The sequence below is a fragment of the Pseudomonas sp. MF6396 genome, from assembly GCF_002018915.1.
In the GTDB taxonomy this organism is placed as follows: domain Bacteria; phylum Pseudomonadota; class Gammaproteobacteria; order Pseudomonadales; family Pseudomonadaceae; genus Aquipseudomonas; species Aquipseudomonas palmensis.
Window position 1 is genome coordinate 57,672 of sequence record NZ_MVOK01000014.1, and the last position, 56,387, is coordinate 114,058.

The 56,387-nt window shown below is 64.1% G+C and carries 51 protein-coding genes and 1 tRNA gene (2 of these 52 cut by a window edge); 28 read left to right on the forward strand and 24 right to left on the reverse strand.

Annotated features, from left to right (window positions below; translation table 11 throughout):
* Positions 1 to 816, reverse strand: the start of a protein-coding gene (locus MF6396_RS15790) for a DUF294 nucleotidyltransferase-like domain-containing protein (protein WP_043863670.1). Its footprint begins 1,119 nt before the window's first position; the window shows 816 of its 1,935 coding nt (coding positions 1–816); it begins with the start codon at positions 814 to 816; the stop codon falls past the left edge of the window.
* A 202-nt stretch (positions 817 to 1,018) separates the two neighbouring features.
* Between MF6396_RS15790 and MF6396_RS15795 the strand changes: the two genes are divergently transcribed.
* Positions 1,019 to 1,471 carry a response regulator gene (locus MF6396_RS15795; RefSeq protein ID WP_054915983.1) on the forward strand — a complete coding sequence of 151 codons (453 nt, stop codon included), beginning with the start codon at positions 1,019 to 1,021 and terminating at the stop codon, positions 1,469 to 1,471.
* Positions 1,472 to 1,525: 54 nt separating this feature from the next.
* Here MF6396_RS15795 and MF6396_RS15800 read toward each other — a convergent pair whose 3' ends face one another.
* Positions 1,526 to 3,703 (reverse strand): malate synthase G, encoded by a 2,178-nt coding sequence (locus tag MF6396_RS15800; protein WP_043863672.1) that lies wholly within the window; start codon positions 3,701 to 3,703, stop codon positions 1,526 to 1,528.
* Between the two features lie 302 nt (positions 3,704 to 4,005).
* On the opposite strand from MF6396_RS15800, the gene MF6396_RS15805 reads away from it, so the two are divergent.
* Complete coding sequence (locus tag MF6396_RS15805; RefSeq protein ID WP_058541817.1) at positions 4,006 to 4,530, forward strand: glycine cleavage system protein R; 525 nt, start codon at positions 4,006 to 4,008, stop codon at positions 4,528 to 4,530.
* Between the two features lie 15 nt (positions 4,531 to 4,545).
* On the opposite strand, the gene rarD is transcribed toward MF6396_RS15805, so the two are convergent.
* From rarD to MF6396_RS15825, 4 genes are all read right to left on the reverse strand, one after another.
* Positions 4,546 to 5,433 carry an EamA family transporter RarD gene (rarD, locus tag MF6396_RS15810; RefSeq protein WP_054915981.1) on the reverse strand — a complete coding sequence of 296 codons (888 nt, stop codon included), beginning with the start codon at positions 5,431 to 5,433 and terminating at the stop codon, positions 4,546 to 4,548.
* 63 nt (positions 5,434 to 5,496) lie between these two features.
* Positions 5,497 to 6,471, reverse strand: a complete 975-nt coding sequence (locus MF6396_RS15815) for a serine/threonine protein kinase (RefSeq protein WP_078480856.1) — start codon at positions 6,469 to 6,471, stop codon at positions 5,497 to 5,499.
* 166 nt (positions 6,472 to 6,637) lie between these two features.
* A complete protein-coding gene (locus tag MF6396_RS15820; RefSeq protein ID WP_043863676.1) occupies positions 6,638 to 7,393 on the reverse strand; it encodes a TOBE domain-containing protein in 756 nt (251 codons plus the stop codon).
* A 59-nt stretch (positions 7,394 to 7,452) separates the two neighbouring features.
* Complete coding sequence (locus MF6396_RS15825) at positions 7,453 to 8,190, reverse strand: ComF family protein (RefSeq protein WP_078480857.1); 738 nt, start codon at positions 8,188 to 8,190, stop codon at positions 7,453 to 7,455.
* Between the two features lie 89 nt (positions 8,191 to 8,279).
* Here MF6396_RS15825 and bioB point away from each other — a divergent pair, with 89 nt between their 5' ends.
* The 9 genes from bioB (at position 8,280) to MF6396_RS15870 (ending at position 18,614) form a co-directional block, all read left to right on the forward strand.
* Complete coding sequence (gene bioB / locus MF6396_RS15830) at positions 8,280 to 9,338, forward strand: biotin synthase BioB (RefSeq protein WP_043863678.1); 1,059 nt, start codon at positions 8,280 to 8,282, stop codon at positions 9,336 to 9,338.
* A 7-nt stretch (positions 9,339 to 9,345) separates the two neighbouring features.
* The gene (gene bioF / locus MF6396_RS15835) at positions 9,346 to 10,518 is read left to right on the forward strand and encodes an 8-amino-7-oxononanoate synthase (protein ID WP_078480859.1); all 1,173 of its coding nucleotides are present in this window, start codon (positions 9,346 to 9,348) and stop codon (positions 10,516 to 10,518) included.
* A complete protein-coding gene (locus MF6396_RS15840; protein WP_078480860.1) occupies positions 10,511 to 11,242 on the forward strand; it encodes an alpha/beta fold hydrolase in 732 nt (243 codons plus the stop codon). Before bioF ends, MF6396_RS15840 begins: the two co-directional genes overlap by 8 nt.
* The gene (bioC, locus tag MF6396_RS15845) at positions 11,235 to 12,059 is read left to right on the forward strand and encodes a malonyl-ACP O-methyltransferase BioC (protein WP_078480862.1); all 825 of its coding nucleotides are present in this window, start codon (positions 11,235 to 11,237) and stop codon (positions 12,057 to 12,059) included. The genes MF6396_RS15840 and bioC overlap by 8 nt, the downstream gene beginning before the upstream one ends.
* Position 12,060: 1 nt before the next feature.
* Positions 12,061 to 12,741, forward strand: coding sequence for a dethiobiotin synthase (gene bioD, locus MF6396_RS15850; RefSeq protein ID WP_078480863.1), 681 nt, complete (start codon positions 12,061 to 12,063; stop codon positions 12,739 to 12,741).
* Positions 12,742 to 12,860: 119 nt separating this feature from the next.
* Positions 12,861 to 13,157, forward strand: coding sequence for a hypothetical protein (locus MF6396_RS15855; protein ID WP_043863683.1), 297 nt, complete (start codon positions 12,861 to 12,863; stop codon positions 13,155 to 13,157).
* 268 nt (positions 13,158 to 13,425) lie between these two features.
* Positions 13,426 to 15,231 (forward strand): phenylacyl-CoA dehydrogenase, encoded by a 1,806-nt coding sequence (locus MF6396_RS15860; RefSeq protein ID WP_043863684.1) that lies wholly within the window; start codon positions 13,426 to 13,428, stop codon positions 15,229 to 15,231.
* A 198-nt stretch (positions 15,232 to 15,429) separates the two neighbouring features.
* On the forward strand, positions 15,430 to 16,713 hold the full coding sequence (locus MF6396_RS15865; protein ID WP_043863685.1) for a GGDEF domain-containing protein: 1,284 nt from the start codon (positions 15,430 to 15,432) through the stop codon (positions 16,711 to 16,713).
* 122 nt (positions 16,714 to 16,835) lie between these two features.
* A complete protein-coding gene (locus tag MF6396_RS15870; protein ID WP_054915975.1) occupies positions 16,836 to 18,614 on the forward strand; it encodes an acyl-CoA dehydrogenase C-terminal domain-containing protein in 1,779 nt (592 codons plus the stop codon).
* A gap of 229 nt (positions 18,615 to 18,843) precedes the next feature.
* Here MF6396_RS15870 and MF6396_RS15875 read toward each other — a convergent pair whose 3' ends face one another.
* Positions 18,844 to 19,764: a LysR family transcriptional regulator gene (locus MF6396_RS15875; protein WP_043863687.1), complete on the reverse strand. Its 921-nt coding sequence runs from the start codon at positions 19,762 to 19,764 to the stop codon at positions 18,844 to 18,846.
* A 102-nt stretch (positions 19,765 to 19,866) separates the two neighbouring features.
* On the opposite strand from MF6396_RS15875, the gene MF6396_RS15880 reads away from it, so the two are divergent.
* The 3 genes from MF6396_RS15880 (at position 19,867) to MF6396_RS15890 (ending at position 22,155) form a co-directional block, all read left to right on the forward strand.
* Entirely contained in the window at positions 19,867 to 20,565 is a 699-nt protein-coding gene (locus MF6396_RS15880) for an MOSC domain-containing protein (RefSeq protein ID WP_043863688.1), read from the forward strand.
* Positions 20,562 to 21,833: an aspartate aminotransferase family protein gene (locus MF6396_RS15885; RefSeq protein ID WP_078480864.1), complete on the forward strand. Its 1,272-nt coding sequence runs from the start codon at positions 20,562 to 20,564 to the stop codon at positions 21,831 to 21,833. The genes MF6396_RS15880 and MF6396_RS15885 overlap by 4 nt, the downstream gene beginning before the upstream one ends.
* Before the next feature lie 163 nt (positions 21,834 to 21,996).
* The gene (locus MF6396_RS15890; RefSeq protein WP_011063854.1) at positions 21,997 to 22,155 is read left to right on the forward strand and encodes a YqaE/Pmp3 family membrane protein; all 159 of its coding nucleotides are present in this window, start codon (positions 21,997 to 21,999) and stop codon (positions 22,153 to 22,155) included.
* A gap of 97 nt (positions 22,156 to 22,252) precedes the next feature.
* Here MF6396_RS15890 and MF6396_RS15895 read toward each other — a convergent pair whose 3' ends face one another.
* From MF6396_RS15895 to panB, 11 genes are all read right to left on the reverse strand, one after another.
* Positions 22,253 to 24,088 carry a S9 family peptidase gene (locus MF6396_RS15895; RefSeq protein WP_078480865.1) on the reverse strand — a complete coding sequence of 612 codons (1,836 nt, stop codon included), beginning with the start codon at positions 24,086 to 24,088 and terminating at the stop codon, positions 22,253 to 22,255.
* Positions 24,054 to 25,214 carry a pyrroloquinoline quinone biosynthesis protein PqqE gene (pqqE, locus tag MF6396_RS15900; RefSeq protein ID WP_043863691.1) on the reverse strand — a complete coding sequence of 387 codons (1,161 nt, stop codon included), beginning with the start codon at positions 25,212 to 25,214 and terminating at the stop codon, positions 24,054 to 24,056. The genes MF6396_RS15895 and pqqE overlap by 35 nt, the downstream gene beginning before the upstream one ends.
* On the reverse strand, positions 25,186 to 25,461 hold the full coding sequence (gene pqqD, locus MF6396_RS15905) for a pyrroloquinoline quinone biosynthesis peptide chaperone PqqD (protein ID WP_043863692.1): 276 nt from the start codon (positions 25,459 to 25,461) through the stop codon (positions 25,186 to 25,188). The genes pqqE and pqqD overlap by 29 nt, the downstream gene beginning before the upstream one ends.
* On the reverse strand, positions 25,458 to 26,213 hold the full coding sequence (gene pqqC, locus MF6396_RS15910; protein WP_054915971.1) for a pyrroloquinoline-quinone synthase PqqC: 756 nt from the start codon (positions 26,211 to 26,213) through the stop codon (positions 25,458 to 25,460). Before pqqC ends, pqqD begins: the two co-directional genes overlap by 4 nt.
* Positions 26,214 to 26,221: 8 nt before the next feature.
* Positions 26,222 to 27,133 (reverse strand): pyrroloquinoline quinone biosynthesis protein PqqB, encoded by a 912-nt coding sequence (pqqB, locus tag MF6396_RS15915; protein WP_078480867.1) that lies wholly within the window; start codon positions 27,131 to 27,133, stop codon positions 26,222 to 26,224.
* A gap of 67 nt (positions 27,134 to 27,200) precedes the next feature.
* A complete protein-coding gene (gene pqqA, locus MF6396_RS15920) occupies positions 27,201 to 27,272 on the reverse strand; it encodes a pyrroloquinoline quinone precursor peptide PqqA (protein ID WP_008365141.1) in 72 nt (23 codons plus the stop codon).
* A 120-nt stretch (positions 27,273 to 27,392) separates the two neighbouring features.
* Positions 27,393 to 29,729 carry a pyrroloquinoline quinone biosynthesis protein PqqF gene (pqqF, locus tag MF6396_RS15925; protein WP_078480868.1) on the reverse strand — a complete coding sequence of 779 codons (2,337 nt, stop codon included), beginning with the start codon at positions 29,727 to 29,729 and terminating at the stop codon, positions 27,393 to 27,395.
* 42 nt (positions 29,730 to 29,771) lie between these two features.
* Positions 29,772 to 30,572: a carbon-nitrogen hydrolase family protein gene (locus MF6396_RS15930; protein WP_078480869.1), complete on the reverse strand. Its 801-nt coding sequence runs from the start codon at positions 30,570 to 30,572 to the stop codon at positions 29,772 to 29,774.
* Between the two features lie 12 nt (positions 30,573 to 30,584).
* A complete protein-coding gene (locus MF6396_RS15935; RefSeq protein ID WP_043863697.1) occupies positions 30,585 to 32,267 on the reverse strand; it encodes a flavin monoamine oxidase family protein in 1,683 nt (560 codons plus the stop codon).
* Between the two features lie 247 nt (positions 32,268 to 32,514).
* Complete coding sequence (locus MF6396_RS15940) at positions 32,515 to 32,973, reverse strand: Lrp/AsnC family transcriptional regulator (protein WP_054915967.1); 459 nt, start codon at positions 32,971 to 32,973, stop codon at positions 32,515 to 32,517.
* 77 nt (positions 32,974 to 33,050) lie between these two features.
* Entirely contained in the window at positions 33,051 to 33,872 is an 822-nt protein-coding gene (panB, locus tag MF6396_RS15945) for a 3-methyl-2-oxobutanoate hydroxymethyltransferase (RefSeq protein ID WP_078480870.1), read from the reverse strand.
* A gap of 87 nt (positions 33,873 to 33,959) precedes the next feature.
* Here panB and MF6396_RS15950 point away from each other — a divergent pair, with 87 nt between their 5' ends.
* The 4 genes from MF6396_RS15950 to MF6396_RS15965 all read left to right on the forward strand — a co-directional run bounded on the left by MF6396_RS15950 (position 33,960) and on the right by MF6396_RS15965 (position 38,720).
* The gene (locus MF6396_RS15950; RefSeq protein ID WP_078480872.1) at positions 33,960 to 34,751 is read left to right on the forward strand and encodes an AraC family transcriptional regulator; all 792 of its coding nucleotides are present in this window, start codon (positions 33,960 to 33,962) and stop codon (positions 34,749 to 34,751) included.
* 410 nt (positions 34,752 to 35,161) lie between these two features.
* Positions 35,162 to 36,298, forward strand: coding sequence for an RNA ligase RtcB family protein (locus tag MF6396_RS15955; RefSeq protein ID WP_078480873.1), 1,137 nt, complete (start codon positions 35,162 to 35,164; stop codon positions 36,296 to 36,298).
* On the forward strand, positions 36,298 to 36,918 hold the full coding sequence (gene prfH / locus MF6396_RS15960) for a peptide chain release factor H (RefSeq protein ID WP_043863775.1): 621 nt from the start codon (positions 36,298 to 36,300) through the stop codon (positions 36,916 to 36,918). Before MF6396_RS15955 ends, prfH begins: the two co-directional genes overlap by 1 nt.
* Before the next feature lie 380 nt (positions 36,919 to 37,298).
* Positions 37,299 to 38,720: a site-specific integrase gene (locus MF6396_RS15965; RefSeq protein ID WP_078480875.1), complete on the forward strand. Its 1,422-nt coding sequence runs from the start codon at positions 37,299 to 37,301 to the stop codon at positions 38,718 to 38,720.
* Between the two features lie 749 nt (positions 38,721 to 39,469).
* Here MF6396_RS15965 and MF6396_RS28465 read toward each other — a convergent pair.
* Positions 39,470 to 39,829, reverse strand: a complete 360-nt coding sequence (locus tag MF6396_RS28465) for a hypothetical protein (protein WP_153046093.1) — start codon at positions 39,827 to 39,829, stop codon at positions 39,470 to 39,472.
* On the opposite strand from MF6396_RS28465, the gene MF6396_RS15970 reads away from it, so the two are divergent.
* From MF6396_RS15970 to MF6396_RS16010, 9 genes are all read left to right on the forward strand, one after another.
* On the forward strand, positions 39,828 to 40,046 hold the full coding sequence (locus MF6396_RS15970) for a helix-turn-helix transcriptional regulator (RefSeq protein WP_078480876.1): 219 nt from the start codon (positions 39,828 to 39,830) through the stop codon (positions 40,044 to 40,046). The genes MF6396_RS28465 and MF6396_RS15970 overlap by 2 nt on opposite strands.
* Before the next feature lie 4 nt (positions 40,047 to 40,050).
* Positions 40,051 to 40,569 (forward strand): ash family protein, encoded by a 519-nt coding sequence (locus MF6396_RS28695; protein WP_161493039.1) that lies wholly within the window; start codon positions 40,051 to 40,053, stop codon positions 40,567 to 40,569.
* Positions 40,566 to 40,790 (forward strand): hypothetical protein, encoded by a 225-nt coding sequence (locus tag MF6396_RS15980; protein ID WP_153046094.1) that lies wholly within the window; start codon positions 40,566 to 40,568, stop codon positions 40,788 to 40,790. The genes MF6396_RS28695 and MF6396_RS15980 overlap by 4 nt, the downstream gene beginning before the upstream one ends.
* On the forward strand, positions 40,787 to 41,035 hold the full coding sequence (locus MF6396_RS15985) for a hypothetical protein (RefSeq protein WP_023629284.1): 249 nt from the start codon (positions 40,787 to 40,789) through the stop codon (positions 41,033 to 41,035). The genes MF6396_RS15980 and MF6396_RS15985 overlap by 4 nt, the downstream gene beginning before the upstream one ends.
* Positions 41,036 to 41,037: 2 nt before the next feature.
* On the forward strand, positions 41,038 to 42,072 hold the full coding sequence (locus tag MF6396_RS15990) for a toprim domain-containing protein (RefSeq protein WP_078480880.1): 1,035 nt from the start codon (positions 41,038 to 41,040) through the stop codon (positions 42,070 to 42,072).
* A complete protein-coding gene (locus MF6396_RS15995) occupies positions 42,065 to 43,600 on the forward strand; it encodes a DUF3631 domain-containing protein (protein WP_078480881.1) in 1,536 nt (511 codons plus the stop codon). Before MF6396_RS15990 ends, MF6396_RS15995 begins: the two co-directional genes overlap by 8 nt.
* Entirely contained in the window at positions 43,600 to 43,890 is a 291-nt protein-coding gene (locus tag MF6396_RS16000; protein ID WP_078480883.1) for a hypothetical protein, read from the forward strand. The genes MF6396_RS15995 and MF6396_RS16000 overlap by 1 nt, the downstream gene beginning before the upstream one ends.
* A 136-nt stretch (positions 43,891 to 44,026) precedes the next feature.
* Complete coding sequence (locus MF6396_RS16005; protein WP_019750494.1) at positions 44,027 to 44,380, forward strand: hypothetical protein; 354 nt, start codon at positions 44,027 to 44,029, stop codon at positions 44,378 to 44,380.
* Positions 44,381 to 44,402: 22 nt separating this feature from the next.
* Positions 44,403 to 45,584: a phage major capsid protein gene (locus MF6396_RS16010; RefSeq protein ID WP_238596443.1), complete on the forward strand. Its 1,182-nt coding sequence runs from the start codon at positions 44,403 to 44,405 to the stop codon at positions 45,582 to 45,584.
* Between the two features lie 1,286 nt (positions 45,585 to 46,870).
* On the opposite strand, the gene MF6396_RS16020 is transcribed toward MF6396_RS16010, so the two are convergent.
* The 5 genes from MF6396_RS16020 to rpsU all read right to left on the reverse strand — a co-directional run bounded on the left by MF6396_RS16020 (position 46,871) and on the right by rpsU (position 55,265).
* Positions 46,871 to 46,947, reverse strand: a tRNA-Ile gene (locus MF6396_RS16020).
* Between the two features lie 13 nt (positions 46,948 to 46,960).
* Positions 46,961 to 50,701 (reverse strand): bifunctional diguanylate cyclase/phosphodiesterase, encoded by a 3,741-nt coding sequence (locus MF6396_RS16025; RefSeq protein ID WP_078480887.1) that lies wholly within the window; start codon positions 50,699 to 50,701, stop codon positions 46,961 to 46,963.
* A gap of 127 nt (positions 50,702 to 50,828) precedes the next feature.
* Entirely contained in the window at positions 50,829 to 52,682 is a 1,854-nt protein-coding gene (gene rpoD / locus MF6396_RS16030) for an RNA polymerase sigma factor RpoD (protein WP_043863742.1), read from the reverse strand.
* Positions 52,683 to 52,749: 67 nt separating this feature from the next.
* Positions 52,750 to 54,729, reverse strand: a complete 1,980-nt coding sequence (gene dnaG, locus MF6396_RS16035; protein WP_043863743.1) for a DNA primase — start codon at positions 54,727 to 54,729, stop codon at positions 52,750 to 52,752.
* Positions 54,730 to 55,049: 320 nt separating this feature from the next.
* Positions 55,050 to 55,265 carry a 30S ribosomal protein S21 gene (gene rpsU, locus MF6396_RS16040; protein ID WP_002551877.1) on the reverse strand — a complete coding sequence of 72 codons (216 nt, stop codon included), beginning with the start codon at positions 55,263 to 55,265 and terminating at the stop codon, positions 55,050 to 55,052.
* Between the two features lie 202 nt (positions 55,266 to 55,467).
* On the opposite strand from rpsU, the gene tsaD reads away from it, so the two are divergent.
* On the forward strand, positions 55,468 to 56,387 hold the 5' portion of the coding sequence (tsaD, locus tag MF6396_RS16045; protein ID WP_054915962.1) for a tRNA (adenosine(37)-N6)-threonylcarbamoyltransferase complex transferase subunit TsaD. The gene runs 106 nt beyond the window's last position; only the first 920 of its 1,026 coding nucleotides appear in the window; the start codon lies at positions 55,468 to 55,470; its stop codon lies beyond the right edge, outside the window.

Consider the following 56,387-nt stretch of genomic DNA (forward strand, 5'->3'; position numbering starts at 1 on the left):
GATATGGCGCTCGGTCATCGCGATGGCGGCGTCGAAGGCGCTGGCCTGGGGGCTGAGGTAGAAAGGCGCGGCGGTCATGTGCGCGGCGATCGGCGCGGCGAAGTCGGCACTGGCATCGGCCACCACCTGGCGCAGGTCGCGCAGGGTGAAGATGCCGACCGGTGCGCGCTGCTCGTCGACGATCACGATGCTGCCCACCTGCTGCTCGTGCATCAGGCGTACGGCCTCGCGTACGGGCGTATCTGGGGCGCAGGTGACCGGATGACGCATGGCCAGCTCACCCAGGCGGGTATTGAGCGAATACTGGTTGCCGAGGGTTTCAACTGCGCGGCGCTGGACCTGCTGGTTGACCTGGTCGAGCAGGCTGCTGACACCCCGCAGGGCAAAATCCCGAAACACTTCTGAGAGTGCGAACAGGCGGATGAACGCCGCCTTGTTCAGTTGCAGGCAGAAGGTGTCTTCGGCGGCCAGGTGTTCGGTACGGGTGGCGCGCTCGCCCAGCAGGGCGGCCAGCGGGAAGCACTCGCCTCCGGTGATCTCGAAGGTGGTCTCGGTGCCGGTGGCGGCATGGTTGCGCTCGCCCACCACGCGTCCCTGCTTGACGATGTAGAAGTGCTCGACGGGTCCGTCGGCAGGCTTGATGATGCTCTCACCGCTGGCGTAGAAGCGCAGCTGGCATTGTTCCACCAGGTACGCCAGGTGGGCGTTTTCCATCTGGTTGAAGGGAGGAAAGCGTTGCAGGAACTGCATGGTGCCGTGAATATTCTGCAGTACTGCGGTTTTGCCGGCCTGGTCGAAGGCGTCCATCTTGCTCATGAGCTTTACCGCATCTGTGCGTCGGCGCCGAGGGCCGAGCATTTGTTTTTATCGTGCTGCATGGTCGGCCGCGGGGTGCGCAGTGCCCATTGGACGTTTGTCTAAAGTGGGTAAGCGTCAATTATCCGACGAAAGGCGGGTTGCGGCACATGCGTTTGCGGTCTGAACTTGATTCAACGGATATTTTTACGATGGAACAGCCATGCCCGAAGCCGACGACATACTGAGCGAAGCCGAGCGCAAGGCGCTGGCGAGCGTGACTGCGCGCGGGACCGCGCTGCCCAAGGTGCTGATCGTCGAAGACGACAAAGGGTCGCGCGAAGCGCTGGCGAGTTACTTGAAGGCCCATGGCATTCGTTGCCTTGCCGCAGAAAACACCACGGTGGCGTTCGACTACCTCAAGCGCGAACCCAGAATCGGGCTGCTGATTACCGACCTGCGCATGCAGCCGGTGGGGGGCATCGAGTTCATCGAGCAGATTCGTGAGTCGGACCAGGCCGCGTTGCCGATCATCATCGTGTCGGGCGATGCCAAGGTGCAGGACGCGATTGCGGCAATGCACCTGAGCGTGGTCGACTTTCTGCTCAAGCCGCTCGACCAGGAGAAGCTGGAAAAGCTGGTGAAGCTGGTGAGGCATGAGCTGGGCATCGGCTGAACCCCTTCGCTGGCTTGCCAGCGAAGGGGTGCGTAAGGCAGCGCTGTAACGAGCTTACAGCCCGTTGCGCGCCTTGAACTCGCGACGACGGCGATGCAGTACCGGCTCGGTATAACCGTTCGGCTGCTTCGCACCCTCGATCACCAGCTCGACCGCCGCCTGGAAGGCGATGTTGCTGTCGAAGTCCGGTGCCATCGGGCGGTACAGCGGGTCGTTGGCGTTCTGCTTGTCGACCACCGGCGCCATGCGCTTGAGGCCTTCGATCACCTGCGCCTCGCTGATGATGCCGTGACGCAGCCAGTTGGCCAGCAACTGCGCGGAAATCCGCAGGGTGGCGCGGTCTTCCATCAGGCCCACATCGTTGATGTCCGGCACTTTCGAGCAACCCACGCCCTGGTCGATCCAGCGCACTACATAGCCCAGAATGCCCTGGGCATTGTTGTCCAGTTCGTTGCGGATCTCTTCGTCCGACCAGTTGGTGTCGGTGGCCAGCGGAATGGTCAGGATATCGTCGACCGAGGCCGGCGCACGCTTGGCAAGTTCCGCCTGGCGGGCGAACACGTCGACCTTGTGGTAGTGCAGCGCGTGCAGCGCGGCGGCGGTCGGCGACGGCACCCAGGCGGTGTTGGCACCGGCCAGTGGGTGGGCGATCTTCTGCTCGAGCATGTCGGCCATCAGATCAGGCATGGCCCACATGCCCTTGCCGATCTGCGCGCGGCCCTGCAGGCCGGTGGCAAGGCCCACGTCGACGTTGTTGTTCTCGTAGGCACCGATCCACTTCTGGGTTTTCATGGCGCCCTTGCGCACCACGGCGCCCGCTTCCATGGAGGTGTGGATCTCGTCGCCGGTACGGTCGAGGAAGCCGGTGTTGATGAACACCACGCGCTCGCTGGCGGCCTGGATGCAAGCCTTGAGGTTGACCGTGGTACGGCGCTCCTCGTCCATGATGCCGACCTTCAGGGTGTTGCGCTTGAGGCCCAGCACGTCTTCGACGCGACCGAACAGCTCGTTGGTGAAGGCGGCTTCTTCAGGGCCGTGCATCTTCGGCTTGACGATGTACACCGAGCCGGTACGGCTGTTCTTGCGGGTGGTGTTGCCGTTGAGGTTGTGCACCGCAGCCAGGTTGGTGACCAGCGCATCGAGGATGCCTTCGGGCACTTCGTTGCCATCCTTGTCGAGGATCGCGTCGATGGTCATCAGGTGACCGACGTTGCGCACGAACAGCAGCGAACGGCCATGCAGGCTCAGCGAGCCGCCATTGGGCGCGGTGTACTCGCGGTCCGGGTTCATGGTGCGGGTGAAGGTCTGGCCGGCCTTGCTCACGCTTTCGGCCAGGTCGCCCTTCATCAGGCCCAGCCAGTTGCGGTAGATCACCACCTTGTCGTCGGCATCCACCGCGGCCACGGAGTCTTCGCAGTCCATGATGGTGGTCAGGGCGGCTTCCATCAGCACGTCCTTGACTCCGGCGGCGTCGGTCTGGCCGACCGGGGTGCTGGCATCGATCTGGATCTCGAAGTGCAGGCCGTTGTTTTTCAGCAGCACGGCGACAGGGGCCGTGGCATCGCCCTGGTAGCCGACCAGTTGCGCGTCGTCGCGCAGGCCGCTGTTGCTGCCACCCTTGAGGGTGACCACCAGCTTGCCATCGGCAATGCTGTAGCGGGTGGCATCGACGTGGGAGCCGGCCGCCAGTGGCGCAGACTCGTCGAGGAAGGCGCGGGCGAAGGCGATGACCTTGTCGCCGCGTACCTTGTTGTAGCCCTTGCCCTTCTCGGCGCCACCGGCTTCGCTGATGGCGTCGGTGCCGTACAGCGCGTCGTACAGCGAGCCCCAGCGGGCGTTGGAGGCGTTGAGGGCGAAGCGTGCGTTCATCACCGGCACTACCAGCTGCGGGCCGGCCATGCGAGCGATCTCGTCATCGACATTCTGGGTGGAGGCCTGGAAGTCCGCCGCTTCTGGCAGCAGGTAGCCGATCTCCTGGAGGAAGGCCTTGTAAGCCGGAGCATCGTGGGCCTGGCCCTTGCGCGCCTGGTGCCAGGCGTCGATCTGCGCCTGCAGGGTGTCACGCTTGGCCAGCAGGGCTTTGTTCTTTGGAGCGAGGTCGTTGATGATCTTCTCTGCCCCGATCCAGAACTGCTCGGCGTTGACGCCGGTTCCGGGAATGGCTTCGTTGTTCACGAAGTCGAACAGGACTTTGGCGACCTGAAGGCCACCGACTTGAACGTGTTCAGTCATTGCTTGCCTCACTCTGCTCAGCTATTCAGCTCTTGTTTCAACATTTTTGTAGTGCGCGTCGCGGCATACTACATGAAGCGCTGCGCTTGGGAAAATCAGACTAAATACGCCGTTTTGCGACCATTTGGTCGCAAAACGTCGTTCTGGGAGCGGGCATGTTCTCAAAAATCGAGTGAATTGTTCCAGATAAATCTAAAAACAGTACACGATTTGTTGTTCGAGCCCGCTGCGGCAGGTTGCCGCGCCTTGCCTATACTTGATCGGCGCCCCCGGTATTCGTGGGCTGGAGAGAGGACTGGCGCGTGGATCATCTTGTCTTGACCGTGATTGCCCCTGACCGCGCCGGCCAGGTGGAGCGGGTGGCCGAATGCATCGCCGAGCATAACGGCAACTGGCTGGAGAGTCGCATGTCGCGCATGGCAGGGCAATTCGCCGGCATCCTGCGCGTCGCGGTACCGGCCGAATCCTATGACGAACTGGTGGAGGCGTTGCAGGCGCTGGGCAAGCACGGGATTCGCGTGCTGATCGCCGAAAGCGGCATCGAGCCGTCGTGCACCTGGAAGCCGATCGCGATGGAGCTGGTGGGCAACGATCGCCCCGGCATCGTGCGCGACATCACCCGGCTGCTGGCCGAACAGGGGGTGAACCTGGAGCGCTTCAGTACCGACGTGCGGCCCGCGCCGATGAGCAGCGAGCCGCTGTTTCACGCCGATGCGCTGCTGGCCCTGCCGCTGACGCTGTCGCTGGATGACCTGCAAAAGCGCCTGGAGGCCCTGGCCGACGACCTGATGGTGGAGCTCAAGCTGCGCCCCGAAGAGTCGGCGTAGGGGGTGGCGTAGCGCTCAGGTGCGCCGGCGAATGCTCAGCCAGGCATCCACGCTGTACAGTGCCAGGCCGGCCCAGATGAACATGAACGCCACCAGGGTGCTGCTCGACAGATGTTCGTCGAACAGCAGCACCGCCTGCAGCAGCACCAGGGTCGGCGCCAGGTACTGCAGAAAGCCCAGGGTGGTGTAGGGCAGATGCCGCGCGGCGGCGTTGAAGCACACCAGCGGTATCAGCGTGACGGGCCCGGCGGCGGCCAGCCACAGCGCGTCGCTGGTGCTGTAGAAGCTGGCCTGGGCGCTGTGGGCCATGGGGTTGAGCAGCAGCCAGCCGATCGCCAGCGGTACCAGCATCCAGGTTTCCACCACCAGCCCCGGCAACGCCGCCACCGGCGCCTGCTTGCGGATCAGCCCGTAGAAGCCGAAGCTCAGCGCCAGTACCAGCGACACCCATGGCAGGCTGCCCACCTGCCACACCTGCTGCGCCACCCCCACTGCCGCCAGGCCTACCGCCACCCACTGCAGGCGGCGCAGACGCTCGCCCAGCAGCAACATGCCCAGCAGCACGTTGACCAGCGGGTTGATGTAGTAACCCAGGCTCGCCTCGAGCATGCGCCCGTTGTTCACCGACCACACATAGGTCAGCCAGTTGCCCGCGATCAGCGATCCGCTCAGGGCCAGGATTGCCAGGCGTCGCGGGTTGTCGCGCAGTTCGCGCCACCAGCCCGGGTGCTTCCAGAACAGCAGCAGGATCGAGCCGAACAGGGCCGACCACAGCACCCGATGCACGATGATTTCCACGGCGGGCACGTTCTGCAGGGCTTTGAAATAGATGGGGAACAAGCCCCAGATGATGTAGGCGGTCAGGCCCAGTATGTACCCGCGGCGCGGGTTGGCGGCTTGCATGCTGATTCCTTGCTTAGGCAGCTATCTAAAACCCGGCTATTGTAGACAGACTGGCAGCAGGTTCTAGAACAATTTCAGCGGCTCTTCGGCCAGTGCGGCGGTCTGCTCACGCAGGGCCAGGACCTGGTCGCCCCAGTAGCGTTCGCTGCCAAACCACGGGAAGCTGCGCGGGAACGCCGGGTCGTCCCAGCGGCGCGCCAGCCAGGCGCTGTAGTGCAACTGGCGCAGGGCGCGCAGCGGTTCGATCAGGGCCAGTTCGCGGGGGTCGAAATCATGGAACTCGTTGTAGCCATCCATCAGTTCGGCCAGCTGGCCCAGGCGCTCGTGACGATCGCCGGCGAGCATCATCCACAGGTCCTGCACGGCGGGGCCCATGCGGCAGTCGTCCAGGTCGACGATGTGGAACACCTCGTCGCGGCACATCATGTTGCCGGGGTGGCAGTCGCCGTGCAGGCGGATGCTCTTGTACGGGGTGCGGGCGTAGGCGTCCTCCACGCGCCTGAGCAGGTCGCGGGCCACCGACTCGTAGGCCGGCAGCAGGCTGCGCGGCACGAAGTTGCCTTCGAGCAGGGTGGCGAGGGAGGCGTGACCGAAGTTGGTCACGCCCAGCGCTTCACGGTGTTCGAACGGGCGCGTGGCGCCGACCGCGTGCAGGCGACCGAGCAACTGGCCGAGGCGGTACAGCTGGTCGAGGTTGCCCGGCTCCGGTGCGCGGCCGCCACGGCGCGGGAACAGTGTGAAGCGAAAGCCTGCATGCTCGAACAGGCTCTGGCCGTTGTGCACCAGCGGGGCGACCACGGGGACTTCGCAGTCGGCCAGTTCGGCGGTGAAGGCGTGCTCCTCGAGAATCGCCGCGTTGTTCCAGCGGCCGGGGCGATAGAATTTGGCGATCAGCGGTTCGGCGTCTTCGATGCCCACCTGGTAGACACGGTTCTCGTAGCTGTTGAGTGCCAGAACACGAGCGTCGCTGAGAAAGCCGATGCTTTCGACAGCGTCCAGGACCAGGTCGGGGGTAAGGGTATCGAAGGGGTGTGACATGGGAACTCCTGCAGCGCGACGGGTGGCCGGGCGTATGAGAGCCATGGTACAGCACCCCGGGGACGCTGCATGCCCCATCGCGGGTCAAGCCCGCTCCCACAAGGAAATCGCTGAACCTGTGGGAGCGGGCTTGACCCGCGATGGGCTGTGCTGCAGCCCCAATAATCTAGAGCGGCGTACCCAGCAGCACATACGCCGGCGAGAACCGCACTGCCACTTCACTGCCTACCGCCACCCGGTTGTCCAGCAGCCACTGCGGCTCGGCAAATGCGCACAGCGTCTGGCCGTTGCTCAGGCTCAGGCGCACCTCGGTAGTCCCTTGCGGGTCATCGATCAGTTCCTGTACCACGGCGCTCAACTGGTTGACCTGCGCCGGCCCGGGCATCGCCACCTCCAGCCAGCCGGCCTTGATCAGCGCCACCACCGGCGTGCCCGGTTCCAGCTCCAGACGCAAGGTGCTGTCATGGGTGATCTGTGCCTCGATGCGCAGCCCCCCGGCCAGGGTCAGCTCCACGGTGTCGATGCGGCCCTGCGCGCGAATGGCGCTGACCCGCCCATGCAACTGATTGCGCGCACTGGTGCGCAGCATCAGGCGCCCGAGCAGGTCGAGATCGTCGGAGTCTTCGGCCGCTTCCAGCACCTGCGCCTGCAACAGTTGCAGCTTCTGGTACAGGCGCAACACCCGCTGCCCCTCCAGCGACAGTTTCGCCCCACCGCCGCCGCGCCCGCCCACGCTGCGTTCCACCAGCGGGCTGGCGGCCAGGTTGTTGAGCTCGTCGATGGCATCCCACGCGGCCTTGTAGCTGATGCCGGCGCTCTTGGCCGCCCGGGTGATCGACCCCTGCTCGGCGATGTGGGCAAGCAGGGCGATGCGTTGCGGGCGACGGACGATATGTTGGGTCAACAGGGCAGGCAGGGACATGGGTGGGCACGCAGTCGGGGCAGGGATGGCCCAGAAAGTGCCCGCCGCCCCGGCGCAAGTCAAGCGCCGCCGGGCTTGGGCGTGCGTGCCAGGCAGTATACGTCCACCCGCGTGGCACCCGCCGCCCGCAACAGGCTGGCCAATGCCTGCGCAGTGGCGCCGGTGGTGAGCACATCGTCGACGATCGCCACATGCTGCCCCCTGATCGCCGCCGAATCGGCCAGGGCAAAGGCGTGGCGCAGGTTGCGCTTGCGCGCCTTGGCCGTCAGCCCCTGCTGGGCCGCCGTTTCTTGCGGGCGTTGGAGCAGACGTGGCTCGCAGGCGATCTCCAACTGCCCGGCCAACCACTGGGCAAGCATCGCAGCCTGGTTGAAGCCGCGTTCGCGCAGGCGCCGGCGCGCCAGCGGTACCGGCAACAGCAGGCCGGGCCGCGGCAGGTCTTCGGCAAAGCGGTAGGCAAGCCAGTTGCCCAGCAGTTGCGCCAGCAATCGGCCCAGCGGCCACTGGCGCTGGTGCTTGAAGCGGGTTATCAGTGCATCCACGGGGAAGCCGTAGTGCCAGGGCGCCTCGACCCGGGTGAAGGCGGGTGGGCGGCGGCTGCACTGGCCGCAGGTCAGGCCCCGCATCGGCAAGGGCAGCGCGCAGGTTCGACAGCATTCTTCCAGCCAGGGCAGTTCGGCCTCGCAGGCCACGCAAATGGGGTGTGACTGCTGGGCAGGTTCATCGCACAGCAAACACGTTTGGTTGATATTTAGCCAGTTGTAAACCAGTTGTTTAAGGCGTGGTTGACAGTGCATGGCGCTTCCTTAACTATGCGAGCTATCCGTGATGCGCTGGCGGGCTTTCCTGTCCCGGCGCCAGTACAAGCCTAAACAAGGAAACACCCATGAGCGCCAGCACAACTGCAACGCTTCGTCACGACTGGTCCCTGGCCGAAGTCAAAGCACTGTTCCAGCTACCGTTCAACGACCTGCTGTTTCAGGCGCAGACCGTTCACCGCGCGCATTTCGACGCCAACCGCGTTCAGGTCTCGACCCTGCTGTCGATCAAGACCGGCGCCTGCCCGGAAGATTGCAAATATTGTCCGCAGTCCGGTCACTACAACACCGGCCTGGAAAAACAGAAGCTGATGGAGGTGCAGAAGGTGCTGGAGGAGGCCGCCCGGGCCAAGGCCATCGGCTCCACGCGCTTCTGCATGGGCGCGGCGTGGAAGCACCCGTCGGCCAAGGACATGCCCTACGTGCTGCAGATGGTCAAAGGGGTCAAGGCCCTGGGCCTGGAAACCTGCATGACCCTGGGCAAGCTCGACCAGGAGCAGACCGTGGCCCTGGCCCAGGCCGGCCTGGACTACTACAACCACAACCTGGACACCTCGCCGGAGTTCTACGGCAGCATCATCACCACCCGCACCTACGGCGAGCGCCTGCAGACCCTGGCTTATGTGCGCGATGCCGGGATGAAGATCTGTTCGGGGGGGATCCTGGGCATGGGCGAATCGCTGGACGACCGCGCCGGGCTGCTGATCCAGCTGGCCAACCTCCCGGAGCACCCCGAATCGGTACCGATCAACATGCTGGTGAAGGTGGCGGGCACGCCGCTCGAGAATGCCGAAGACGTCGACCCGTTCGACTTCATCCGCATGCTGGCAGTGGCGCGTATCCTCATGCCGCAGTCCCATGTGCGCCTGTCGGCCGGGCGCGAGGCGATGAACGAACAGATGCAGGCACTGGCCTTCTTCGCCGGGGCCAACTCGATCTTCTACGGCGAGAAGCTGCTGACCACCGCCAACCCGCAGGCCGACAAGGACATGCAACTGTTCGCGCGCCTGGGCATCCAGCCCGAAGCGCGCGAAGAGCACGCCGACGAGGTGCATCAGGCGGCCATCGAGCAGGCGCTGATCGAGCAGAAGAGCAGCGAGCTGTTCTACGACGCCGCCTCCGCCTGAGGTCGCCATGAGCTTTGATCTGAGTGCGCGCCTGGGACAACGGCGCGCTGCGGCGCTGTATCGCCAGCGCCCCCTGCTGCAGAGCCCGCAGGGGCCGCAGGTGATGGTGGACGGCACGCCGTTGCTGGCGTTTTGCAGCAACGACTACCTGGGCCTGGCCAACCACCCCGAGGTGATCGACGCCTGGCGTGCCGGCGCTGAGCGCTGGGGCGTGGGCGGCGGGGCGTCGCACCTGGTGATCGGCCACAGCTCGCCGCACCATGAACTGGAACTGGCCCTGGCCGAGTTTACCGGTCGCCCGCGCGCGCTGCTGTTCACCACCGGCTACCTGGCCAACCTGGGTGCGTTGACCGCGCTGGTGGGGCAGGGCGACAGCGTGCTGCAGGATCGCCTCAACCATGCTTCGCTGCTGGATGGCGGGTTGCTCAGTGGTGCGCGCTTCAGCCGCTACCTGCACAACGATGCCGACAGCCTCGGCAAGCGCCTGGACAAGGCCACCGGCAATGCGCTGGTGGTCACCGATGGCGTGTTCAGCATGGACGGCGACATCGCCGACCTGCCGGCACTGGCTGCCCAGGCGCAGGCCAGGGGCGCCTGGCTGATGGTCGACGATGCCCATGGCTTCGGCACCCTGGGCCGCCACGGCGGTGGCGTGGTGGAGCATTTCGGCCTGGACATGGGGCAGGTACCGGTGCTGGTCGGCACCCTGGGCAAGGCCTTCGGTACCGCCGGTGCGTTCGTCGCCGGCAGTGAGGAACTGATCGAGTGCCTGATCCAGTTCGCCCGCCCGTACATCTATACCACCAGCCAGCCACCGGCCCTGGCCTGCGCCACGCTCAGGAGCCTGCAACTGCTGCGTGACGAGCACTGGCGCCGCGAGCACCTGGCGGCGCTGATCCGCCAGTTCCGTCAGGGCGCCGAGCAGATCGGCCTGCACCTGATGGACAGTTTCACGCCGATCCAGCCGATTCTGATCGGCGATGCCGCAAGGGCCATGCGGCTGTCGGCGATGTTGCGCGAACGCGGGCTGATGGTCGCGGCGATCCGTCCACCGACGGTGCCGGCCGGCAGTGCCCGGCTGCGCGTGACCCTGACCGCCGCCCACAGCGCCGCGCAGGTACAGCTATTGTTGAATGCATTGGCCGAGTGTCATTCGCTGCTGGAGCCTGCTGATGCGTGATCGACTGATTCTGTTGCCGGGCTGGGGCCTGGGTACCGCTGCACTGGAGCCGCTGGCCGCGAGCTTGCGCGCCCTGGATGCCAAGCTGCACGTGGAGCTGATGCCTCTGCCGGAGCTGGATGGCAGTGACGTGCCTGTATGGCTGGATCACCTGGACCGCACGTTGCCTACCGACACCTGGCTGGGAGGCTGGTCGCTGGGCGGCATGCTCGCCGCCGCGCTGGCGGCGCGACGCGGCGATCACTGCTGCGGGCTGGTGACGCTGGGCAGCAACGCCAGCTTCGTGGCCCGTGCGGACTGGCCCCATGGCATGCCGACCGACACCTTCAATACCTTTCTCGACGGTTGCCGTAGCCATACGCAAGTGACGCTCAAGCGCTTCAAGTCGCTGTGCAGCCAGGGCGCCCAGGCGCCGCGCAGCCTGGCGCGGTTGCTGGAGGTGGGGGTGCCGGCAACCGACCCGCTGTACCTGGCCACGGGCCTGGAGGTATTGCGGCAACTCGATACCCGGGCTGCGCTGAGCAACTTCGGCGGCCCGCAGTTGCACCTGTTCGCAGGCAGCGACGCGCTGGTGCCGGTCGAGGCGGCCAAGGCGCTGTTCGAGTTGCTGCAGGACGTCGAGGTGGGCATTGTCGAGGACAGCGCCCACGCCTTCCTGCTGGAGCACGCCCAGGCGTTGGCGACCTTTATCAAGACCTTCCTGCACGAGAGTGGCGATGACTGATCTTTCCCTGCCCAGGCTGCCCGGCGCCTTGCCCGACAAGCGCCAGGTGGCGGCCTCGTTTTCCCGTGCTGCGGCCAGCTACGACAGTGTCGCCGCGTTGCAGCGGGCGGTGGGCGCTCATCTGCTGGCGCAGCTGCCCGCCGATTTGCAACCGCGTTGCTGGATCGATCTGGGCAGTGGCACCGGGCATTTCAGCCGGCACTTGCAGCAACGTTATCCACAAGGGCTGGGTGTGGCGGTGGATATCGCCGAAGGCATGCTGCTGCATGCCCGTGAGCTGGGGGGCGCGCATTACCATGTGGCGGGCGATGCCGAGCGTCTGCCGTTGCGTGATGGCAGCGCCGGGCTGATCTTCTCCAGCCTGGCGGTGCAGTGGTGCGCCGACTTGGCTGCGGTACTGCGTGAAGCGCAGCGGGTTCTGCAGCCTGGGGGCGTGCTGGCGTTCGCCAGCCTGTGCGTGGGCACGCTGTTCGAGCTGCGTGAAAGCTGGCAGGCGGTGGACGGGCTGGTGCACGTCAATCGCTTCCGCCCTCTGGCGGACTACCAGCGTCTGTGTGCCGACAGCGGGCTGCAGGTGCTCGGGCTGGAGGCCCGGCCCCATGTACTGCATTACCCCGATGTGCGCAGCCTGACCCACGAGCTCAAGGCGCTGGGCGCACACAACCTCAACCCCGGTCGCCCCGCCGGCCTGACCGGCAGGGCACGCATGCAGGGCCTGCTGCAGGCCTACGAGCGCTTTCGCCAGCCGCAGGGACTGCCCGCCACCTATCAGGTAGTCTATGCGGTACTGCACAAGCCGCAGCACCAGGGGGATTGAGATGCATGCTGCCTATTTCATCGCCGGCACCGATACCGATGTGGGCAAGACCACCATTGCCGCCGGCCTGCTGCATGCGGCACGTCTGGCCGGCCTGAGTACCCTTGGGGCCAAGCCGGTAGCGTCGGGCTGCGAGGTGACCCCCAAGGGCCTGCGCAACGCCGATGCACTGGCCCTGATCGCGCAAAGCAGCCTCACGCTGCCCTATGCGCAGCTCAACCCTTTTGCCTTCGAGCCCGCCATCGCCCCGCACCTGGCGGCCCGCGAGGCGGGTGTTGCGCTGAGCGTGCAGGCGTTGCTGGCGCCGATGCGCACGTTGCTGGCGCACAACGCCGATTTCACCCTGATCGAAGGGGCGGGTGGCTGGCGGGTGCCGTTGTCCGATCAGGCCAATCTGTCGGACCTGGCGATTGCGCTCAAGCTGCCGGTGATCCTGGTGGTAGGCGTGCGCCTGGGTTGCATCAACCATGCGCTGCTCAGTGCCGAGGCGATTGCCCGCGATGGCCTGCAACTGGCCGGCTGGGTGGCGAACATCATCGAGCCGCGCACCTCGCGCCTGGAGGAGAACCTGGCTTCGCTTGCCGAACGCCTGCCAGCCCCCTGCCTGGGCCGGGTGCCAAAACTCAAGGTGGCCAGCGCCGAGGCGGTGGCCGCATACCTGCAGCTGGATTTGCTCGACTAGGCTGAGTCTATTGAAGGGCACTGTGCCATTAGTGTTTTTGACGGGCCTTTTGCCGGGTTGTCTGCTTCAATAGGGGCCATTGATGTCATCTGTGCCTTCCGTCACCTGGGGAGTTTGAAATGGAAATCTCGGGCAGTTCCGCATTCTATGCCGGCCTGGGCGCCATTCAGAGCGGCCAGAACCGCGTCGATCAGGCCGCCAGCCAGATCGCCAACACCACTGTCGAACGTGCTGCCACCAGCCAGTCCAGCGACTACCAGGCCGAACGCCTGCGCTCGGTCGACCGCAGCCAGCAGATGGACCTGGCCACCAGCACCGTCGAACTTGCCCTGGGCAAGCATCAGGTCGAGCTGGGTGTCAAAGTGGCCAAGGCCTCCGACGAAATGCTCGGCACGCTGATCGATACCTACGCCTGAGCCAGCCGGCGCTCGCATCTTCCCGGTTTTACCCCTACATCCTGACTCGACGCCCTGGCCCAAGGCCGGGCGCCTTGTCGTGCCTGCGTTCTGTCGAGCAGGGCCGGAGCGTAGCCTGCCATGGCAGAAATGCCCTCATGGGGGTGCTTGACAAGGTTTCGGCGTAAACGTATGTTTCAAACAACTGTTTGACCGAAAGCCGCCTAGAGCTGGTCGGTGTATGTCGCGGTCTCCCTATTCAAGGATCCATCAGCAGAGGTTCATCGCTATGCCTGATTACAAAGCCCCCTTGCGTGATATTCGTTTCGTTCGCGATGAACTGCTGGGCTACGAAGCGCACTATCAGAGCCTGCCGGCTTGCCAGGACGCCACCCCCGACATGGTCGATGCGATCCTCGAGGAAGGCGCCAAGTTTTGTGAACAGGTACTGGCCCCGCTGAACCGTGTGGGCGACCTGGAAGGCTGCACCTGGAGCGAGTCGGGCGTTAAGACCCCCACCGGCTTCAAGGAAGCCTACAAGCAGTTCGTCGAAGGCGGCTGGCCGAGCCTGGCCCATGACGTCGATCACGGCGGCCAGGGTCTGCCCGAGTCGCTGGGCCTGGCGGTCAGCGAAATGGTCGGCGAGTCGAACTGGTCGTGGGGCATGTACCCAGGCCTGTCGCACGGCGCGATGAACACCATCTCCGAGCACGGCACCGCCGAGCAGCAGAACACCTACCTGACCAAGCTGGTATCCGGCGAATGGACCGGCACCATGTGCCTGACCGAACCGCACTGCGGTACCGACCTGGGCATGCTGCGCACCAAGGCCGAACCTCAGGCCGACGGTTCCTACAAGGTCACCGGCACCAAGATCTTCATCTCGGCCGGTGAACACGACATGGCCGACAACATCGTGCACATCGTGCTGGCGCGCCTGCCCGATGCACCTGCCGGCACCAAAGGCATCTCGCTGTTCATCGTGCCCAAGTTCCTGCCGACCGCCGAAGGCGGTGTGGGCGAGCGCAACGCCGTTTCCTGTGGCTCCATCGAACACAAGATGGGCATCCACGGCAACGCCACCTGCGTGATGAACTTCGACGCCGCCACCGGCTACCTGATCGGCCCGGCCAACAAGGGCCTGAACTGCATGTTCACCTTCATGAACACCGCTCGCCTGGGTACCGCGCTGCAAGGCCTGGCCCACGCCGAAGTGGCGTTCCAGGGTGGCCTGAAGTATGCCCGCGACCGCCTGCAGATGCGTTCGCTGACCGGCCCCAAGGCGCCGGACAAGGCGGCTGACCCGATCATCGTCCACCCGGACGTGCGTCGCATGCTGCTGACCATGAAAGCCTTCGCCGAAGGCAACCGCGCGATGGTGTACTTCACCGCCAAGCAGGTCGACATCGTCAAGTACAGCCAGGACGAAGAAGAGAAGAAGAAGGCCGACGCACTGCTGGCCTTCATGACCCCGATCGCCAAGGCGTTCATGACCGAAGTCGGCTTCGAGTCGGCCAACCACGGCGTGCAGATCTACGGCGGCCACGGCTTCATCGCCGAGTGGGGCATGGAGCAGAACGTTCGCGACAGCCGCATCTCGATGCTGTACGAAGGCACCACCGGCATCCAGGCGCTGGACCTGCTGGGCCGCAAGGTGCTGATGACCCAGGGCGAGGCGCTCAAGGGCTTCACCAAGATCGTGCACAAGTTCGTCCAGAACAACGAAGGCAACGAGGCCATCAGCGAGTTCGTCGCGCCATTGGCCAAGTTGAACAAGGAGTGGGGCGAACTGACCATGAAGGTCGGCATGGCCGCGATGAAGGACCGCGAAGAAGTCGGTGCCGCCTCGGTGGACTACCTGATGTACTCCGGTTACGCCTGCCTGGCCTACTTCTGGGCCGACATGGCGCGCCTGGCCGCCGAGAAACTGGCTGCCGGCACCAGCGAAGAGGCGTTCTACACCGCCAAGCTGCAGACCGCGCGCTTCTACTTCCAGCGCATCCTGCCGCGGACCCGCACGCATGTGGAAACCATGCTGTCGGGCGCGAGCAACCTGATGGACATGAACGAAGAGCACTTCGGCCTCTCGTACTGAGTCATCGCCTGAAGCAAGAAAGCCCGCCCTTACCGGCGGGTTTTTTTATGCGCTAGTCAGAACCTGAAACGAATACGTGCTAAGCCCTGCTCCTACCCTGCCGTTACAAGTGCTGCCGGCATATTCATCTATTCATGTGCGCTGCCGACACATTAAAGGCACAATGCCATTACTTGATCTGCCGGGTCGGAGATTCCCTTGTTTCGTTTATCCGCTGTACGACTGAGCCATTTTCTGCCGTCACTGTTCCTGCTGGTGTCGGGGCTCGCCGCTGCTTATGTCAGAGACCTCAACGTCTTCTTCACCTCGCTGTTCAACGTGCTGCCAACCCTGGTGCTGCTGCTGGGCGGGGCCTACTGCACGGTCTACCGCCGTCAGCGTGAACTGTTCCTGATGGTCACGGTGTATATCGCCTACTTCCTGCTCGACACCCAGACCGACTACTACCGCGACAATGGCGTGGTACGCCAGGACGCCGCCGTGGTGTTCCACCTGGTGTGCCTGTTGCTGCCCATCCTGTTTGCGCTGTACGGCGCCTGGCAGGAGCGCACGCACCTGTTCCAGGACATGGTGGCGCGCTTTGCCGTGCTGCTGGCGGTCGGCAGCACGGCGCTGGGGCTGGAGCAGAGCTACCCGCAGGCGCTGCTCAACTGGCTCGCGGAAATCCGCTGGCCGGCGCTGCACGGTCAGTGGATGAGCCTGATCCAGCTGGCCTACCCGGTGTTTCTGCTCGCCTTCATCCTGCTGGTGGTGCAGTACCTGCGCGAACCGCGCCCGCTGCATGCGGCGCAGGTGATCGGTCTGATGGGGATCTTCTGGATGCTGCCGCAGACCTTCATCCTGCCCTTCACCCTGAACATCATGTGCAGCCAGGTGATGCTGATGATCGCCGCCGCGGTCTCCCACGAGGCCTACCAGATGGCATTTCGCGACGAGCTCACCGGCCTGCCGGGGCGCCGCGCGCTCAACGAGCGCATGCAGCGTCTGGGGCGCAACTATGTGCTGGCGATGACCGACGTCGACCACTTCAAGAAATTCAACGATACCCACGGGCACGACGTGGGCGACCAGGTGCTGCGCCTGGTGGCCAGCAAACTGTCCAAGGTCACCGGCGGGGGCCGCGCCTACCGCTATGGCGGCGAGGAGTTCGCCCTGGTGTTCGCGGCCAAGACCATCGAGGAATGCCTGCCGCACCTGGAGGCGGTGCGCGAGGTGATCGCCAACTACAATATCCAGCTGCGCAACCAGGACAGCCGCCCCCAGGACGACCAGCAGGGGCGACAACGCCGTGGGGCGGCCGGGGCCAGCAGCGTGTCGGTGACCATCAGCATCGGTGCCGCCGAGCGCCTGCCCGAGCACCGCAGCCCCGATGAGGTGCTCAAGTCGGCCGACCAGGCGCTGTACAGTGCCAAGGGAGCGGGGCGTAACTGCACCATGACCTACGGCCACCAGAGCAAGCGTGGAGCGGTGCGCACGGCGTGACCAGAAGTGACTATATGGTCGCCAGATGACCCTATGTGTCACAAAAGTTGTTAGGTTACACTGGCTCGCAACTGTGTAGCGGCCCTGCGGGGCCGTCCCGACTCAAGGTGTGAGAGGTTGCCATGGCTGACTATAAAGCGCCCCTGCGCGATATGCGCTTCGTCCTCAACGAAGTCTTCGAAGTATCCCGGCTGTGGGCACAACTGCCCGGGCTGGCCGAGGCGGTCGACGAAGAAACCGCACTGGCGGTGCTCGAGGAAGCCGGCAAGGTCACCAGCCAGCGAATCGCTCCGCTGAGCCGCAGCGCCGACGAAGAGGGCTGCCATTGGGACAACGGCGCCGTGCGCACCCCGGCCGGCTTTATCGATGCCTACCGCACCTACGCCGATGGTGGCTGGGTGGGCGTGGGCGGCGACCCTGCCTATGGCGGCATGGGCATGCCCAAGGTGATCTCTGCCCAGGTCGAAGAAATGGTCAACTCCTCGAGCCTGGCCTTCGGCCTGTACCCGATGCTGACCGCCGGTGCCTGCCTGTCGATCAACGCCCATGCTAGCGAAGAGCTCAAGACGCGGTACCTGCCCAACATGTACGCCGGGGTCTGGGCCGGCTCCATGTGCCTGACCGAGCCCCACGCCGGCACCGACCTTGGCATCATCCGTACCCGCGCCGAGCCGCAGGCCGACGGCAGCTACAAGGTCACCGGCACCAAGATCTTCATCACCGGCGGCGAACACGACCTGACCGAGAACATCATCCACCTGGTGCTGGCCAAGCTGCCTGACGCCCCGGCCGGGCCCAAGGGCATCTCGCTGTTCCTGGTGCCCAAGTTCCTGGTCAACCCCGATGGCAGCCTGGGCGAGCGCAACCCGGCCACCTGTGGCTCCATCGAGCACAAGATGGGCATCCAGGCCTCGGCCACCTGCGTGATGAACTTCGACAGCGCCGTGGGCTACCTGGTCGGCGAGCCGAACAAGGGCCTGGCAGCGATGTTCACCATGATGAACTACGAGCGTCTGGGGGTCGGCATCCAGGGCCTGGCATCGGCCGAGCGTTCCTACCAGAACGCCATCGAATACGCCCGCGACCGCCTGCAGAGCCGTGCACCTACCGGGCCCCAGGCCAAGGACAAGACTGCCGACCCGATCATCGTGCACCCCGACGTGCGGCGCATGCTGCTGACCATGAAGGCACTGAACGAAGGCGGCCGGGCTTTCTCCACCTATGTTGCGATGCAGCTCGATACCGCCAAGTTCAGCGAAGACCGCGAGGCCCGCAAGCGCGCCGAAGACCTGGTGGCGCTGCTGACGCCGGTGTCCAAGGCGTTTCTCACCGACCTGGGCCTGGAAGTGACCGTGCATGGCCAGCAGGTGTTCGGCGGCCATGGCTACATTCGCGAGTGGGGCCAGGAGCAACTGGTGCGCGACGTGCGCATCACCCAGATCTACGAAGGCACCAACGGCATCCAGGCCCTGGACCTGATGGGCCGCAAGGTGGTGGGCAGCGGCGGGGCGTTCTACAAGCTGTTCGCCGACGAGATCCGCCATTTCATCGCCACCGCCGACACGGCGCTGGGCGAGTTCGTCAAACCGCTGGAGACGGCGCTGGACAGCCTCGACGACCTGACCGCCTGGGTGCTCGACCGCGCCAAGGCGAACCCCAACGAAATCGGCGCGGCGTCGGTGGAGTACCTGCACGCCTTTGGCTACACCGCCTATGCCTACATGTGGGCACTGATGGCCCGCACGGCCCTGGCCAAACAGGGTGAGGACGACTTCTACGCCAGCAAACTGGGCACCGCGCGCTTCTACTTCGCCCGCCTGCTGCCGCGTATTCACTCGCTCAGCGCTTCGGTGAAGGCGGGCAGCGAGTCGTTGTACCTGCTCGACGCGGAACAGTTTTGATCTGACGGCGTCATGTAAGCATTTGCTTACATGACGTGGTGACGTTTGGCCTCTTCCGTAAGATTGGATCCACAGCTAATCTTCACCTCATGGACGTCGCGCAGGATGCGCACAGTACATAACAGGGACACGGAAGGATTTCCTGCCAGGACGGCGGGACGAAAAGGATGTCAGGGAAACAGTCTGCAAAACCCCGCTTCGGCGGGGTTTTCTTTTGCCCGGGTTTTTTCTAGCCGAGCACATCCAGAGGTGAACCGCCGATCTGGCGAGGGTCGATCTCTTCCTCCAGCAGATTGCGCAGCAGCTCCACCGACGCCTGCTGGCGCTGCGCATCGCGAAACACCAGGCCTACCTTCAGTGGCACCCGCGGCTCGCTCAGCGGCTTCCAGAGCAGCTCTGGATCGTCCGTGGCGTCGCGCGCACGCCCCGGCAACACGGTTGCCAGCGAGGTATGCGCCAGGCTGTCGAGAATCCCGCCCATGTTGTTCATCTCGGCCTGCACCTGCGGGCGGCGCCCGAGGTTGGCCAGTTGCGCCTGCCAGATCTGGCGTACCTGGAACTCTTCGCCCAGCATCAGCATGGGCAGTTCGGCGGCCTGCTTGAGCGAGACCTTCTTGAATTCGCGCAGCGGGTGCGTGTGCGGGATCACCAGTTGCAGCTCGTCTTCGTACAGCAGCAGGCCGTGAAGGCCCGGCTGGCGCGGCGGCAGGTAGCTGATGCCGATGTCCAGGGTGCCGTTGAGCAGGCGCCGTTCGATCTCCAGCCCCGACAGTTCGTAGATCTGCACCACCAGGTGTGGTTGCGCCTTGCGCAGGCGGTCGAGCAGTTGCGGCACCAGGCTCGGCCGTACCGTCTGCAGCACGCCGATGGCCAGGGTACGCAAGGCCTGCCCGCGGAAGTTGCGCAACGCCTCGCGGGCGCGTTGCAGGCCGTCGAGCAGGGGCAGGGCGTGGTTGTACAGTGTGTGTGCGGCCAGGGTTGGCAACAGGCGCTTGTTGCCCCGTTCGAACAGGCTCACATCGAGGCTGTGTTCGAGCTGGCGGATCTGCTGCGACAGCGCTGGCTGCGACAGTGAAAGGCGTTCGGCGGCCCGGCCCACATGGCCTTCTTCGTACACCGCGACGAAATAACGCAGTTGGCGAAAATCCATAAGCAATACTTATCAAAAAAGCTCGAAAAACGAAATGGCCGAAGGCCCGCGAGAAGCCTAGTCTATCCCGTATTCACAAGGTTTACAGGGCCAGAAGGCGCGATGAATACCGTTTATGTGGATGGCGTTTACATAGGCAAGGCAAAAAATGTCGGTTATGGGTTACTCACCGATATCGATAAGGAACAGGTTGCAAGAAGGCTGTGGTTATGGCCACAGGGGCTGGGCAGCGACGAACACGGCGACCCGCGCTTCCATACCGGCCCCGAGCGGGCCTTGCACCACTATCCGGCCGAGCACTACGCCTGGTGGCGGCGACGTTATCCACAGATCGACTGGTGCGCGCCGGGTTTTGGCGAAAACCTCTCGACCCGCGGCCTTACCGAAGAGCACGTCTGCCTGGGCGACATGTTCCGCTGGGGCGGGGCGCTGCTGCAGGTCAGCCAGCCGCGCTCGCCGTGCTACCGCCTGAGCCATCGCTGGGGCTTGCCGAACCTGCCGCAACAGGCGCAGGACGCGCTGCGCTGCGGCTGGTTCTACCGGGTGCTCAAGCCTGGCTTCGTCAGCGCCGACGAGCCGTTCGAACTGATACAACGCAGCTATCCGGGCCTGACCGTGGCCTGGGCACTGCATACTTTTTACCGTGAACCTCTGGAGCATGCGGGTTTGAAAAAGCTGGTGGATTGTCCGGCCCTCTCGTCACGCTGGCGCGACATCGCGATCAAGCGCCTGCGCAGCGGCCAGGTCGAGGACTGGACCGCGCGCCTGCTTGGCCTGCCGCTGGAAGGGCTGCGCGCATGAACCTGTTCAATCTGCGTCGCCAGGCGGCGCGCGCTGCCGAGCAGGCACCGGCGCCGGTGGCACTGGCCCAGGCCGAGCAGGTGTCGCGGGAATGCCTGATGCCGGCCACCGAGCGTGCGCCACAGGTGTTCGTGCGCGGCCAGGGTTCATGGCTGTGGGACAACGAAGGCCGCGCCTATCTGGATTTCACCCAGGGTTGCGCGGTGAACAGCCTCGGGCACAGCCCCAAGGCGCTGGTGCAGGCACTGAGCAGCCAGGCCCAGGCATTGATCAACCCCGGCGCCGGCTTTCATAACCGTGGCCTGTTGAGCCTGGTCAACCGCCTGTGCCAGAGCACCGGCAGCGATCAGGCCTACCTGCTCAACAGTGGTGCCGAAGCCTGCGAAGGTGCGATCAAGCTGGCGCGCAAGTGGGGCCAGCTGCATCGCAATGGCGCCTACCACATCATCACTGCGCGCCAGAGCTGCCACGGGCGCAGCCTGGGGGCGCTGTCGGCCTCCGACCCGTCGGCGTGCAACCGCTGCGAGCCCGGCCTGCCGGGTTTCAGCAAGGTGCCATTCAACGATCTGGCCGCGCTGCATGCAGCAGTGGACTCGCGTACCGTGGCGATCATGCTCGAGCCGATCCAGGGCGAGGCCGGGGTGATCCCGGCCACCCAGCAGTACCTCAAGGGTGTCGAGCGCCTGTGCCGCGAACTGGGCATCCTGCTGATCCTGGATGAGGTGCAGACCGGCGTGGGCCGTTGCGGCGCGCTGCTGGCCGAGCAGACCTACGGCGTGCGCGCCGACATCATCACCCTGGGCAAGGGCCTGGGCGGCGGTGTGCCGCTGGCCGCCCTGCTGGCGCGGGGTACGGCCTGCTGCGCCGAGGCCGGCGAGCTGGAAGGCAGTCACCATGGCAATGCACTGATGAGTGCGGCGGGCCTGGCGATTCTCGATGCCGTGCTGGAGCCGGGCTTCATGGAGCAGGTGCAGGCGTCGGGGCGGCACCTGCGTGATGGCCTGAGCCACCTGGCGGGGCGTTATGGCCAGGGCGAGGTGCGCGGCCAGGGCTTGCTGTGGGGCCTGGAGCTGAGCGACGACTCGGCCGAGGCCCTGGTCAAGGCGGCGCTGCAGGAAGGGCTGCTGCTCAATGCGGCGCAGGCCAATGTGCTGCGCTTTTCGCCGGCGTTGACCGTCAGCCGCGGCAACATCGACGAAATGCTGCTGCGCCTGGCGCGTGCCTTTGCCCGTGTGCACACGGCGCAACTCAACCAGCGGCGTGCCTGACCCGGTAGCGCCGTACCGAATTCAACGAACCGTCTCGCGTTCCTGCGCATCGCCCCGGGCCTGATCCTTTTGGCCTGGGGCGTTTTTTTATGGGGGATGGCTATTTGAACCAGTGGGGGGTGCTTGCAGTCTGTAGTTAGGACTTTAGACAAGGAGCTGCCCGATGGACCTGATCCGAATTATCTTCGCCATTCTGTTGCCGCCGCTGGGCGTGTTCCTGCAGGTGGGTTTTGGTGGCGCCTTCTGGCTGAACATCCTGCTCACCTTGTGCGGTTACATTCCGGGGATCGTGCACGCGGTGTACATCATCGCCAAGCGCTAGACCGCGTCGCGGCCATCGCCTGTAGGAGCCGGCGTTGCCGGCGAATGGGCCTGTACGGTTCAGACCGCGCTGGGACATTCGCCAGCAAGGCTGGCTCCTACAATGGCAATGGCCGTGACAGAACCTCCCGGTAGAACTTCCACTCTTCTTCCAGCGCATGCGCCAGGTTCGCTGCCGTCCGGAACCCGTGCCGCTCGGTCGGGTAGAAATGCCCTTCGGCACGCACCCCGTTGGCCTTCAGCGCCGCCAGCATCGAACGGGTCTGCTCCGGTACCACCACCGCATCCAGTTCGCCCTGGAAGAAAATCACCGGCACCTTGATCTGCGCGGCATGCAGCAGTGGCGTGCGCGCCTGATAACGCTGCACATCCTGCTGCGGGTCGCCGATCAGCCAGTCCAGGTAATCGCCTTCGAACTTGTGCGTGGCGCGCGTCAGCGCCAGCGGGTCGCTGACCCCGTACAGGCTCGCCCCGCCACGGAACACATTCTGGAACGCCAGCGCACACAGCGTGGTGTAGCCCCCGGCGCTGCCCCCGCGGATGAACGCCTGCGTCGGGTCGATCAACCCTTGCCCTGCCAGGAAGTCGACCACCGCGCAGGCATCCTGCACGTCCACTTCGCCCCAGCGCAGGTGCAGGGCCTGGCGATAGGCGCGGCCATAGCCGCTGCTGCCACGGTAGTTGAGGTCGGCCACGGCAAAGCCGCGCTGGGTCCAGTACTGGATGCGCGGGTCGAGCACCGGGAAGCACGCCGAGGTCGGTCCGCCATGCACGAACACCACCAGCGGCGGCGCCTCGACACCATTCATGGCCGGGTAGAAGAAGGCGTGCGCCTGGGCATCGCCGCTGGGGTAGGTGATGCTGCGCGGCTGGCTGACCTGTTCGCTGGGCAAGGGCATCGCACCGCCGGCCAGCACCTGAACGGCATGGCTGTGGCGGTCGATGGCGATGACGGCGGGCGTGCTGACGGCAGAGGCGGCGATGGCATACAGGTACCGGTCGTCGATCTCCAGGCAGCGAAAGCGGGTGTAGACGTCACTGAAGTCTTCCAGGGTGCCATCGGCATGATGCACGCCCAGGCGGCTGAAGCCGCCCTCGAACCAGCTCGCCAGATACCCGCCGCCGTCCAGGGGCAGCCAGGTGCTGGCGCCCAGTTGCCACGGTGCGCCGGCATGGTCGGCGCGCTCGGCCGGCAGTGCTGCCCAGCCCTGCGGGGTTTCGCCCCAGGGTTGCCAGTAGCCGTCACGATCCGACAGGCAGTACAGGCGACCGTCGGCATCGAAGCGCGGCTGCTGCAGCGATTCCGGTTGCGCCTCGCTGCCGGCGATGCAGCGCGGCGCTTCCCAGGTGTGTGCATCGCGGCGTTCGGCGCACAGCAGGCGGGTGGCAGTCCAGGGTTGGTGCGGGCGGCTCCATTCGATCCAGGCCAGGCGCTGGCCGTCGGCGCTGAGGGTGGGAGCGGCATAGAAGTCGGCGCCTTCGGCCAGTACCGTGCGGGTGCCGGCGGCGATCGATACCAGCCGGTGCACATCGGCGTCTTCTTCAACCGCCAGCACCTGGCCGGCGCCCCAGCGCAGGTCACCGTAGCGGCACTGGCCGTGGGTCAGCGGCTGCGGCTGCCCGCCGCCGAGCCCCTGGCTGTAGAGCTGCTGGTCGGCTTCGTTGACGAACACCAGCCCGTCGTCGCTCAGGCAGAAACCGCCGCCGCCATACTCGTAGACGCGGCTGCGCACGCTGAAGCCGTCGGGGGTCAGGCAGCGGGCCTGGCCGTCACGCCACTGCCAGATGCGGCAACCGCCGTCCTGGGGGCGAAACTCGTTCCAGAACAGCCCCAGCGGGCTGCGCTTGAGTTCGGCGTAGTCGGTGCCGGCGGCAACCGCCTGTTGTGCGCTGAAACGCTCAGCCGCGGGCGATGAGACGGGAGTTTCGATCATTGCGGAAGGTCATCTGGTCGATGGTCTGGGTGGCGGTTTCGGCCTCCTCCCGAGCAGCGAGGATGATCCCGTGGTCCGCCGATTTGGCGCAAACCGGGTCGGCATTGCTGGCGTCGCCGGTCAGCATGAAGGCCTGGCAGCGGCAGCCGCCGAAGTCCTTTTCTTTCTCGTCGCAGGAGCGGCACGGCTCGGGCATCCAGTCGTAACCGCGAAAACGATTGAAGCCGAACGAGTCATACCATATGTGCTGCATGCTGTGTTCGCGCACGTTGGGGAATTGTACCGGCAACTGGCGTGCGCCATGGCACGGCAGTGCGGTGCCGTCCGGGGTGACGGTGAGGAAGATGCTGCCCCAGCCGTTCATGCAGCCCTTGGGCCGTTCTTCATAGTAGTCGGGGGTGACGAAGATCAGCTTGCACGGGTTGCCCGCAGCCTGCAGCTTCTCGCGGTATTCGTTGGTGATGCGTTCGGCGCGCTCCAGCTGCGCGCGGGTGGGCAGCAGGCCGGCGCGGTTGAGCTTGGCCCAGCCGTAGAACTGGCACGTGGCGAGCTCGACGAAGTCGGCTTCCAGGGCGATGCACAGCTCGATGATGCGGTCGATCTTGTCGATGTTGTGCCGGTGGGTGACGAAGTTCAGCACCATCGGGTAGCCGTGGGCCTTGACCGCGCGGGCCATCTCCAGCTTCTGCGCGAAGGCTTTCTTCGAGCCGGCCAGCAGGTTGTTGACCTGTTCGTCGCTGGCCTGGAAGCTGATCTGGATGTGGTCCAGCCCGGCGCGCTTGAAGTCGGCGATCTTCTGTTCGGTCAGGCCGATGCCGGAGGTGATCAGGTTGGTGTAGTAGCCCAGGCGGCGCCCCTCGCCGATCAGCTCGGCCAGGTCCTGGCGCACCAGTGGCTCGCCGCCGGAAAAGCCCAGCTGCGCGGCGCCCATTTCACGCGCCTCGGCCATCACCTTGAACCACTGCTCGGTGCTCAGCTCCTTGCCCTGCTCGGCGAAGTCCAGCGGGTTGGAGCAGTACGGGCATTGCAGCGGGCAGCGGTAGGTCAGTTCGGCCAGCAGCCACAGCGGCAGGCCGACTGCGGGCTTGGCCGGTACCTCACTCAAGGACGATCCAGTGTTGCTCACGGGCGACCTCCATGAATTGCTCGATGTCGTCACCGAGTTCGGGTACACCGGGGAATTGAACGTCCAGCTCGGCAATGATCGCGGCCACATCGCGCTTGCCGTCGATCAGCCCGCCGATCAGCGCGGCGCTTTCGTTGAGCTTGATCATGCCTTCGGGGTAGAGCAGCACATGGCCCTTCTGCGCCGGTTCGTACTGGAAGCGGTAGCCGGGGCGCCAGTGCGGCGTCTTCGAACGGTCGAAACTCATAAGGTGATCCCCTTGTGCCACACCCGCTCGCTGGTGACGCTGTGGTAGGGCGGGCGGTTCAGTTCATAGGCCATGCTCATGGCGTCGAGCATGCTCCACAGAATATCGAGCTTGAACTGAAGAATCTCCAGCATGCGTTGTTGACCCTGCACCGTGGTGTAGTGCTGCAGGGTGATGCTCAGGCCATGCTCCACATCGCGCCGGGCCTGGCCCAGGCGGGTGCGGAAGTACTCGTAGCCGGCCGGGTCGATCCAGGGATAGTGCTGTGGCCAGCTGTCCAGGCGTGACTGGTGGATCTGCGGTGCGAACAGTTCGGTCAGCGAGCTGCTGGCCGCTTCCTGCCAGCTGGCACGGCGGGCGAAGTTGACGTAGGCGTCGACCGCGAAGCGCACGCCGGGCAGCACCAGCTCCTGCGAGCGTAGCTGGTCGGGGTCCAGGCCCACGGCCTGGCCCAGGCGCAGCCAGGCTTCGATGCCGCCGTCTTCGCCGGGGGCGCCGTCGTGGTCGAGCAGGCGCTGGATCCACTCACGGCGGATCTCGCGGTCCGGGCAGTTGGCCAGGATCGCCGCATCCTTCATCGGGATGTTGACCTGGTAGTAGAAGCGGTTGGCGACCCAGCCCTGGATCTGCTCGCGGCTGGCGCGGCCTTCATACATGGCCACGTGGTAGGGGTGATGGATGTGGTAGTAGGCGCCCTTGGCGCGCAAGGCCTGCTCGAACGCGGCGGGGGAAAGCGGTACGGCTTCGCTCATGGGGGCTCCTACAGCTCGATGCTCATGCCGTCGAAGGCCACTTCGACGTTGCGGCGGGCCAGTTCGGCGCGCTCGGCGGAGTCTTCATCGAGAATCGGGTTGGTGTTGTTGATGTGGATAAGTACCTTGCGCTGGTCGGGGAAGCCTTCGAGTACCTCGAGCATGCCGCCGGGGCCATTCTGTGCCAGGTGACCCATCTCGCGGCCCGTGCGGGTACCGACACCGCGGCGCTGCATCTCATCATCCTCCCACAGCGTGCCGTCGACCAGCAGGCAATCGGCGTCGTGCATCAGTTGCAGCAGCTTGTCGTCGAACTGGCCAAGGCCCGGGGCGTAGAACAGCTTGCCGCCGGTGCGCAGGTCTTCGACCATCAGCCCCAGGTTGTCGCCCGGGTGCGGGTCGAAGCGGTGCGGCGAGTAGGGCGGCGCGGCGCTGCGCAGCGGGAACGGGGTAAAGCGCAGGTTCGGGCACGCCTGGATCACGAAGCTGCCTTCGAGCTCGATGCGGTTCCACTGCAGGCCACCGTTCCAGTGGCTGAGCATGGTGAACAGAGGGAAGCCGGTGCTCAGGTCCTGGTGGACCATGTCGGTGCACCACACCTGGTGCGGGCAACCTTCGCGCAGGCTGAGCAGGCCGGTGGTGTGGTCGATCTGGCTGTCGAGCAGGATGATCGCGTTGATCCCGGTGTCGCGCAGGGCGCGGGCCGGCTGCATGGGGGCGAAGCCTTGCAGCTGCGCGCGGATGTCCGGCGAGGCGTTGCACAGCACCCAGTGCACCCCGTCGTCGGACAGTGCGATCGAGGACTGGGTGCGTGCGCTGGCGCGCAAGGTGCCGTCGCGAAAGCCCTTGCAGTTGTCGCAGTTGCAGTTCCACTGCGGGAAACCGCCGCCGGCGGCGGAACCTAGAATCTGGATGTACATGGCCACTCCTGCTGCGTCCAAAAATGAAAACGCCCCGGCTGACCGAGGCGTTGTACCGCAAGCAGACTCAGCGACTTGCGAAATACATGGTCACTTCAAAGCCAATACGCAGGTCAGTGTAAGCAGGTTTGGTCCACATGGGAGTACTCCTTCCGGATAGGTCTGGGGGCGGGTGGCTACATATTTAGGCCCCCCTTTGAAACAAGGGGTTACAACGGCCCGGGTAGCGCCATCTTACTAAAATTAATGGACAGTTTGGTTAAACCTGCGAGAAAGGCTGTTGCGTTGCCGGTAACAATCCGCCCTGTGCGGCGCTGGCCAGGTACAGGGCGTTGTCGAACAGGTGCCGGGCGGCGTGTTCGAGCTGCTGTGCGGTGACCGCCAGCAGCTGCTGTCGCAGCGTGTCCAGGCTGGGGGTGTCGCTGCCGGCCAGCCGGGCCTGCCAGGCCCATTCGGCGACGTCGGCATTGCCCATGTCCGGTTCGTGGAACTGCGCCGCCAGGGCCTGACGCGCCTCGGCATCATCGGTGAGGTCATGGGTGAAGCCTGCGACCACGCAGCGCATGTGCTCGAGGATCTGTGCCGGGTCGGCCTTGGGCGACTGCACGCCCAGCAGCAGGCCGGTATGGCCCTGCACCTGGCGCAATGCGCTGAACACTGCATAGCCCAGTTGCAGCTCCACCCGCAGGCGCTGGTAGAAGGGCCCTTGCAGTCGATGCGCCAGCAGCCGGTACACCGCCTCGCTGCCGGGCGGGGCGGGGCAGAACACCAGCAGTGCGTGCTCGCCTTCGGGCAGCGGCACATGCTGCCAGGGCCCTGTGGCATCGCCGGTGATCGGCTCGGCCATGCCCGGCTGTCCCTGTACCTGGGCCAGCAGCGCATTCAGCGCCGGCTGCACCGCTTCGGTGAAGCCGCAGGTCATGCCCTGCCAGCGGGCATGCTGCCAGAGCGCATCCAGCTCGGGCTGGGCGATCAGGCAGGTCGGCAATGGCCCCGGGTCACGCCCGACGATATAGCCCGGCAACTGCTTTAGCAGCAGGCGGATCGGGATCAGCGCCGGCTCGGTGCCTGAGCCTGCGCTCCAGTCCTGGGCGGCAGGCAGGCGCAGCAGCGCCAATGCCTGCTCGACGACTGCGACCACGGCGGGCGGTGACCCGGCGCAGCGCAGTTGCCAGAGGTGCTCGCACTCGCTCCATTGCAGCTCCACCGAGGCGCGGGTGGCGCGCTCGACCAGTGGGCGCAGGGCACCTTCGAGTACGCGCCACAGCCGCGCGCGCAACGCCGAGCGCACCTGCCAGCGCAGGTAGATCACGCCGTACTGCCGCACGGCCGGCAGCGCCGGGCTGTGGATAACCCCGGCGGGTGTCGGCGTAGCGGGTGCATCGCTGAACCCGACGGCCAGCAAGGGCTCGGCAGGTGGCAGTCGCCAGGGCTGGCGGGCTTGCTCGGTGAAGGGTTCGAGCAGGCCTTGCAGTGCCGCCAGGCCCTGGGCGTCGAGTGCACTGAATGGCTGGCCGCTGCTGTCGCGGCGCGCCAGTTCCAGGGCGCCGGCGGCCAGCGCGCGTGACTGCTGGATACGTGCATATTCGCTGTTCAGCGCCGTCAGGTCGGCATCGCGCAAGAAGCTCAGCCAGTCCCGGAACAGGTCTTCGACCTGGTCGGCAGGTGCCGCGTCATTGAGCTTGAAGCGTGCGTGCAGCAGTGCCTGTGCGGCGAACTGATGCAATGCCGAAAAACTGAAATCCTCCAGCCAGCGCCGTTCGCGCAAAGCGGCCAGCAGCCCGCCCGGGCGGGTGTCCGAAAGCCAGGTGTCGAGAAAGGCGATCGCCTGGGCAGCGCCGGCGGGCAGCCGTTCATAGCCGAGCAGCACATCCCGTTGCCCGGGCAGCTGTTCAACCCGCGCAGCGCGAAGCTGCAGCGCCGGTGCCGGGCCTTGTTCGATGGGCTGCCCGGGTGCGAAGACGGCGCCGTACTGCATGGCCAGGGCTTCAAGGGTGGCCAGCGGCTGTGGGCCGACCAGGCTCAAGGTCATCTGCCCGGCCTGGTAGTAGCGTTGGTGAAAGGCTTGCAGGGCGCTCTGGAAGGCCGCGTCGGGTACCGGCAGGCTGTAGCGGTTGCCAGCGTGAAAACCGCTCAGCGGATGCTGCGCCGACACGCTCTGCAGCAGTGCGTGCTGACGCTGCGCTTCGGGGTTGCGCGCCCAGGCAATGAACTCGGCATGGATCACTTCGCGCTCGCGCAGCTGTTGCGCACGGTCGGCCTGGGGGTTGGCGAGCATTTCACACAAGCGCTCGATGCCCCCCTCGAAGGCGGCAGCCGGCACTTCGAAGAAGAAGTCGGTGGTGCGCTCCCGCGTGCTGGCATTGACCTGGCCGCCCTGGCGCTGCACGTAGCGCATCAGGGCGTCGTCGATGGCAAAGCGCGGGTTGCCGAGAAAGAACAGGTGTTCGAGAAAGTGCGCCAGCCCCGGCCAGGCGTTGGGAGCATCGTGGCTGCCGGCGCGAACCCGCACTGCCGCTGCACAGCGCTTGAGCCGCGGTGCATGGCGCAGGGTGACGTGCAGGCCGTTGGGCAGGGTGAGGTGGGCGCAGGACATGACGGCTCCGGTAACGTGCGAACCGTCATGCTAGCGGATAAATCAGTGCTTGCGCGGGCCGCCGTGGAGTTCCACACGCAGGTCGTGCAGGTACGGTGTGCTGGCGCGGCCTTCGTGCACCCGTTGCAGCTCGAGGTCGGCCACCAGCAGCGTGGGCTCATGCCCGGCCGTGGCCAGCAGGCTGCCGTCCGGGCCGATGATGCTGCTTTGGCCGCAATAGTGGATCTGCTCCTCGGCGCCGCAGTAGTTGGCATACACCAGGTAGCACTGGTTCTCCTGGGCGCGTACGCGCACGGTGAACTGGCAGATGAAATCGTAGGGCCGCATGTTGGCTGTCGGCACCACGATCAGCTCGGCCCCGGCCAGGGCCAGGCGGCGGGCGTTTTCCGGGAACTCGATGTCGTAGCAGATCAACAGGCCCAGCTGCCAGCCATTGAGCGTGACCACCGGGAAATGGTCGGGGCCGGGGCTGAACATGGCGCGGTCCAGCCCGCCGAACAGGTGGGTCTTGCGGTAGTTGGCCAGGCTGCTGCCGTGGGCGTCGATCAACTGCACGCTGTTGTACACCTGGCCGTCCTCGCCAAGCTCGGGGTAGCCGTAGACGATGGCGATGCGGTTGGCCTGGGCAATTTCCACCACGGCCATGGCCGATGCGCCGTCCTGCGGCTCGGCCAGGCGTGCGACCGCTTCGCTGCCGATGTTGTAGCCGCTGAGGAACATCTCGGGGCACACCAGCAGTTCGGCGCCGCGTGCCGCCGCCAGCTGCGCCTGCTGGTGCAGGCGCTCGAGGTTGCCGGCCACGTCCATCGGGTGGGGCTGGCCCTGGTACAGGGCTATGCGCATGGGTCTCTCCTTTCAGTCGGCCAGGGCGATCGGGCCGATCTCGTTGAATACATCGCCAGGGCCGGGGTTGTCGGCGTGGGTGCGGCCACCGAAGTGGTTCATGATGCCCCATACCGCGTTGAGCGAAGTCTGCACCGCGCCTTCGACCCAGGCCGGGGTCCAGGAGACGTCGTCGCCTGCGATGAAGATGCCGCGCTGCTCGGCAGGCAGGTCCTGCTGCATGAAGTGCGCGTACATGCGCTGATTGTAACGATAATGGCCGGGCAGGGCGCCCTTGAACGCCCCCAGGAAATGCGGGTCGGCTTCCCACGACACGGTGATCGGGTCGCCGATGATGTGCCCGGCGATATCGACCTTGGGGTAGATCTTCTTCAGGGCGTCCAGCGCCAGTTTCACGCGTTTTTCCACCGGGTGCGGCAGCATCTTGAGCGCATCGCTCATCCACGAGTACGACAGGCAGATCACCCCCGGCCTGTCGTCGCCGTTGTCGAACAGGTAGGTGCCGCGGGTGAGGCGGTCGGTGAGGGTCATGCTCATCAGGTCGCGGCCGGTCTGCGGGTCCTTGTCCTTCCAGAACGGGCGGTCGACCATCACGAAGGTCTTGGACGACTGCATGTAGCGGGTGCGGTCCAGGGCCATCCACATCTTCTGCGAGAACAGCGACTCCTCGCACTCGATCTGGGTGGTCAGCAGCCAGCTCTGACAGGTGGTGAGCACCGCGGCGTAATGGCGGGTGACGCCCCAGGTGTCGGTAACGGCCAGGCGCCCATCGTCGGCGCGGGCGATGCTTTTCACCCCTGAATGTGGCGTGCCACGGTGCAACGAGCTGAGGCTGGTGCCTTGCGGCCAGTGGGCGCAGCGTTGCGGCACATGCCGCCAGATGCCCAGGGGCACCTGCTCGACACCGCCCACCACCAGGTGCTGGTGATCGTCGCAGTTGGTCATCACCACGCGGAAGATCTCGAGCATCGAGTTGGGGAAGTCGGAGTCCCAGCCGCCGGTGCCAAAGCCCACCTGGCCGAACACTTCGCGGTGCAGGAAGCTGAGCTTGGCGAAGGCCTTGGAGGTGGCGACGAAGTCGTAGAAGGTGCGGTCGTCCCACAGCGGCACCAGGGTGTTCCACAGTGCCTTCAGGCGCGGCACGTCGCGATCGCGGATTGCCTGCTGGATGTCGCCGAAGCGTGCGCCATCCTCCAGCGCATCGGCCCAGGCATCGGCCACTTCCTGGAACAGTGCCGGCAGGTCGCTGAGTTTTTCGGCGTAGTGGGTCTGGCCCTCGAGGTCGATCACCGTGCTGCCGGAGGCGGGGGTCAGCGGGTTGGGGAAGGGTCTGGTCTCCAGGCCCAGCTTGTCGACGTAGTGATAGAAGGCCGTGGAAGACACCGGGAAGCGCATGCCACCCAGCTCGGCGACGATGCCTTCGGCGCCGGAGAAGGTCTGCGAGCGCAGGCGCCCGCCCATTTTCGACGCCTCGTACACCACCGGCTTGAGGCCCAGCTTCATCAGCTCGTAGGCGGCCACCAGGCCGGCGATGCCGGCACCGACGATGGCCACCTCCTCACCGTGGCGCTCGGCGGGAATGCTGCCCAGGCCGGCCGGGTGCTCGATCCAGTCGTCGAAGGCGAAGGGGAAGTCCGGGCCGAAGATGGTGACCGGTTTTTTGCCGTCGGCGGGGTGGCGATTGTTCTTGTTCATGGGAGACCTTGCCAGGGCTGCGCGGGGAGCGGAGCTTGAGTATAGGAAATGCTGGCGGTCATTCTACGAGGGGAGGGTGTTGGTTATTAAGATGCAGAGTGTCGTCGTTTTGTGGTGATTTTTGTCATTGTGACGGGATGCTTGAGCAGAGTGATGCCTTCGCCGGCAAGGCCGGCTCCTACAGGTTTGCGAGCACCGTTAGCATGCTTGCCAGCGAAGGGCCCTATCTGTTCCCTGCTAACCCGTGTCAAACCGGTTGGCCGCGGTCCACCTTGCTGCTGAGGATGATCGAGGTGGTGGTTTTCTCCACGCCCTCGACACTGCCGATCTGGTCGAGCAACTGGTCCAGTTGTTCGGGCGAATCGCTGCGCAGCCACGCCACATAGTCGAACTCGCCACTGACCGCACACAACTGCTGGATCTGCCCCATGGCGCTCAGGCGGCGTACCACCTCCTTGCCCGAGCGGGGGCGCACGGTGATGCCCACATAGGCCTGCAGGCCGCCGTCGATCACGCGCTGGCCAAGGCGCACGCCGTAACCGCTGATGACGTTGGTTTTCTCCAGGCGCGCCAGGCGCGAGGTCACGGTGGTGCGGGCAATGCCCAGTTGCCGGGCAAGCATGGCCACGCTTTCGCGGGCATTGATCTGCAGGGCGGCGATCAGTTGACGGTCGATTTCATCGAGGGCGACAGGGCGGGTGGGCATGGACAGGGATCGTTTCTTTTGCTTGGGAAGTGGGCCGATTAAGGCAGCTAATCGACCCACTGTCCACGCTGGTGCTATCAGGGCGCGGCCTTGAAGCAGTGCTCCAGCCCCGGGAACTCGCCGCTGCGCACCTCGCGGGCGTAGTGCTCCAGTGCGTGTTCGATCTGCGGTTGCAGCTCGGCATAGCGTTTGACGAAGCGCGGCTGGTACTCGCCGAACAGGCCCAGCAGGTCCTCGGTCACCAGCACCTGCCCATCGCACGCAGGGGATGCGCCAATGCCGATGGTGGGGATGTGCAACGCTTCGCTCAGGCTGCGGGCCAGCGGCTCGGCGATGCCCTCGAGCACCACCGAGAACGCCCCCGCCGCCTGCATGGCCAAGGCATCGTCGCGCACCTTGGTTGCGCTTTGTTCATCCCGCCCCTGGGCCTTGAAGCCGCCCATGCTGTTGACCTGCTGCGGCATCAGGCCCACGTGCGCCATCACCGGAATGCCACGGCGCACCAGAAATTCGACGGTGTGGGCCATTTCGGCGCCACCTTCGAGCTTGATGCCCTGTGCACCGGTTTCGCGCAGCACCCGGGCGGCGCTGACAAATGCCTGCTCCGGCGAGGCCTGATAGCAGCCGAACGGCAGGTCGACCACCACGCAGGCGCGCTCTGCCCCGCGCATCACCGCCTGGCCATGGGCAATCATCATGTCCAGGGTCACGCCCAGGGTGCTGGGCATGCCGTACAGCACCATGCCCACCGAATCGCCGACGATGATCAGGTCGGCATGGGCATCCACCCAGCGGGCCATGGGCAGGCTGTAGGCGGTCAGCACCACCAGGCTGCCGGCGCCCTTGCGCTGCTGGATGGCGGGAATGGTCAGGCGGTTTTGACGTACATGGGTGCTCATCGACAAGTCTCCGATCAGGTTGTGCAACGGGTCGCGGCGCAGGCTACCATCGGCACTTTTGGCTCACTTGAGCAAAGGGGACAGCTGATGCCGCAAGCGGGACAGATATCGCAGGTGCCGCCCGTACCGCTGGCGCTTTCGCGCCCGGTGCAGCGGCGCATGTTCGGCATACCGGCAGGTTATGAAGTGCAGATGCACAGCCATGACTGGGTGCAGTTCACCTATGCCAGCGCCGGGATCATGCAGGTGCTGACCGAGCGCCACAGCTATCTGCTGCCGCCGCAGTGCGCGTTGTGGATTCCGCCAGGGGTGCAGCACACGGCGTTCAGTGAGCAGGCGCTGGCGTTTCGCGGGCTGTACCTGGATGCCGCGGTGCTGCCGGGCGCTCGCCGTGACTGCGCGGTACTGCAGGTGACGCCGCTGGTGCGCGAGCTGATCGAACGGGTCAGCCACTTTCCCGCCGACTACCCTGACGACGGGCCGCAGGCGCGCCTGCTGCAGGTGCTGGTGGACGAGTTGCAGGGGCTGGCCGAAGCACCGTTCAGCCTGCCGCTGCCCAGCGACCCGCGCCTGCGCCGGATCACCGATGCACTACAGGCCGAGCCTGGGGACAACCGCACCATCGAGCAATGGGCGCAGCAGGTGGGGGCATCGCGGCGCACCCTGGTGCGCCTGTTTCAGGCGCAGACCCAGCTTTCATTCCGTGAATGGCGCCAGCGCCTGCGCTTGCTGGCCGCATTGCCGTTGCTGGCGCAGGGCATGAGCGTGACTCGGCTGGCGAATGAACTGGGATATGACTCGGTGTCGGCGTTCATCGGGTTGTTTCAGCGCCACTATGGGAAGACGCCGGGGGTGTATGCGGCCAGTTTGGGGACGTGATTGTGAGGTTCTGAGGGCCAAAAACGCAAAAGCCGCGCAATGCGCGGCTTTGAGTATGGTGGGCCCACACGGACTAGTGTTTAGCGTAATTGGCGAAATGGTTGGAAGCTGGGCACTGTACCGCCAGGGTATGTTTTTTGTACCGCGGAGCGGTCAGGTTTTTCGGCCATGACGTTGTTCTCCTGGTAAAAATGTGATCAAGGTTGTTGCAGGGTGGCAATTACACACCTAAGATGCCCGCCTTCTCTCACCCGACAGCAAAGGAGGTACATCATGCAACAGTTGATCACCCTTTGCAGGTCGCGCCTGGCTTGAACGCATTCGCCGCTACTCGTTAGCGGTACCGCAACGCCCGGCCTCTGGCCTGCCAATCCGAACATCTTTTTGTTTCAACCCATCAGGATTGGACTATGGGCACTTGCATTCGCAATTTGTCCGACGGCGCCGTATTGGTCGCCGCGGACGACACCTGGATCGAAGGAAAAGCGATCCAACAACTCGAAACCACCGCTCGCCTAGGGGGCATGCATCGGGTGGCCGGCATGCCGGACCTGCATCCTGGCCGTGGCTATCCGGTCGGCGCGGCATTCTTTTCCGTGGGGCGTTTGTACCCGGCGCTGGTCGGCAATGACATCGGCTGTGGCATGGCGCTGTGGCGCACGGACATCCCGACCGCCAAGCTGCATCTGGACAAGCTGGAGAAACGCCTTGGCAACCTCGACCTGCCGCTCGACGAGACGTGGCAGGAGGCCGTTGCCAGCTTCGGTTTGCCTGCCACGGGGCACGAGCGTTCTCTAGGCACCATTGGTGGTGGTAACCACTTCGCCGAGCTGCAGCAACTCGATGAAAGCTACGACGATGCGGCCCTGGCAGCCTTGGGCATCGAGCGCAAACACCTGCTGTTGCTGGTGCACAGTGGCTCGCGTGGTTTGGGCGAGGCGATCTTGCGTGAGCAGGTCGACCTGTTCGGTCATCACGGACTGGAGGCGGGCAGCGAGGCCAGCACTCATTACCTGGGCCGGCACGACGGCGCGCTGCGTTTTGCCGAAGCCAACCGTCAGTTGATTGCCCGGCGCATGCTCGACCGCTTGCGTGCCGATGGCGATGTACTGCTCGACATCAACCACAACCTGGTGTCGCCAGCGCAGGTCGACGGGCTCGATGGTTGGCTGCATCGCAAAGGCGCCACACCGTCGGATCAGGGGGCGGTGGTGATCCCTGGTTCGCGCGGCGACTACAGCTACTTGGTACAGCCGATCGCCGACGAGCGCAGCCTGTTGTCCCTGGCCCATGGCGCCGGACGCAAATGGATGCGCAGCGAGTGCAAGGACCGCCTCGCCTCGCGCTACAGCGTCGAGCAACTGAGTCGTACGGCACTAGGCAGCCGCGTGATCTGCGCCGACCGGGCGCTGATCTACGAGGAAGCGCCGGAGGCCTACAAGGCTATCGGCTCGGTGGTGGGTGCCTTGCGTGAAGCGGGGTTGGTTCGCGTGCTGGCACGCCTGAAACCGGTGCTGACCTACAAGACGCGCGGAGGGTGCTGCTGATGATCCTACTGCAACTCTCGGCGGCTCAGGGGCCGGAAGAATGTGCCCTGGCAGTGGCCAAGGCATTGCTCAGGCTGCAGGCCGAAGCGGATGCCCAGGCCGTGGCGGTACGGATACTCGAAGAAGAGCCGGGGCCGCGGCGCGGTACCTTGCGCTCGGTGTTGCTGGCACTGGATGGCGAGCAGGCCGAGCGCCTGGCGGATCACTGGACGGGCTCGCTGCAATGGACGTGCAGCAGTCCGTACCGGCCGGGGCATGCGCGCAAGAACTGGTTCTTTGGGGGCGCACGGTTTGCGCCACCGGCACCGGAATTGGCGAGCGAGATCCACTTCGAGACCTTGCGTTCGTCCGGGCCGGGTGGTCAGCATGTCAACACCACCGACTCGGCAGTGCGCGCCACGCACCTGGCCAGCGGCGTCAGCGTCAAGGTACAGAGCGAGCGTAGCCAGCACGCCAACAAACGCTTGGCGCTGCTGCTCATCGGGCAACGCCTGGCGCAACAGGCAGAGCAGGTCGACAGCGAACTGCGCGCGGAGCGGCGGTTGTTCCATCACCGCATCGAGCGTGGCAATCCACGTCGGGTGTTTCGCGGCGAGCGCTTCGAGCCGGCTGACGAGTAGATTGTGTGCGAATAGTCGTCGAGCAAAAGTCAGGCCGGGCGGCGTAGGCGATGCCGGCCCCACAAAAACGGATGAGGAAAGGACCCGGCTCGCACTCGGGTTTACGAGTTGCAAATGAGCACTGCGTATCTGAGGCGATCCCGCCAAAAACGCAAAAGCCGCGCAATGCGCGGCTTTGAGTATGGTGGGCCCACACGGACTTGAACCGTGGACCAAAGGATTATGAGTGACGGTTTGAGGGTTTTCGTTACGTTTCATGGGTGGCCATAAATAGTCTAAAATTCCTTTAGTATCAGTTGTTTGCTGAACTTGTTTGTTTTTCTACGTTTCACTAGATACCCTGAGTTCTCACTCGAAACGGGGAACGAACGGGGAAAATCATGGCGAAGCGCACGCGGCTGACCGACCTGGAAGCACACGCGGTCAAGACCCGAAAGTCTGAGCCGGTTGGGTCCCGCGGCAAGGGCACGCTGCTGCTCGAGCGGAAGGCGTCCGGGGTCGTGATGGCCTACTACCGCGAGCGCACTCCCACCACTGACCAGCGTCTCCCCCTGGGCGCCCTGGCCAAGCGCCCCAGACCGGGGGCGGATGAGTTTTCCCTGAGCGACTTACGGCACCGCGCCATGAGCTTATCGATTGAGGTCGAGGCCGCTGGCGGTATTGCGGCCTACCTGGCCCAGGCCGAGCGCCAGAAAGCCGCCCAGGCCGAAGCCGACCAGCGTGCGCAGCGTGCAGCCGAGGCTGCTGCTCGACGCGGCTCCTTTGCCGATCTGATGGACAGCTACACCGCCAGCATGATCGAGGCTGGCCGGGTGAGCGCAAAGGAGATCGGCCGAATGTTCCAGCTCCATGTGAAGACCTACCACCCTGACCTGGTGGCCAGGCCAGCGGCAGAGATTCAGCCCGAAGACATACAGTTGATCCTTGCCGGAGTGCTGGGGCGCAAGCCAAAGGGCCGTGGTATTGGCAACAAGGCGCCCGGCAGCTCGTTCAATGGGATGCGGACTACCTGCGACAAGCTTCGCCGGTATCTGCGTGCAGCATTCAGCTACGCAGCCAAGGCCCACCTGGCGCCCGAGCGGCTGGCGCAGGACGGCAAGGTGTTTGCCATCAGCAGCAACCCAGTGCGCGACATTCCCGTCACCCAAGGCACTGGCGGTGGCCACACCGAGTCGCTGACCCCTGATGAGCTTGGCGAGCTTCTGCGCTACTTGGACACACTCCCGCTTCGATACGCGTCCATCGCCAAGGCACTGATCTACTTTGGTGGCCAGCGGCTCACCCAGTTCTGCGCTGTGCCCTGGGAGGCCGTAACCGACAGCACAATCAGCTTGATCGATGCCAAGGGGCGCAAGGCTCAGGCATGGGACCACCTGCTGCCAATCACTGATCGAATCCGGGAAGTCATTCAGCCGCTGCTGGACGACAGGATCGGCCCCGGCCCGTTCTCGCTGACGCCTGGCAGCACCGCTAGCCCTGACACCTTCAGCGGACTGTTCGTAGAGGCAGGCCGGGCATTGTCGGCATCGGGCAAGACGCAACCATTCAGTTGGAAGAACGTGCGCGTCACCGCTGAGACACTGCTGGCGCATCAGGGTGTATCCGCCGAGGTTCGGGCCTGGCTGCTCTCTCACGGGCGCAGTGGTGTGCAGGCCAAGCACTATGACCGATACAGCTACCTTCCCGAGAAGCGTGCTGCCCTGGAGCAGTGGGGCCGCTACCTGGACAGGCTCGCCAGCGGTGAGGGTGACACTGGCAATGTGGTGCTGCTGTCGCGCAGGAAGAAAATATCGGCTGACTGATCCGTCGCTCACGTCCATACACAGCGTACGGGGTGTTTCATCCGCTACAACGCTACAACCCTTGTGGCCAGTGGCTTGTGGCGTTTTTTCATCTGCTACACGACCGCCTTCTGTAGCACTACGAAAATCGCTAGAACCCGCGCCGTTATTGGCTTGTAGCGCTGTAGCACTTGGAGTAGGGGGTACGCTGGCAAGGGGAGTCCATCTGAGATTCCGCCAACGGTGCCGCCTGTAGGCGATTTCAGTTCCGCTTAAACTGCCCAAAAACGCCTCATTTCCGGAATAACTGCCGAAAACTACCCATAACCATGAATAAGTGCAAATAAGAGCAAATAAGCCGAATTAACAACATTGCGTAATACTCTACGTTGTTAGTTACCCCTGGACGCCCCTGAGACCCCTGGACACTCATACAAAGTTCTCGCGCCACGAAATGTTAATTCAAGTTTTCGTGGCGCGGCGTCACGCTTACCTGTCACGAAGGCAAAGCCCCTTGACCGATTGAGGGCCTCAAGAGGCCCGGAGTAGGGCCAATGAAACCGGGGGTTTTGAGAGGGAGGTCTACCGTTCGTCGGACGAATTTAGCCGTCATCCCCAAGGACGATTTGTACGTATTGATCTCTGTTGGTACGTGTTGGGACGTGTTGAGCTATGTTTCGGACGGGGGTAGGCTGCCCCCGAAGTTAAGTTACCTTAAAGTAACTCAGACTCTGGCGGAAAAAGTGGTTGCGATTTCGGGAGCGGCGACATTAACATTCGGCCATCCGCACAGGAGCGACATATTGAAACGCCGTCGCCACTGTTGGAAGACTGGATTGCTGAGCAGCAGACAAAGAAAAGCCCCTGGTGGTCAGACCAAGGGCCGATTCGGGAAAGGACGTTGGCGCGTCCTCTGTCTGCCAGCTAGGCCAGCACACAAACCCCGAGGGGAGAAGCTTTTGAGACGGCTTCTGAGGTTTACCGATAACGGTAAACTCGGGCGGACTGTAGTACCAACGGGAATATTGCGCAACACTGGGTATCCATACATTTGCCCTGTTTCCGATGATTTGCAGGTCGATCCCCTCGGTTTTTCCTCGAGCTTTTCCTCGAATGGAGAAATCGACCATGGCCCAAACCGCCATCAGCAACATCGATGCACCCAGCCTGCCGATCCCCGGCGCCCGCGCTACCGCAGCCCAGCTCTGCGCCAAATACCAGGTCAGCCGCTCGACCTGGTGGCGCTGGTCCAAGACCCCTGGTTTCCCGGAGCCGATCCGCTTCGGTCGCTCCGTCCGCTGGGAGCCGGAGTCTGTCGAAAGCTTCCTGCGCAGCCAGGAGGCCTAACCCCATGATGACCAATCACACCTGCGCAGGCGCGGGCATGGGATCGCCTGGCCTGAAAAAAGCGCTTGTTTCATCCGTGCTCGGAATGTATCGTCCGTCTGTCGCTGCAAATTCAGCGACCGGGCGTGGAAACCCGAGCAAGCAAAAGGCGCATAGCGCCCCATTTCGATTGCAGGCGCTTTTTTTGTGCCCGCAGTCCTGCTTTATGGCGGCTGTGCGTGGGCAGACTTCGGTCTGGCCGGGTTCCTTTTGCCCCGGTATTTCCACCCCACGCATAGCTGCCACCCAATCCCGTGGAAAGGATCGTGGCAGCTCCTATCAAGCAAAAGGAGTTCGGCCCATGCTTTCGCACCTCTTCGCGCTCACCCCTGAGCAAATCCGCAACAAGATCGCCCGTCACCGCGCTATGGCCATTGCCCAACTGCGCAGCAAGTCCAGCCTGTCGGTTCGCAAGCGCCGCTACGACGAACAAATGGCCAAGGCCCGTTTCTTCGAAGCCATGCTGGCCGGGGGTGCAAAATGAGGCTCTTTATCAGCCAGGTTGAAACCCAGGCAAGCCACATGACCGTGGTTGGCGCTGCGCTGGAGACCATCTCCGAATTGCTGGGCTGTGATGGCGCTGAGCACTATCTCAATGACGAGCAGATGCTGGGGCTGGCTCATGCCGTACAAGCGCTGGGTGCTGGTATCCGCGAACGCGGCTATGCGCTGTATGGTCTGGCTGAAGAGGAGCGCCGCAAATGAGCAAGCAAATCCTCTCTAACGTCGCCAACGAATCGCTCGATCAACTGCAGGTCGCACGCGAATACATGGCCTGGGTTGACTCCCTGACTTGGGCAATCAATAGCTCGCTCAAGTCCGGGCACGATAATCACGCCAAGCAACTGGCTGGCGTAGTCAGCTACCTGGCTGGCGATTATCACAACATCCTGGACTGCGAAATTCAGCGCCTGGGCGACCAGCTCGCCGCCGCCGATCTGAGGGCCTGACCATGACGACTTTTCAACAGCGCACCCCCGCGCTGGCGGGATCGGCTTGCCCGGAAAAAGTGGATGCTATCCGCCAGGTGGCAGCATTTGCCCAGCGCTATGCACCTGCCATGGCCGCGGAACTGCTGCCCGAGGGTAAGCGCCAGGGTAACGAGTGGTGGGCGAAGAACCCGGCCCGCGCTGACAGAAGCGCCGGTAGCTTCTCGGTGAACCTCAAGGATGGCCGGTGGAACGACTTCGCCAGTGGTGATCGAGGCGGCGACCTGGTGAGCCTGGCCGCGTTCGTCCTGAACGTCAGTCAGTCCAATGCCGCTGCCTGGGTTGCTCGCCGCCTGGGGCTGGATATCCCGGCCCTGGACGGTCGAGCAGGCCCGCCACCGGCAGATTTGCAAAAGCAGCTCGAGCGCGTCACCCGTGAAACCGAGGCCAAGGCAGCGGACTACATTCGGCAGGTGCAAGCCCGCCAGCAGGAGGTGGCCGAGCAGGCGGCGCAGTTGTGGAGTAGCGCCCGCCGTCCTGACCCTGACCACGCCTACCTGGTGCGCAAGCAGATCACCCCGTGGATGATCCGGCAGCGGGGCAGTGAACTGCTGGTGCCGCTGTACGCCGATGGATTCATGGTCAACCTGCAGCGCATCGCCCTCGATGGTCAAAAGCGTTTCCTCGCTGGCGCCAGGGTGAAGGGCGCGTACTGCCCGATTGGAAAGCCAGTCGCCGGTGGGCGGATGTACGTGGCTGAGGGGTGGGCCACGGCCTGTACGGTCTACCAACTCACCGGCTGCCCGGTCGCTGCTGCGATGAACGCGGGCAACCTCAAACCCGTAGCGCTTGCCATGAAGGCGAAGTACCCGGACGCCCAACTGGTGATCGCTGGCGACGACGACCGCGAGACCGAGGGCAACCCAGGGCGCACGGCTGCAATGGATGCTGCTGTTGCCGTTGGTGCCGAGGTCAGTTTCCCCGAGTGGCCGGACGATGCCCCGCTTTCGCTGAGTGACTTCAACGACCTGCATGTGTGGGGTGCTGACCATGAGTGACGGAAAGGTCATTACCCTGCCGAGCAAAAGCCCGGTACAGGAAGCCATCAAGCGCTTGGGTGTCGATGCTGGCGCCCTGTACGAGCCGGTGATTCTGATCGAGCTGAAACGCATCCGGGCGAAAGACCCAGCGGCCTGGGCCAGGATTCGCCAGCAGGTGAAGGACGTCAAGGTTCTATCCATGGTGGACTTCGACCGCCTGACCGCCCAGGACGATGAGGAGAAGGTTTCAGCCGGTGGCGGCATCTTCCCCGAGGTCGAGCCGTGGCCGACACCGGTGGTGGGCACTGAGCTGCTGGATGATATCGCCCTGGCGATCAAGCGCTACGTGATTGCGGATGGCGCCACGATCCAGGCGGCGGCACTGTGGGCGACGTTCACCTGGCTGATTGACTCTGTGCAGGTCGCGCCAATCGCAAACATCACGGCACCTGAAAAGCGGTGCGGCAAGTCGATCATGCTCACCACCCTGGGCAACCTGGTTAACCGCAAGCTGCAGGTGTCGAACATCGCGCCTGCTGCCCTGTTCCGCTCCATTGAGCTGTGGTCGCCCACGTTGCTGATCGATGAGGTGGACGCATTTCTTCGTGACAATGAAGAGGCACGGGGCATCCTCAACGCCGGGTTCACCCGCGACAGCGCCGTGGTGATTCGCTGCGTGGGTGACGACCACATGCCGACCCCGTTCCGGGTGTGGGGCGCGAAGGCGCTGTGCGGCATCGGCAAGATCGCGGACACGCTGGCCGATCGGAGTATTCCGCTCCGGCTGCGCCGCAAGCTTCCCGGCGAGGAAACCGAGGTTTTGCGCCACTCCTCCCCTGATATGTGGGCCAACCTTCGTTCCAGGATGATGCGCTTCGCTCAGGACAACGCCGAGCAGATCGCCAAGGCCAGGCCCGCCACCATCAAGGGGCTGAACGACCGCGCCAACGACTGCTGGGAGCCTCTGCTGGCGATCGCCGAGGCAGCCGGGGGTGAGTGGCCCGCCATTGCCCGGCAGGCCGCCCGAACACTCCATGACGTGGAAGACGACAGCCCCAGCGTGGGCGTGGAGCTGCTGACCGATATCAAGACCATTCTCGACACCAAGCAGGCGAGCAAGATGTTCAGCGCCACCCTGCTGGAAGAACTGATGGCCGACGATGAGGCACCGTGGCCAACCTGGAACCGTGGCAAACCGATGACGGCGCGTCAGCTTGCAACGAAGCTGGCCGAATTCGGTATCAAATCAGGGACAGTCAGGATCGGCACCGTCACGAAGAAAGGGTACTCCCGTGAGCAGTTCTTGGACGTGTTCGGTAGATACCTTCCCACCGACACCCCCGTCACAAGCGTCACACCGTCACAAGCCACTAAAGACGCGGCATACAGCGATTTCTCATCCGTCACATCACCATCATCTGTGACGGATAGAAAAACGCCACAAGCCCCGCCCCATAAGGCGTGTGACGGTGTGACGGATAAAACACCCCATCCGCTGGGAGTGGAGGAAGAGTATGCCGCTGGGCCAGAAGAGGAGGAGGTCTGATGGCTGCCGTGGACTACCTCCGAGAGCAGGGCCTTTCCGTTCGCAAGCGCGGTATGCGGGTCGTCATTGGTCCAAAGGCCCTTATCACCTCCGACATACGCGACTACGTGAAGGCTCACCGCCTGAGCTTGCTGGCAGAGCTGGTGGCCAACGATGGCCAGGAACGCCGTTGCAACTGGTCGGTGCTGCTGCCTGGATACCGACCCTTCACGATGATTTCAGAACCCATCACCCGCGAAGAGGCCCTGGCCGATGTTCGGTGCCGGTGGGCGGATGCGGAGATTGGGTAGGGGCAACGCAAAGTCCGAGGCCTCTGGCACGGACACCGCACCCTCAGTCGTTTTTACGCGCCCGCGAAACTAAAAGTTTAGTACCCCGCGAAATATCAAACCGCCCATGGGCGCCACGACGCCCCAAGGAGCAGTAATGAAACGAGATTTCCAGCGCCTTCGGGCCTACGAACAGCACCTACGTGCCGCCGGCGTGCCACGCTCTCTGGCGGTGCAATTCACCGGCATGATCCCCGACCACGTGATCCGCAATCTGCTTCCCCTGCGCCTTCGCTTTGCGCTTGCACTGCGCGGCCTGATGGGTAGAATTGGCTTGTCGGCTCGGCAGGTTGCCACCGACGCGACAACTCAAGAGTCCACTATGGCGCGAGGCCGTGGAAGGACCGAAGAGGCCAGTTCCGGAGTGAGTCCGGCGGGACGCGAAAGCAAGCAAGAGCGCAGAAGCCACGCCCCCGGCGTGCGCAAGGCGCGTCCCCCTATTCGGAACTGAAGGTACACCTATGTACAACGCAATGAGCAACTCTGCTCGCACCCTGCAGACCAAGAACGCCGGCGGCGATTCGACCGAGGCCCTGGTACTCAAGCACCTGCAAGACCGCGACGAAGAGATCAACCGCTTCGCCAATGATGCGAAAGAAACCATCCAGGGCCTCAAGGATCGTCTGCAGGATCTGGAGCAGAAGAGCGCCCGCCGGGGTGCCCCATCCGGTTATGGCGGCGGTGATGACGCAATCGTCAAGATGGCTGACGCGTTCACGAAATCGGGCCAGTTTGAGGCCTTGAAGTCCGGCAGCCCGACTACCGGGCGTGTCACTGTCGAAAACGTCGCCATCAAATCGCTGACCAACGCCGGCCAGGGCGTAGCAGGGTCCACCAGCTACTCCGCGACCGCGCAACGCCAGCCAGGCCTCTACAACGATCCTCGCCGCGACCTCTCGTTGCTGGACTATCTGCCCTCGCTCCCGGCCTCTTCGGCCACGTTCGAGTACATGCAGATCAAGGACTACACCAACAACGCGACCGAGCAGGAGGAGGAAGGCCAGCAGAAGGCACAGACCAGCATCGACGCCGAGCTGGAGACCGCCAACATCGCCACCGTCGCCCACTGGACCCGTGCTTCCAAGCAGGTTCTGGATGACACCCCGGCTCTCGGCCAGCAGATCGGCAACCTGCTGAACTACGGCCTGCTGGAGAAACTGGAGTCCCGCCTGATCGCCGGCCCAGGTGGCAAGGGCAAGATCAAAGGCCTGATCGGCTACGCGGTCCCTCACGTAGTGGTCGGTACCTTGAAGCCGGTGGATGCTATCGGCCAGGCGGTCACCGCCATGAAGACCAGCGGCTGGCAGGCCAGGCTGATCATCATGAACCCTGATGACTGGTTCAGCATCTCCAGCGAGCGCGACGCCGATGGCCAATATGTCCTTGGCTCTCCGCGCGATCCTGCGCCGCCAGTGCTGTGGGGTGTTCCGGTGATCACCTCCGGCTCGATGCCGGCGGGCACTGTCCTGCTGCTGGATACCACCCAGGTGGCCATGCTGGACCGCGAGCAACCCACCCTGATGCTGAGCCGTGAAGACGGCAACAACTTCACCAGCAACCTGGTGACCCTCCTTGCTGAGCTGCGCGCCGGCCTGGCGGTGTTCTCGACCGGCGCCGTCCGGTCTGTGGATATCTCCGAAGCCTCTGGCGGTTAACTGCCAAAGTAGTGTGAAAGGCCCGCTCAGTTGCTTGCGCGGGCTTTTTTGTAGGTGCAAGCACGCCTGATAACGCCAAAAATCACTAGAATCTGGCATTACCTAGACCGCCCCCAACCTGCTCTGTAATCGCTAACTGTCGAAAATGTAGGGAGGGGCCTAGTGAAAGTCTACGGCCTCTGGCCCGGACACCGCACCCTCAGCTTTTTTTTCATTTCCGCAAAATCCGCATTTCCAAAGGGGGTCGCGTTTCACGACCCCCTGCCCTAACGATCCGTTACCCCGTCTCCTCAAAATTGAGGACACCCCAACCCCCATTGGGGGCTGGAGGGGTCACAACCGATGTGATCCCCCAGTGGGGGGAGACAATTCTGGCAGCGTGACAGAACTGGCCGCCAACTCCCTCCATCGGAGGAAGTCTCAACTCTCCCCGCTGGGGGGAGTCTTCCTCGCCGATCTGGCGGCCCAGGCACATGCCGGAAATTTTTCCGGCATGTCATCCAGCCGAATGAGATGTCCTGAAATTTGAGGGCATCTCTGAATGTGAGCAGTTTTGCTCGTATCTCTGGATGGCCCAGTTCTGGACCATCACCCGGGGAAATCCCGTATCTACCCATCGCTCCATCTGGAGCCATCGCGATCTCAAATCCGGGTGGTTTGCGGCACACGTAGTTCAATTCGGCTGTGAGCCGCGTGGCTCATGGGCTGGAGCGATTTCCTTGTGCCCTGATGTTGTGCCCTGCCAGCAGCCCCGACTTCGCGATTTCAAATCCAGAAGGGTCTGCAAATTTCCTGCACACCCAGGCGTACGCCTGGCGTCCGGCAGTGGGTCACTACGAAACTTTCGTAATACGGGAAACACCCGTAATTCCGGGTATTCAAAACCGGCGCCCAGCAGGTTTTACGAAGGTTTCGTGAAACGCGGCTACGCTTCGGATTCAGCCGCATTGGCTGCTAGAGGAGAAAGAGCATGCCAAATATCAAAGTTACTGCACGGATTGTGAATGGAGACCAGTGGGACCCTCTCGGTGGCGAGACCAACTGTGGTGAGGTGGTTGGCTTGATATGCGGGGACGACCTGCGACCACCGCCTACCAGCGTTACGATCGAGTTGACCACCAACAGCGGTAAGCGGGTCGAGGTGTATATCTCAAACTCAGCAGAGGCCGCCGCCATAGTCCGCATTGACGGCGAGACGGTGTAGAGGAAACGGGGAACGAACGGGGAAGATTTTGTACCGGAAAAGACAAAGGCCTACGGATTCATACGTAAGCCTTTGATTTTATTGGTGGGCCCACACGGACTTGAACCGTGGACCAAAGGATTATGAGTCCTCTGCTCTAACCAACTGAGCTATAGGCCCCAGTGGTCGCGGATTATAGCGAGGGTTTCGAGGCTGTGCTATCCGAAAGATCCGAAACTGCCCGGCGTAGAAAGGTCGCGGCGAATTCAGGCGCCGCCAGCGGCAGGCTGACGATGTAGCCCTGGATCTGTTCGCAACCTTCGGCCGCCAGAAATTGCTGCTGCGCCTGGTTCTCCACGCCCTCGGCGATGATGGTCAGCTGCATGCTGCGCCCCAGCGCAATGATCGCCCGCGCAATTGCCGCATCGTGCGGGTCATCCGGCAGGCCGCGGATGAACGACTGGTCGATCTTGAGGATGTCCAGAGGCAGGCGTTTGAGGTAACTGAGCGAGGAGTAGCCGGTGCCGAAGTCGTCGATGGCCAGTTGTACACCGATGCGCTTGAGCTGGTGCAGGATGGCCAGCGCCTCCTCGGCCTGGCTCATGATGAAGTTCTCGGTGATCTCCAGCTGCAGGTCACCCGCCTTGAGCTGGTGAGTGCGCAGCAATTGCTCGATGCGCTGTACCAGCAACGGCTGACGCAACTGCGCGCCCGCCAGGTTGACCGACAGCGGCCCGAACGCAAGGTAGCTGTGCTTCCACGCTTGCATCTGCCGGCACGCCTGCTCCAACACCCAGTCGCCCAGCTGCAGAATCATGCCATTTTCTTCAGCCAGCGAGATGAAGTGCTCCGGCGGTACGTCGCCGAAGGTCGGGTGGCGCCAGCGAATCAGTGCCTCGGCGCCCACCAGGCTCTGGGTCTTGAGGCTGAACTTGGGCTGGTAGCTCAGGCTCAGTTCCTTGCGCTCGATGGCGCGGCGCAGTTCGTGCTCCAGCGCGATGCGCTCGGCGGCCTGGGCGGTCAGGTCGCGGGTGTAGCTCTCGACCCGGTTGCGCCCCTTGGCCTTGGAGCGGTACATGGCCGCATCGGCGTTGCGGATCAACGAGGCCACGTCGGTGCCGTCCTGGGGGTACAGGCTGGTGCCGATACTGGCACTGGTGAAGAACTCGTGTTCGCCGGCCTGGAACGGTGCGCCAAAGCAGGCCAGTAGCTTGTTGGCGATATGCTCGGCATCGCTTGGCTGGTGCAGGCCGGGCAGCAGGATGATGAATTCGTCCCCGCCCAGGCGTGCCACGGTGTCGTTGTCGCGCACCTGTTCTTTCAGGCGCTGCGCGATTGCCTTGAGCAGCAGGTCGCCGACCGGGTGGCCGAGGCTGTCGTTGATGTGCTTGAAGCGGTCCAGGTCGAGGAACAGTACCGCGCCCTGGCGACCCGAAGGCTGTGGGCTGCTGAGTGCGGCCTGCAGCCGGCTTTCGAACAGGGTGCGGTTGGGCAGGCCGGTGAGGGGGTCATGGTGGGCCTGGTAGTCGAGCTCGGCCTGGGCATGCTTGAGGCTGGAGATGTCGGCGAACACGGCGACGAAGTGGGTGATCTCACGCTCGTGATTGCGCACGGCGCTGATGGTCAGCCACGCAGGGTAGAGCTCGCCGCTCTTGCGCCGGTTCTGGATTTCGCCCTGCCAGTGGCCCTCGGCGGTCAGCTGATGCCACAGGGCGGCGTAGAAGGCGCTGTCGTGCTGGCCCGAGGCGAGCAGGCGCGGGGTCTGGCCCAGCGCTTCGAACTCGCTGTAGCCGGTGATTTCGCTGAACGCGCGGTTGACCGCACTGATGTGCTGGTCGATGTCGGTGATCAGTACGCCTTCGGCCGTGTTTTCGAACACAGTGGCCGCCAGTTGCAGTTTTTCCTGCATCAGATGGCGCTCGGTGATGTCGCGGGCGATGGTCAGCATGCAGTCCACGCCGGCAATCGGCAGCGGCCGCGCCGAGACTTCGCACAGGCGGATCTGCCCGTCGGCGCGGCGGATGTGGCAGCTGAAGTCGCGTACGAAGCCGTTTCGGTTCAGCAGCTCGAGCAGTTGCCGGCGCTCGTTGAGGTCTACCCAGATGCCCAGCTCCAGGGTGCTGTGGTCCAGTACCTGGCTATCGAAGCCGGTGATGCGGCAGAACCCGTCGTTGACCTCGATCAGCAGCCCGTCGCTCTGGCGCGACAGCAGCAGGCCGTCAGGCGAGGCGTGGAAGGCCTTGGCGAACTTTTCTTCGGAGGTCTGCAGTTGCTCCTGGGTCTGTTTGAGCTGGCTGATGTCGCGCACCGCCACCACCAGCGCCGGGGTGCTGTCCAGGTCGAATATCTCCGCCGAGGTGAGCCCGGTGAACAGCTGGCCGTTGCTGCGCCGAAAAGGCATTTCGAGGTTGCGGATATTGCCGCCCTGCAGGCGCTGCAGCGGGGCTGGCCCCTGGTCTTCGATGCCCCACAGGTTGAGCTCGGCGGCGGTGCGGCCGATCACCTGGTCCTGGCTCAGGCCGATCTGGTCCTCGAAGGCTTCGTTGACCTCCAGCAGGCAGCCATCGCTGACCCGGGCGATCAGCAGGATGTCGGGGCATTGCTGGAACACCGAGGCGAACTTCTGCTCCGACAGACGCAGGGCCTGCTCGGTGTTCTTGGTTTCGCTGATGTCGATCATCAGCCCGCGCATCACCGGGGTGTGCCCATGCTCGATCAGGCTGACGATGTCGCGTACCCACAGCACCCTGCCATCGGCGCGGATCACCCGGTAGTCCAGGCTGTGGTCCCGGCCGGCGGCGGTTTCGCTGTCGCAGTAGGCCTGTGCCCAGAGGGCGTCGTCCGGGTGCAGGATGTCGCGCCAGAAGCCGGGCTTGAGCCATTGGCTGATCGGGTAGCCGAGCAGGTCTTCGGCGTGGGGCGAGACATAGCTGTAGGTGAAGTTGTTGGCATCGGCTTCCCAGGCAATCGCCGAGAGGCTCTCGACCAGGCCGCGGTAGTGGTACTCGCTGCTGCGCAGCTCCTGTTCCAGGGCTATGCGCCGGGAAATTTCCGAGCTTAGCCGGCGGTTGACGCGCATCACCGCCGCCAGTATCGCCACCAGCAGCAGGATGCCGGGCAGGCCGTAGAGCAGCAGGTCGCGCCAGCGGTTGCTGTTTTCCAGCACTTTGCCGACCCAGCGCTCCTGGATATGACTGAGCTCGGCCGGGCTCATGTCGGCAATCACCTTGTCGAGGATGCCGATCAGCATCTTCTGTTGGCGCGGGGCCGCCATGGCCAGCTGGTAGCGGTAAGGGGTTTCGCCGCTGACGTAGAGCCCTTCGAGCTTTAGCTGGCGCAGGCTCCAGACGCTGGAGGCGAGGTCGCCGACCACAGCATCGACTTCGTCGGTGGCCAGGGCCTGAAGCGCCGAGCTGACATTGGGCAGCGCCACCAGGTTGAGGTCGGGGTGGTGGGTACGCAGCAGTTCGTGTGGGGCGTAGTTCTCCACCACGGCGACTTTCAGGCCGTACAGCTCCTTGAGGTCACGGGGCCTGGGCCCGCCTTCGTGGGCCAGGATCACGATGGGGAAGTCGAGGTAAGGGCGGGTGAAGGCCAGGTAGCCCTGGCGTTCGGGGGTGGACATGATGCCGGGCAGCAGGTCCAGCTGGCCCTGCCGGGCCTGTTGGAGCACGGCCGACCAACTGCTCGGCTCGATTGGCGTGAACACAACACCCAGGCGCTCCTGGATCAACGCAATGTAGTCGGCGGCCAATCCCTGGTACTTGCCGTCCTGGTCACGGTATTCGAAGGGTGGCCAGGATGCGTCGACGCCCAGGCGCAGCTGCGGATGCGCACTGAGCCAGGCTTTCTCTTCGTCGTTCAGGGTCAAGGCGCCGGCCGCTGCACTCCACATCAGCAGGAGGGGCAGCACGAGGGCCGGCAGTCTGGGCATAGCGGCCTCGTCACTCAAGTGGATAGATTCGAGTGTAGACGGGGGTTTGACCGAAGGGCGAAGAACGCAGGGGTTAAAACGTCAGGGCCTGAAAAAGAAAAACCCCGGCATTTGCCGGGGTTCGTCATTACTCGTCGAGGAAGGAGCGCAGATGCTCGCTTCGCGTCGGGTGGCGCAGCTTGCGCAACGCCTTGGCCTCGATCTGACGGATCCGCTCGCGGGTCACGTCAAACTGCTTGCCTACCTCTTCGAGGGTGTGGTCGGTGTTCATGTCGATACCGAAACGCATGCGCAGCACCTTGGCTTCACGTGCGGTCAGGCCGGAGAGCACGTCCCGGGTCGCTTCCTTCAGGCTTTCGACCGTGGCCACATCGATTGGCGACTGCATGGTCGAGTCCTCGATGAAGTCACCCAGGTGCGAATCTTCGTCGTCACCGATCGGGGTTTCCATGGAGATCGGCTCTTTGGCGATCTTGAGTACCTTGCGGATCTTGTCCTCAGGCATCTCCATGCGCTCACCCAGCTCTTCCGGGGTCGGTTCACGACCCATTTCCTGCAGCATCTGCCGGGAAATGCGGTTGAGCTTGTTGATCGTCTCGATCATGTGCACCGGAATACGGATGGTGCGGGCCTGGTCGGCGATCGAGCGAGTGATCGCCTGACGGATCCACCAGGTGGCATAGGTCGAGAACTTGTAGCCACGACGGTATTCGAACTTGTCCACCGCTTTCATCAAGCCGATGTTGCCTTCCTGGATCAGGTCGAGGAATTGCAGGCCACGGTTGGTGTACTTCTTGGCGATGGAGATCACCAGACGCAAGTTGGCTTCGACCATCTCTTTCTTCGCGCGGCGGGCCTTGGCCTCACCGATCGACATGCGACGGTTGATGTCCTTGATCTCGGCGATCGTCAGGCCGGTCTCTTCCTGCAGGTCGATCAGCTTTTGCTGGCAACGCACGATATCGGCGTCCAGGCGGCCCAGTGCTTCGGCCCACTTGGCGCTGCGCTTGGACAGATCGCCGCTCCAGGTGGTGTCCACTTCGTTGCTCGGGAACAGACGCAGGAAGTCGGCACGTGGCATGCGGGCATCACGCACACACAGTTGCATGATGGCGCGTTCCTGGGCGCGCAGGCGCTCCAGGGCGCTGCGCACGCGCTCCACCAGTACTTCGAACTGCTTGGGTACCAGCTTGATCGGCATGAACAGCTCGGCCAGTTGCAGCAGCTCGGCAATGCCTTGCTTGCTGTGGCGACCGTGCTTCTTCAGGACCTTGGCGGTTGCTTCCAGCTGGTCGGCGACAGCGCCGAAACGCTGCTGGGCGACGACCGGATCGGGGCCGCTTTCGACCTCGTCCTCTTCATCGCTGGCGCCTTCCTTCTCTTCTTCCTCGTCGTCGTCCGCATCGGCCTTGGCCGGGGCTTTTGGATCGACAGGCGGCGGTACTTCGGCCGGCGGCGCGATGCCGTCATCCGGGTCGATGTAGCCACTGAGCACGTCGGACAGACGGCCACCTTCGGTGGTGACGCGGTCGTATTCGCCGAGGATGTAGTCGACGGTGCCCGGGAAGTGCGCAATGGCGCCCATCACTTCACGGATACCTTCTTCGATACGCTTGGCGATTTCGATTTCGCCTTCGCGGGTCAGAAGCTCGACGGTACCCATTTCACGCATGTACATGCGCACCGGGTCTGTCGTGCGACCGATATCGGTCTCCACGGCCGCCAACGCTGCGGCAGCTTCTTCGGCGGCGGCTTCGTCGGTATCGGCCTCGGCCAACAAAAGGGCATCCGCATCCGGAGCACTCTCGAATACGTTGATCCCCATGTCGTTGATCATGCGGATGATGTCTTCCACCTGTTCCGGATCTGAAATATCCTCTGGCAGGTGGTCGTTGACCTCCGCGTAAGTCAGGTAGCCCTGCTCACGACCGCGGGTGATCAACTCTTTGATGCGAGACTGCTGTTGCGCTTTTCCGGACATAACACCCTATCCACTGAAGGTCTTGGCGGGCAAAAAACAAGCCGAGGATTATACCCGAGCTAGGACCTCACGCGCCAGTTGAGGTCGGGGTTTGTGCGGGAACATTCCGGCTTAACAGGTCACGCAGCTGATTTTTCTCGTCTGCGCTCAACTCACTTTGACGTGCTTTCCTGAGCAGATGTTCCAGGCTGCGCTCGCGTTGGCGAGCGGACAAGCTAGTTATGGTGTCGAAAAACTGTTGTTCAAGGTTGTCGGCATCGATCAGCCATTCCTTTTCTGCCAATGCGCGCAACAATCGGCCCTGTTCGGTGCCGTGCCAACGCGCGATCAGCTGTAAGGAGCGTAGCTCAGGATTCTTTTGCAAGGCTTCGAGCAACGCCACCAGCAGCTGGGCATACACATGCTCTTCAGCGGCGAAATGGCTGGCATCCTCGACCTTCTTGGCCAGTTGTGGGTGGTGCATGAGGGTGCGCAGGGCGCTCAAGGTCGGCGGTTCCACCGACGTCGGCACCCGCGGCGGTGGCTGGAAGTCGCGTTTGCCGTTCTTGTCCCACGGCTTGCCCTTCTTGTCCCAGGGCTTGCCTTCCCACTTCTTCTTCTGCCCGCCCTGGCTTGGCGTCCATTGTTGCTGCTGCGGCTGGAAATGCTCGGGCTGGTGGAAGTCGCTGTAATCCGGGCTGTAGTCGGGAATCGCATCGTAGTCGATGCCCGGGTCGTACGCCGGTGGCGCCTCGCTGGGGGCGCTGTGGGCCAGTTGTTCGACCTGGTGCAGGTCCAGGCCGGTTATTTCGCGCAGGCGGTTGCGCATCAGGGCCTTGAGGTTGGCACCGGGCACTTTGTCGATCAACGGCGCGGCCAGGGTCACCATGTGCGCCTTGCCTTCGAGCGACCGCGGGTCGGCTTCTTCGGTCAGTTGCTGGAAGAAGTAATCGGCCAGCGGCTGAGCATGCTGGTTGATGCGCGCACGGAAGGCGTCGGTGCCCTCGGCACGCACCAGGGTGTCCGGGTCTTCGCCTTCGGGCAGGAACAGAAAGCGCGCCTTGCGCCCGTCCTGCAGGCTCGACAGCGTGGCTTCCAGGGCGCGCCAGGCGGCATTGCGGCCGGCCTGGTCGCCGTCGAAGCAGAACAGCACGCTGGGCACCACGCGGAACAGGCGCTTGAGGTGGTCTTCGCTGGTGGCGGTGCCAAGGGTGGCCACGGCATTGCGCAAACCTTGCTGGGCCAGGGCGATGACGTCCATGTAGCCCTCGACCACGATGATCTCGTCGAGGTTGCGGTTGAACTTGCGTGCCTCGTACAGCCCGTAGAGCTCCTGGCCCTTGTGGAACACAGGGGTTTCGGGGGAGTTCAGGTACTTGGGCTTGTCGTCGCCCAGCACCCGCCCACCGAAGGCGATGACCCGACCACGGCTGTCGCGGATGGGAAACATCACGCGGTCGCGGAAGCGGTCATAGCGCTTGCCGGTCTCGGCATTCTCGATCAGCAGGCCGGCGTCGACCATGGCCTTTTGCTGCAGGGCGTCGCTGCTCAGGTGCTTGAACAGGTTGTCCCAGCCCGGCGGCGCGAAGCCCAGGCCGAAGTCGCGAGCGATTTCGCCGGACAGGCCGCGGCCCTTGAGGTATTCGACGGCCGAGCGGCGTGTCGGGTGGTTCTTCAGGGCCTGGCGATAGAACTCGGCAGCGGCTTCGAGCAGCGGGTACAGCGGCGAATCGGTGGGCTGGCGGGGCTTTTGCCCGCGGCTGCTCTCTTCGCGCGGCACTTCCATGCCGGCGGCCTTGGCCAGCTCTTCGACAGCCTGGGGAAAGTCCAGGTTGTCGTGGTCCATGATGAAGCCCAGGGCATTGCCGCCGGCGCCGCAACCGAAGCAGTAGTAGAACTGCTTGTCGGGGCTGACGCTGAAGGAGGGGGTCTTCTCCTTGTGGAACGGGCAGCAGGCCGTGTGGTTCTTGCCGGACTTTTTCAGGTTTACACGCGAACTCACCACGTCGACGATGTCGGTGCGGTTGAGGAGGTCGTCAATAAAACTCTGGGGAATCAGCCCGGCCATGGCACTCTCGTCATCAGGCGACAATCAAGTGTAATCGCTAATGCTGCGGGAACAGCGACGCATTCGATGCAAGCTCGAATGACGTGACACAAAAAAGGAAAGGGGTGTGCTCGTCTGCAGCCGGTGAAGGCTCGTCAGGGGTGACGTGCACTGCTGGCGGTTAGGCCAGGTCTGACGTGTGAGGCAGGCTTGCCCTTGCTGCATAGCAGTTTGGGCATCTCAGGCGCTCGACCCGAAGGTCCAGGCCAGAGGAAACAGCATCAACTGCCGACAGCCCGGCTTGCACCGGGCATGGCAGAAGCTGGCGACGAACGTCTGTATCAGTACAGACGAACGGCGCGGCGCTGTTCGCGCTGAACTTTCTTGGCGTGGCGTTTGACAGCGGCTGCTGCCTTGCGCTTACGCTCGGAAGTTGGCTTCTCGTAAAATTCGCGGCTACGAACTTCAGCCAGTACACCGGCTTTTTCGCAGGAGCGCTTGAAACGACGCAGAGCTACGTCGAAGGGTTCGTTCTCTTTAACTTTGACGGCTGGCATCCAGAGCTACCTTCATTCATTACCGGGGGTCAACGAACTCGTGGCAAATATGTGCACTGGAGAACGTCGGTTTTTAAGGGTTGCGGATGTTAACCCTTAGCTGGCCTGAATGCAAAGCCTCTGATCGAAAACCGCTGGTCGGCACCGGGAGCGAGGACTATCATGCGCGCCTTCGAATTCAGCCCCAACAAGGCGCAAACCCATGCTAGTACTGGGATTGGAAACATCCTGCGACGAAACTGGTGTCGCATTATACGACAGCGAACGCGGCCTGCTGGCCGATGCACTGTTCAGTCAGATCGACCTGCACCGCGCGTATGGCGGGGTTGTGCCGGAGCTGGCCTCGCGTGATCACGTCAAGCGCATGCTGCCGTTGATCCGCCAGGTGCTGGCCGAGGCCGACTGCGTGGCCACCGAGATCGACGCCATCGCCTACACGGCAGGCCCTGGCCTGGTCGGGGCGCTGCTGGTGGGGGCTTCGTGCGCCCAGGCGCTGGCCTTTGCCTGGGGCATCCCGGCCCTGGGCGTGCACCACATGGAGGGCCACCTGCTGGCACCGATGCTCGAGGCGCAACCGCCGGAATTTCCGTTCGTCGCCTTGCTGGTGTCGGGCGGCCATACGCAGTTGGTACGTGTGGATGGCATCGGCCAGTACGAACTGCTTGGCGAGTCCCTCGACGATGCGGCCGGCGAAGCGTTTGACAAGACGGCCAAGATGATGGGCCTGAACTATCCCGGTGGCCCGGAGATCGCGCGCCTGGCGCTGCAGGGCGTGCCGGGTCGGTTCGTGTTCCCGCGGCCGATGACCGATCGTCCGGGCCTGGATTTCAGCTTCAGCGGCCTGAAGACCTTTGCCCTGAACACCTGGCAGCAGTGCCAGCGTACCGGGGACGACACCGAGCAGACCCGTTGCGACATCGCTCTGGCGTTCCAGCAGGCGGTGGTGGAGACTTTGACCATCAAGTGCAAGCGCGCCCTCAAGCAGGCCGGGCTCAAGCGCCTGGTGATCGCAGGTGGGGTGAGTGCCAACAAGGCCCTGCGTGCCTCGCTGGAGGAGATGCTGGCCGGGCTCAAGGGCAATGTGTACTACGCGCGCCCCGAGTTCTGCACCGACAACGGCGC

Bases quoted from the DNA above. Each gene is read 5' to 3' on its own strand.
- rarD (WP_054915981.1), bottom strand. From the start codon at position 5,433: ATGCAAGCCGCCAACCCGCGCCGCGGGTACATACTGGGCCTGACCGCC.
- MF6396_RS28695 (WP_161493039.1), top strand. From the start codon at position 40,051: ATGATGACCAATCACACCTGCGCAGGCGCGGGCATGGGATCGCCTGGC.
- MF6396_RS15965 (WP_078480875.1), top strand. From the start codon at position 37,299: ATGGCGAAGCGCACGCGGCTGACCGACCTGGAAGCACACGCGGTCAAG.
- bioB (WP_043863678.1), top strand. From the start codon at position 8,280: ATGAGCGCCAGCACAACTGCAACGCTTCGTCACGACTGGTCCCTGGCC.
- pqqF (WP_078480868.1), bottom strand. From the start codon at position 29,729: ATGTCCTGCGCCCACCTCACCCTGCCCAACGGCCTGCACGTCACCCTG.
- MF6396_RS15800 (WP_043863672.1), bottom strand. From the start codon at position 3,703: ATGACTGAACACGTTCAAGTCGGTGGCCTTCAGGTCGCCAAAGTCCTG.
- MF6396_RS15890 (WP_011063854.1), top strand. From the start codon at position 21,997: ATGGACCTGATCCGAATTATCTTCGCCATTCTGTTGCCGCCGCTGGGC.
- MF6396_RS15895 (WP_078480865.1), bottom strand. From the start codon at position 24,088: ATGATCGAAACTCCCGTCTCATCGCCCGCGGCTGAGCGTTTCAGCGCA.
- MF6396_RS15820 (WP_043863676.1), bottom strand. From the start codon at position 7,393: ATGTCCCTGCCTGCCCTGTTGACCCAACATATCGTCCGTCGCCCGCAA.
- MF6396_RS15995 (WP_078480881.1), top strand. From the start codon at position 42,065: ATGAGTGACGGAAAGGTCATTACCCTGCCGAGCAAAAGCCCGGTACAG.
- MF6396_RS15825 (WP_078480857.1), bottom strand. From the start codon at position 8,190: ATGCACTGTCAACCACGCCTTAAACAACTGGTTTACAACTGGCTAAAT.
- MF6396_RS15870 (WP_054915975.1), top strand. From the start codon at position 16,836: ATGGCTGACTATAAAGCGCCCCTGCGCGATATGCGCTTCGTCCTCAAC.
- bioC (WP_078480862.1), top strand. From the start codon at position 11,235: ATGACTGATCTTTCCCTGCCCAGGCTGCCCGGCGCCTTGCCCGACAAG.
- MF6396_RS28465 (WP_153046093.1), bottom strand. From the start codon at position 39,829: ATGGTCGATTTCTCCATTCGAGGAAAAGCTCGAGGAAAAACCGAGGGG.
- pqqD (WP_043863692.1), bottom strand. From the start codon at position 25,461: ATGAGTTTCGACCGTTCGAAGACGCCGCACTGGCGCCCCGGCTACCGC.
- MF6396_RS15815 (WP_078480856.1), bottom strand. From the start codon at position 6,471: ATGTCACACCCCTTCGATACCCTTACCCCCGACCTGGTCCTGGACGCT.
- rpsU (WP_002551877.1), bottom strand. From the start codon at position 55,265: ATGCCAGCCGTCAAAGTTAAAGAGAACGAACCCTTCGACGTAGCTCTG.
- dnaG (WP_043863743.1), bottom strand. From the start codon at position 54,729: ATGGCCGGGCTGATTCCCCAGAGTTTTATTGACGACCTCCTCAACCGC.
- MF6396_RS16010 (WP_238596443.1), top strand. From the start codon at position 44,403: ATGAGCAACTCTGCTCGCACCCTGCAGACCAAGAACGCCGGCGGCGAT.
- pqqC (WP_054915971.1), bottom strand. From the start codon at position 26,213: ATGAGCGAAGCCGTACCGCTTTCCCCCGCCGCGTTCGAGCAGGCCTTG.
- bioF (WP_078480859.1), top strand. From the start codon at position 9,346: ATGAGCTTTGATCTGAGTGCGCGCCTGGGACAACGGCGCGCTGCGGCG.
- MF6396_RS15795 (WP_054915983.1), top strand. From the start codon at position 1,019: ATGCCCGAAGCCGACGACATACTGAGCGAAGCCGAGCGCAAGGCGCTG.
- pqqB (WP_078480867.1), bottom strand. From the start codon at position 27,133: ATGTACATCCAGATTCTAGGTTCCGCCGCCGGCGGCGGTTTCCCGCAG.
- MF6396_RS16005 (WP_019750494.1), top strand. From the start codon at position 44,027: ATGAAACGAGATTTCCAGCGCCTTCGGGCCTACGAACAGCACCTACGT.
- prfH (WP_043863775.1), top strand. From the start codon at position 36,298: ATGATCCTACTGCAACTCTCGGCGGCTCAGGGGCCGGAAGAATGTGCC.
- MF6396_RS15860 (WP_043863684.1), top strand. From the start codon at position 13,426: ATGCCTGATTACAAAGCCCCCTTGCGTGATATTCGTTTCGTTCGCGAT.
- rpoD (WP_043863742.1), bottom strand. From the start codon at position 52,682: ATGTCCGGAAAAGCGCAACAGCAGTCTCGCATCAAAGAGTTGATCACC.
- MF6396_RS15875 (WP_043863687.1), bottom strand. From the start codon at position 19,764: ATGGATTTTCGCCAACTGCGTTATTTCGTCGCGGTGTACGAAGAAGGC.
- MF6396_RS15840 (WP_078480860.1), top strand. From the start codon at position 10,511: ATGCGTGATCGACTGATTCTGTTGCCGGGCTGGGGCCTGGGTACCGCT.
- MF6396_RS15940 (WP_054915967.1), bottom strand. From the start codon at position 32,973: ATGCCCACCCGCCCTGTCGCCCTCGATGAAATCGACCGTCAACTGATC.
- MF6396_RS15985 (WP_023629284.1), top strand. From the start codon at position 40,787: ATGAGCAAGCAAATCCTCTCTAACGTCGCCAACGAATCGCTCGATCAA.
- MF6396_RS15980 (WP_153046094.1), top strand. From the start codon at position 40,566: ATGAGGCTCTTTATCAGCCAGGTTGAAACCCAGGCAAGCCACATGACC.
- MF6396_RS15885 (WP_078480864.1), top strand. From the start codon at position 20,562: ATGAACCTGTTCAATCTGCGTCGCCAGGCGGCGCGCGCTGCCGAGCAG.
- MF6396_RS15935 (WP_043863697.1), bottom strand. From the start codon at position 32,267: ATGAACAAGAACAATCGCCACCCCGCCGACGGCAAAAAACCGGTCACC.
- MF6396_RS16000 (WP_078480883.1), top strand. From the start codon at position 43,600: ATGGCTGCCGTGGACTACCTCCGAGAGCAGGGCCTTTCCGTTCGCAAG.
- MF6396_RS15880 (WP_043863688.1), top strand. From the start codon at position 19,867: ATGAATACCGTTTATGTGGATGGCGTTTACATAGGCAAGGCAAAAAAT.
- MF6396_RS16025 (WP_078480887.1), bottom strand. From the start codon at position 50,701: ATGCCCAGACTGCCGGCCCTCGTGCTGCCCCTCCTGCTGATGTGGAGT.
- panB (WP_078480870.1), bottom strand. From the start codon at position 33,872: ATGAGCACCCATGTACGTCAAAACCGCCTGACCATTCCCGCCATCCAG.
- MF6396_RS15950 (WP_078480872.1), top strand. From the start codon at position 33,960: ATGCCGCAAGCGGGACAGATATCGCAGGTGCCGCCCGTACCGCTGGCG.
- bioD (WP_078480863.1), top strand. From the start codon at position 12,061: ATGCATGCTGCCTATTTCATCGCCGGCACCGATACCGATGTGGGCAAG.
- MF6396_RS15970 (WP_078480876.1), top strand. From the start codon at position 39,828: ATGGCCCAAACCGCCATCAGCAACATCGATGCACCCAGCCTGCCGATC.
- MF6396_RS15930 (WP_078480869.1), bottom strand. From the start codon at position 30,572: ATGCGCATAGCCCTGTACCAGGGCCAGCCCCACCCGATGGACGTGGCC.
- MF6396_RS15855 (WP_043863683.1), top strand. From the start codon at position 12,861: ATGGAAATCTCGGGCAGTTCCGCATTCTATGCCGGCCTGGGCGCCATT.
- MF6396_RS15990 (WP_078480880.1), top strand. From the start codon at position 41,038: ATGACGACTTTTCAACAGCGCACCCCCGCGCTGGCGGGATCGGCTTGC.
- MF6396_RS15955 (WP_078480873.1), top strand. From the start codon at position 35,162: ATGGGCACTTGCATTCGCAATTTGTCCGACGGCGCCGTATTGGTCGCC.